General features: G+C 61.5%; 30 protein-coding genes and 1 pseudogene (1 of these 31 running past the window's edge). 10 read left to right on the forward strand and 21 right to left on the reverse strand.

All coding sequences use genetic code 11. The annotated features are described in order from the left end of the window. The 17 genes from ACILSE_RS16840 to ACILSE_RS16920 form a co-directional block, all read right to left on the reverse strand. Window positions 1-2566: the 5' portion of a FlgD immunoglobulin-like domain containing protein gene (locus tag ACILSE_RS16840; RefSeq protein WP_395718586.1), read on the reverse strand. 617 nt of this gene lie to the left of the window's left edge; the window shows 2566 of its 3183 coding nt (coding positions 1-2566); its start codon is at window positions 2564-2566; its stop codon lies off the left edge, out of view. Window positions 2567-2610: 44 nt separating this feature from the next. Further along, entirely contained in the window at window positions 2611-5799 is a 3189-nt protein-coding gene (locus tag ACILSE_RS16845; RefSeq protein ID WP_395718587.1) for a hypothetical protein, read from the reverse strand. A gap of 28 nt (window positions 5800-5827) precedes the next feature. Further along, a complete protein-coding gene (locus tag ACILSE_RS16850; RefSeq protein WP_395718588.1) occupies window positions 5828-7402 on the reverse strand; it encodes a hypothetical protein in 1575 nt (524 codons plus the stop codon). Then, complete coding sequence (locus ACILSE_RS16855; protein ID WP_395718589.1) at window positions 7399-7932, reverse strand: sigma-70 family RNA polymerase sigma factor; 534 nt, start codon at window positions 7930-7932, stop codon at window positions 7399-7401. Before ACILSE_RS16855 ends, ACILSE_RS16850 begins: the two co-directional genes overlap by 4 nt. Window positions 7933-8193: 261 nt before the next feature. Further along, window positions 8194-10350, reverse strand: coding sequence for an SUMF1/EgtB/PvdO family nonheme iron enzyme (locus ACILSE_RS16860; protein WP_395718590.1), 2157 nt, complete (start codon window positions 10348-10350; stop codon window positions 8194-8196). Between the two features lie 22 nt (window positions 10351-10372). Then, window positions 10373-11962, reverse strand: a complete 1590-nt coding sequence (locus ACILSE_RS16865; protein ID WP_395718591.1) for a sialate O-acetylesterase — start codon at window positions 11960-11962, stop codon at window positions 10373-10375. 8 nt (window positions 11963-11970) lie between these two features. Then, the gene (locus ACILSE_RS16870; RefSeq protein WP_395718592.1) at window positions 11971-12774 is read right to left on the reverse strand and encodes a sialate O-acetylesterase; all 804 of its coding nucleotides are present in this window, start codon (window positions 12772-12774) and stop codon (window positions 11971-11973) included. 19 nt (window positions 12775-12793) lie between these two features. Next, the gene (locus tag ACILSE_RS16875; protein ID WP_395718593.1) at window positions 12794-14989 is read right to left on the reverse strand and encodes a sialate O-acetylesterase; all 2196 of its coding nucleotides are present in this window, start codon (window positions 14987-14989) and stop codon (window positions 12794-12796) included. 88 nt (window positions 14990-15077) lie between these two features. Next, window positions 15078-16577, reverse strand: coding sequence for a sialate O-acetylesterase (locus tag ACILSE_RS16880; protein WP_395718594.1), 1500 nt, complete (start codon window positions 16575-16577; stop codon window positions 15078-15080). Window positions 16578-16716: 139 nt separating this feature from the next. After that, complete coding sequence (locus ACILSE_RS16885; protein WP_395718595.1) at window positions 16717-18162, reverse strand: DUF1501 domain-containing protein; 1446 nt, start codon at window positions 18160-18162, stop codon at window positions 16717-16719. After that, a complete protein-coding gene (locus tag ACILSE_RS16890; protein WP_395718596.1) occupies window positions 18159-20990 on the reverse strand; it encodes a PSD1 and planctomycete cytochrome C domain-containing protein in 2832 nt (943 codons plus the stop codon). Before ACILSE_RS16890 ends, ACILSE_RS16885 begins: the two co-directional genes overlap by 4 nt. Window positions 20991-20999: 9 nt before the next feature. Beyond that, window positions 21000-22460 carry a LamG-like jellyroll fold domain-containing protein gene (locus ACILSE_RS16895; RefSeq protein ID WP_395718597.1) on the reverse strand — a complete coding sequence of 487 codons (1461 nt, stop codon included), beginning with the start codon at window positions 22458-22460 and terminating at the stop codon, window positions 21000-21002. Further along, window positions 22457-22984, reverse strand: a complete 528-nt coding sequence (locus ACILSE_RS16900; protein ID WP_395718598.1) for a sigma-70 family RNA polymerase sigma factor — start codon at window positions 22982-22984, stop codon at window positions 22457-22459. Before ACILSE_RS16900 ends, ACILSE_RS16895 begins: the two co-directional genes overlap by 4 nt. Window positions 22985-23045: 61 nt before the next feature. Beyond that, a complete protein-coding gene (locus tag ACILSE_RS16905) occupies window positions 23046-24263 on the reverse strand; it encodes a GDSL-type esterase/lipase family protein (RefSeq protein WP_395718599.1) in 1218 nt (405 codons plus the stop codon). Window positions 24264-24268: 5 nt separating this feature from the next. Continuing rightward, complete coding sequence (locus ACILSE_RS16910; RefSeq protein WP_395718600.1) at window positions 24269-25576, reverse strand: hypothetical protein; 1308 nt, start codon at window positions 25574-25576, stop codon at window positions 24269-24271. A 39-nt stretch (window positions 25577-25615) separates the two neighbouring features. After that, complete coding sequence (locus ACILSE_RS16915; RefSeq protein WP_395718601.1) at window positions 25616-28522, reverse strand: DUF1553 domain-containing protein; 2907 nt, start codon at window positions 28520-28522, stop codon at window positions 25616-25618. After that, window positions 28519-29220, reverse strand: a complete 702-nt coding sequence (locus ACILSE_RS16920) for a FadR/GntR family transcriptional regulator (protein ID WP_395718602.1) — start codon at window positions 29218-29220, stop codon at window positions 28519-28521. The genes ACILSE_RS16915 and ACILSE_RS16920 overlap by 4 nt, the downstream gene beginning before the upstream one ends. 156 nt (window positions 29221-29376) lie before the next feature. On the opposite strand from ACILSE_RS16920, the gene ACILSE_RS16925 reads away from it, so the two are divergent. From ACILSE_RS16925 to ACILSE_RS16965, 9 genes are all read left to right on the forward strand, one after another. Next, window positions 29377-30066, forward strand: a complete 690-nt coding sequence (locus ACILSE_RS16925) for a hypothetical protein (protein WP_395718603.1) — start codon at window positions 29377-29379, stop codon at window positions 30064-30066. A gap of 68 nt (window positions 30067-30134) precedes the next feature. Next, a complete protein-coding gene (locus tag ACILSE_RS16930; RefSeq protein ID WP_395718604.1) occupies window positions 30135-31112 on the forward strand; it encodes an ArsR/SmtB family transcription factor in 978 nt (325 codons plus the stop codon). A gap of 63 nt (window positions 31113-31175) precedes the next feature. Next, on the forward strand, window positions 31176-31736 hold the full coding sequence (locus tag ACILSE_RS16935; RefSeq protein WP_395718605.1) for a hypothetical protein: 561 nt from the start codon (window positions 31176-31178) through the stop codon (window positions 31734-31736). Window positions 31737-31746: 10 nt separating this feature from the next. Further along, a complete protein-coding gene (locus ACILSE_RS16940; protein ID WP_395718606.1) occupies window positions 31747-32676 on the forward strand; it encodes a hypothetical protein in 930 nt (309 codons plus the stop codon). Between the two features lie 78 nt (window positions 32677-32754). Further along, window positions 32755-33978, forward strand: a complete 1224-nt coding sequence (gene lpxK / locus ACILSE_RS16945) for a tetraacyldisaccharide 4'-kinase (protein ID WP_395718607.1) — start codon at window positions 32755-32757, stop codon at window positions 33976-33978. Beyond that, on the forward strand, window positions 33978-34802 hold the full coding sequence (gene fdhD / locus ACILSE_RS16950; RefSeq protein ID WP_395718608.1) for a formate dehydrogenase accessory sulfurtransferase FdhD: 825 nt from the start codon (window positions 33978-33980) through the stop codon (window positions 34800-34802). The genes lpxK and fdhD overlap by 1 nt, the downstream gene beginning before the upstream one ends. After that, the gene (locus ACILSE_RS16955) at window positions 34799-35221 is read left to right on the forward strand and encodes a hypothetical protein (RefSeq protein WP_395718609.1); all 423 of its coding nucleotides are present in this window, start codon (window positions 34799-34801) and stop codon (window positions 35219-35221) included. The genes fdhD and ACILSE_RS16955 overlap by 4 nt, the downstream gene beginning before the upstream one ends. Next, complete coding sequence (locus ACILSE_RS16960) at window positions 35218-36324, forward strand: cysteine desulfurase family protein (protein ID WP_395718610.1); 1107 nt, start codon at window positions 35218-35220, stop codon at window positions 36322-36324. The genes ACILSE_RS16955 and ACILSE_RS16960 overlap by 4 nt, the downstream gene beginning before the upstream one ends. Window positions 36325-36363: 39 nt before the next feature. Then, complete coding sequence (locus ACILSE_RS16965) at window positions 36364-37806, forward strand: trypsin-like peptidase domain-containing protein (protein WP_395718611.1); 1443 nt, start codon at window positions 36364-36366, stop codon at window positions 37804-37806. A 72-nt stretch (window positions 37807-37878) separates the two neighbouring features. Here ACILSE_RS16965 and ACILSE_RS16970 read toward each other — a convergent pair whose 3' ends face one another. The 3 genes from ACILSE_RS16970 to ACILSE_RS16980 form a co-directional block, all read right to left on the reverse strand. Continuing rightward, on the reverse strand, window positions 37879-39168 hold the full coding sequence (locus tag ACILSE_RS16970) for an MFS transporter (RefSeq protein ID WP_395718612.1): 1290 nt from the start codon (window positions 39166-39168) through the stop codon (window positions 37879-37881). An 81-nt stretch (window positions 39169-39249) separates the two neighbouring features. Beyond that, the gene (locus tag ACILSE_RS16975) at window positions 39250-39915 is read right to left on the reverse strand and encodes a response regulator (RefSeq protein ID WP_395718613.1); all 666 of its coding nucleotides are present in this window, start codon (window positions 39913-39915) and stop codon (window positions 39250-39252) included. Further along, window positions 39912-41012 carry an ATP-binding protein gene (locus ACILSE_RS16980; protein WP_395718614.1) on the reverse strand — a complete coding sequence of 367 codons (1101 nt, stop codon included), beginning with the start codon at window positions 41010-41012 and terminating at the stop codon, window positions 39912-39914. The genes ACILSE_RS16975 and ACILSE_RS16980 overlap by 4 nt, the downstream gene beginning before the upstream one ends. 165 nt (window positions 41013-41177) lie before the next feature. Here ACILSE_RS16980 and ACILSE_RS16985 point away from each other — a divergent pair, with 165 nt between their 5' ends. Further along, entirely contained in the window at window positions 41178-41405 is a 228-nt protein-coding gene (locus tag ACILSE_RS16985; RefSeq protein ID WP_395718615.1) for a hypothetical protein, read from the forward strand. Window positions 41406-41556: 151 nt separating this feature from the next. Here the strand turns inward: ACILSE_RS16985 and ACILSE_RS16990 are convergent. After that, window positions 41557-42615: pseudogene (locus ACILSE_RS16990) on the reverse strand (porin). Window positions 42616-42793: the final 178 nt, after the last annotated feature.

The following is a 42793-nucleotide window of genomic DNA, read 5'->3' on the forward strand; positions in this document are numbered from 1 at the left end:
GCTCGCTCCATGGGCCCTTGTAGGCGGGTCCGTAGTCCGGCAGCAACATGCCGGTCCAGCGGATGGCAGCGGGTGCGGGGTTGTTCTTGCTCCAGGTGACATCGATACCCGGTGCCACCGCTACTCCGAGCTGCTTGGTCAATCCTGCATCCTCGAAGGTGGTAGCGGTCAATCCCTGGCCGGTGTGTGCTGCTGCGGGCTTGGTGAGTTGGATCTTCCCAGACTGCCGTTGCCAGTCGTTCCAGCCGGAGATGCGATAGACCCGCATCTCGTTCTCCCAATTGCCAAAGAAGAGCACATCGCCGCCGGGCAGCGTCGCCACGGAGGCATGGCAGAACTCGCCACCGAGCTGATACCAGTGCTTCGCGATGCCGTTGAGCTCACTGGTGTCCATCAGTCCGCCCACGAAGAGGCCGTCCGGATCCCAGACGTAGGAGAGATTGCCGTGGAGCTTCTGCGTGTTCGACCCTCCGTCGTTGTCGATGGCGACGACGCAGTCGTGGGCGATGCCCGCGATGCCGCGCAGATGCGTGCGAACCTCGCCGGGTGCGGCAAAGCCTTTGCCGAGCTGGCTCACCGTCCACTCTGCGGTCCCATTTGCGGACCACTTCTGCATAAAGGAGTCGTCGTAGTCGCACCAGTTGCGCGTCCAGTCGTTCAAGGCTGCGTAGAGGCTGCCGCTCTTTGGATCCTGCCCCATGAAGACCGACCAGCGGGCGTCGGCGTAGTGGCTTGGATCAAAGCGGGAAGGCATCGTGCCGAAACGCTCGCCCTGCGGCATGGTCCCGTAGGTCGGGCTTCCCGCGTCGTTCCAAGCAGTCACCGCGAAGCGATTGACCCAGCGTTCCTTGCTGTCGCCGGTCGCCATGAAACAACTGAAGTCGGCGGCGGTGTGGGGTTCCCAGCTATTGGGAATGCCCTTGTCGTAGAAGGTCACCTCCGCCTGCTGCGGCAGGCCATCGCCATTGGCGTCGTTCCATTGGTAGGCGGCATTTTTGCCGGCCCAGTCCTTCATGAACTTCGGCGCGGAACGGACAGCACCGCAGACCGTGGCGGGCACAAGCTTCCAGTTCTTTTCATCCACCTTGAGGATGGTAGGCAGCGTTTCCAAGGCGAGGTAGGTGGACCCGCCGTGCTGGTGAACACGGAAGTAGCCGCCCTCGTTCCAACTGTCGCCCACCAGGCCGTCGGCCAGGCCCTTGTAGCGGTAGCAGGAATGGACGGTCCAGGTTTTCCGCTCGTAGTCCACGAGCACGCGCATCACCCAGCCATACTGCGAGCCCACCCACATCACGTTGGGATTGTCGCCCTCCGGTGCGGCATGCGGTGCCCAGCGTTGGCCGCCATACCATTCGCGCACGAGCGAACCGTCCTTCGCGAAATGCGACGTGCGACGTGGGGCTGAGTCCGCCTCGGTCACATAGAAGCCGCCTTTGCCATCGGCACAGAGATCGGCAAATCCGGCGAAGCTGCGTTTGGCCGCGTCATCAAAGAGCCCGTCCTTTCGGCCACCTTTCACGCCGTAGGTGTTGAGCAAGGCACCAGCGGAAGAGAATCGTTTGATCTGCTGCGTGCCGGATTCATACACGAGCAAATCACCGGAGCCGTGATCCACATCGAGTCGCCCCGGCTTGTCGAGGCCGGTGATGACATCGGTCGGGGTCTTGCTCGCTTGCGATAGCTTCACGATGCGGTCGCCGGTGCTGACGAAGACCGCGCCATCGGCTCCGACGGTAATGCCCGATGGCGCTGGAACCTCCGCCGTGTCGAGCAGCTTGCCGGTTTGTGGATCATACCAGCGCAGCGCGTTCCGTTTTTCATAGGCCACGAGCAGCACGCCCGCGTGTGCATCCATGTCGCTCGCGTCCATGTCCTTGCTCGCGTCATCCCATTGAACGTCCATGCCGTTCGGTTGCTTCCCCGTGCCGAAGTCCGCGAGATATTGTGGATCCAGCTTTCCGGTGGCCGGGTCATACACATAGACACACTGCTTCGAGAGCTTCTTCCCTTTGAGCCGCGGATCCTCCCACAGCCGATGCCCGAGCATGAAGAGCTTCCCGCTATCCACAGCCAGGCTCAGCGCCCCGTCCCACGCACGCGGATGCAGTGCGGTCCAAAGCCGCGATGCGCCATCAGGCGACATCTTGAGCATGCAGGTCTCGATGTTCTCCGTGGTTTCGGCCGAGACATAGATCCCGGTTTCATCCACAGCGATCCCGAACGGCGTATGGTGCGTGCCGGGCCCGCAGGCCGTGCGCCATGTGTCGCCGGGAGGGAAGTTCGAGCCGAGGCTCATGAGATAGGTCGCCTTCAGCCCCGGTGTCTGAAGCAAATTCCAAGTGTAGTCGCCAGCGGGCAAAGCGTTGCCATCGCGATCCAGCCCGTCCCAAATGAGGGAGTGCCTGCCGGCGTTCCTCGGGGCCGCGTGCAACAGTTCGCGGACCATGTGGCCCTGCGCGTCGTAGATGGCTGCGGAGACGTTGCCGGGTTTGTCGAGGGTGAAGGGGATGTCGGCGGCGTGGGTGAGGCCGATGGTGAGAAGGAGGAGAGCGAGAAGTGGTTTCATGATGTGGAGATGTTGCGGTGATGAGAGAATCCGCGGTGGTTCATTTACTCGGCCTTTTCAAACCGGAGCGTTCCCCAGTGCTGCGGGTGGAGGCTGGCTTCGGTGGGGATGTCGGTGACGATGGTCATTCTTTTGTTGTGCCAGTAGGCGCGGGCGGTGGTTTCGATGGCGTTGCCGATGAGGACTCCGATGTCGCCTCGCAGTGCTTTGGTCGCATCGGGTTGGAGCCGCAGAAGCTTCAAAGGAATGGAGAACTCGTAGAAGCTGCGCCCAGCGGTGTGCGCTTCCTTGAGTTCGAGATCGGGACTGGCGTCGAGGATCTCGTCGATGGCCACGGTTTGCACGGGGGAGGTGAAGGTCTCGCGGCGCTGGGTGTTGTCGGAGACGGGGCGGTAGAGCGTGGCGGTGGGCTTGCCTTGATGCTGGGTCACGAGCAAACGCAGGTCGCCGAGAACGGGCTTGGTTCGGTCGGCTGCGGCGGTTGGGTCGGTGCCGAGTTGCAGGTCGATGGCTCCGCCGCCTTTGAAAAGGAGTGTCTTGGAGTCGGCGACGTTGCGCGTGAGTCGTTCGTGGCCGGGATCGGTGGAACGCACGGCGACGAAGAGCTTGTCATTGCCGGTCTGCATCGCTGCTTCGGTCTTGCCGTCGATGGTGACCCACGCGGCTTTGATCCAATCGCCATCCAGACCATCCACGATGGGCACGTTGCGTCCACGGCGCATGCGGATGGTGAGGCCTTCGTCGCGGCTTTTCGCCTGGCGCAGTTTCTCCTGTTCGATGGCGTAGTTTTGCGACGCTTGCGCGAGTTCGGCGGTGAACTCGATGGTCTGCGCGGGGAAAGGCTGCAGCGTCTCCAATCCATCCAGCCGCGTGATGGTGGAATGGCCGTGACCGGCGACGAGATAAACCTTCTGGTCGGGCGTTTGCGTCCAGGTGGTCCAGAACGTTTCCTCCGTGAGGCTGAGGTGGGCGAGTGACACGCCGCGTGATCCATCGCGAGGCCCGAGGGTGTAATCCGGCCCGCTGCCTAGGCCGAGCACGCGGCGGTCATGGAACAGCTCCGCAACGAACAGGCCGTCGGTGGTCATGACGAAGATGTTGCCGAAGTTGCCATAGATCGCCCACAGCTCGCCGATGCGGGCGTCGGGTGCTTTGACCGGCAGGCCTAGCACACGGCAGGGGCCGATGACATCGCCGCTGTGACGAGGCTTGGGCGAGAAGTTCTGGCTGGCGTGCAGGCTGGGCCATTCGTTCGGATAACTCCAGCGCACCTTGCCCTCACGATAACCAGTGAAGGGACCACCGCTCACCACCCAGGTGCCATCGGCGGCGACGAGCGGTTGACCGCTGAGGCGTCCTTCAAAATGACGCTTCATCTGGGTGAGGTCGTAGCTTGGCACACCGTCTTTGCCGAACTGAGGCGGCGCGATTTCCCAGCCTGCGGAGCTGATGATGCGGAAGTCGGGCAGCATCGTCAGCAAGCCATCGGCACCAGCGCATTCGATCACTTGCACTTCATCGGCATCGACCGCGCCATTGCCATTCCCATCGCTCCACGAGAGCAGGAATGCCGACTCGTCCTTGCCACCGAACTTTGATTTCAAATCCAGCGCTTTGAGCGGCGACCAGTTGTTCATCAGTGCTTTGGCGTGACCCACCACGGCCACAGGAATCAGGCAATCCCCGCGAATGAGACCCATGCTGACGACCGGCCTGCCGCCGATGGGATTGGAGTTGAAACAATCGACGAGATAGGTGCGGCCATCCCGATGCAGCGGCAGTTCGGGAGCCCCGGGAAGCGACAGAGCGCCATGTTCGTCAGGGCGCGAGAGCACGTTCTTCAACTGCCAGCCTCCCGTCTTCCAATCGAGCGTGAACTCCATCACGCAGCGCGCATCGAGATGTCCGCTGAAGGCGTAGAAGAAGCGCGACGGATCGCTCGCATCGATCGTCCCGCCGCCGCCATAGCCGGAGGGACCGTAGAAGGCGCGGAGCAGCTTGCCGTCGGGACTCCAGGCGCTCAGGCGCTTCGGTGCCATGTCCGCTTCCGCGATCCACAGACTGCCATCGGGGGCGATGCAGCAGCCGTTCGGATGATGAAGATGCAGCGGATCGTAGCGGCCCGCTTGAGGCTTGCCGTCCTTGCCGATGGCCGATTGAAACTCGCCCGCTTCGGAAAAGATCTTCACCTGATGGCTGCCGCCCCAGTCGCTGACGAGGAGTCTTCCATCTGGATGCACCGTGATGCGCTGCGGTTCGTCGAGGCGCTCTGCCGGAATGACCGTCTCCGGCTTTTCTCCCGAACGCGCCGCCGCCACGCTCGGATAGCGCAGCAGCGTGCGGCTGGAGATAATCAGCAAACGACCTCGCGCATCCACCGCCATGCCACGTGGCGCATCGAGTGTCGTTTCGCCGAGCGTTTCGCCCTTGGCGCAGGACACAAACAGCAGCCGGTTCGTCTTCGGAAAACTCAGCACCGCCACGCCATCGTGCACTGCGAGTCCGCCGATGCGCTCGTCGTCCTTGTCCCCAAACTCCTGCCGCCACACCCGTCGCGCACCGGCACCGTGTTCCCACAGTTCGCACAATTTCCCAAAGGCCACCGCGCTGTGCGCCCAAACGCCAGCCCTGGCCTTGCTATCACGCGCCAGAAACTGCGCCCCGCACCATCCACCCGCCGCACCAAAGCCGCGCGTGCCCGACACCTTGCGTCCCGTTTCATCCAGCCACACCGCGCCGTGGCCGATCTCGCCGACAAAGCTCACGACGAAGAACTGCTTCTTCTCCGGCACCCACAGGATGTCTGACGGCGGCGAATGGTCATGCAGCCAGCCGCCCGAGCCATCCTCGGTCTTCCATGGCGGACTGCCTGCGGTGTAAGGCGTGAACTCAAACTTCAAATCCAGCGCCCCACGCGACAACCCGCGCACGCGATACGATCCCGGCTGCGCAACGGCATAGCGCTGACGATTGAACCGCGCGATGCCCTGAACGTGGATCTCCTCCACTCCATCCTCGCGCATCCCATCCCACCACACCGTTTGATCACCCGCCTGAAGCGACTGCGCACTGATGAGATTCCGAACACGCTGCCCCGCCGTGTCCTCAATCACCAACGTGACCGTGCGTGGCTCATCCAGATGAAACCGGATAGGCACCGGCGGGTGGGCGGCAGGCTCGGCGGCGTGGGCGAGGCCGGTGGTGAGAAGGAGAAGTGTCAGGATTGTCTTCATATGGTGTAAAATTGAAGTGACCCGCGCATCAGCGGTAGATCGCGCGGCCCCAGGTGGCGGCGCGCTCGTAGTCGTAGATGCGCAGCGGTTCGGATGGATTGCGCAGCTCGACCAGATGGGTGCGCCAGAGACGCCCGGATGGGTCGCTCCAGTGCGTGTGCCAGCAGACGGCGAGCGCATCGCCAGCGCGCGGCGGCTCGTCTGCCACTCGCAGTAGCGACCACGGCACCCGCGCCTCGATGGTGTAGCCCTTGCCATCGACATCGCGCTTGAATGCGACGGTGTAACCCGGCGGATTCACCACGCCGCCCGCGTAATCGAAGCCGTAGGCGAGATGCAGGCAATCCGTGGCCGAGGGGGCATGATGCCACAGCGTCAGGGTCACGAGGCGTGCGTTCGCGGAGCGGGCCATCTGCTCCGGAGTCGCGGTCAGCTTGCGCATCGAATAGTAACTCGGGCTGTTTGCCTCCACCGGCCAGCCCTGCGCGCGATCCAGCGACAGGCGAACCTGCAGGCCGCCGCCGCGCCAGCCCAGTTCGCCATCCATCCACGGATCGATGCTGTTGCGCATTGGCGCGGGGTCCTTGATGTGCGCGGCGATGTAGAATGCGTCGGCATCATGCCTCATGCGCCCCTCCACGGACCGCGCCGCATCGCGCTGCGAGAAAAAGCGCCCCTCGGCACTCCATTCCGACAAATCGCCATCCACCACGATCGCCTTGTCCACCGAAGGAATTACCACCTCCGCATGACGCGCCGGACGGAAGTCGTCGCCCCCCTTTCCCGGCATCGGCACACCGGGCTCGATGGGAATCTTGCGCAGGAACCGCGACTCGGAATACGTCAGCTCCTTCGGCACCGAGGCCGCAGGCGTGAAGCGCGCTGCGCGTCCCGCCTCGATCCGGCTGGCAAATCCGCCCCGCGCCGCACTCGCCTCCACCACGCCCTCAAACACCTGCACATCCGTCTCCAGCCCCGGCCCCGCCTTCATCGCGAACTCGGTGCCCAGATCCACCACGCGAGCCGAAGCCGCATCCATCTGAAACCCAATCGCATTCTGCGGCACACGCACCACCACCTGCCCGCTGTGCAGCAGCGCACGCATCGGCGAGAGCAGTTCCAACTCGCCCGGCCCCTCATAGAGCAACGTCACTCCATTGGAGAGCCTGATGTCCACAGCCCCTCGATTGAGCATCACGCGCCCAGCCTGCAACCGCTGCCCCACCGTCAGGCCAGCGCCTTCGCCTGACGTTTCCACATTCATCATCTGCGTGATCCTTCCCAACTCCGATGATGAACCCGGCATCAGCCACCACGCCAAGCTCATGAGCACCGCCGCCGCAGCGGCAGCAAGCGGACGCCAGGAGAGCCAGACTGAGCGGGGCTGGCGAACCGTGCTTGGTGCAGCGCCAGCCACCGCCGTTTGCTGGAGCTTGCGGCGCTTGAAGGAACGTCGGAGGTCCACATTGAGTTGAGTCCGCGATGCCAGATAGACCAGAGCTTCGGGATCGGTTTCCAATCGCTGAAGTAACAGCGCGTGCTCGGATTCCGGCAAGACACCGTCGAGATAAAGGTCCACGAGTTGGCGTTCGAAGTCAGTCATAAACTCATCCTGGAGAGTTCGTTGTTCACGCAATCGGCGAGCAGGTTGCGAATGCGAAACAGCATCACCCGCACGGCACCAGCGGAGGACTCGATGGCCTCTGCTACGCGCTCCATGGGTGCGTCATCCTCGTAGCGTAGCGCCAGAATTTGCCGCGACTTTTCCGGCAGTTTATCGAGACAATGCTCTAGCGCCTCGTGGCGTGCCGTGCGGCCAGGCTGCTGATGCACGAGTGCCTCGGCAAGCTGATCCATCAGCGCATCAGAGAACACCAGCCGCTCCCGTCCATGCTTCCGATAATGGTCCGCTATCCGCGACTTCGCGAGCCACAGCGCCCACGCGATAAAGGGCCGCGTTCCATCATATTCCTCGAAGCGCCGCGCCACCGTGAGCGCCACTTGTTGCACCACATCCTCTGCATCATGCACACCGTTCACTGCCGCGAACACAAACGCCTGCACCGACGGCTCCGCTTCCAGCCAAAGCCGGGTCAGCCGCTCGCGCGCATCTATTTCGTATTCGTGGTTCACATCCGTATGCCGCGCTGATCCGCAAAATGTTAACAGAAAAAACGAAGATTGTGAGCCGCTGCTGCAACCACGGCTGATTCCGCGCCCACGTGCCAAGGTGGACTAAGCTCAAGCCCATCGCTTTCCAGAGCTCCTGCAAGCCCCTAGGCAGCCGCTCGCGGATGCGCTCGGCATAGTCGTGGGCGTCGTGGTTGTCCGGCGCAGTGGGCATGATAATCAGCCATCGGGTTTTGCGGAATCTATTTCGATAGCTGGCTGCCATCACTTCTTCGGCGCACTCGGCAGTTGTTTGATCCACGCAAGGTTGAAGGCGTAGTGATCCTTGCTGGTGATGAGCTGGATGTTTCCGTCGCGGGTTTGAGTGAGGGCGAGGTAGCCGCCGATGTCGGCGGTGGTTTTGCCTTCGGGGGCGATGAGGCGGCGGTGGGGCCAGGTTCTGCCTTCGTCGTAGCTGACGGCGGCGTAGAGGCCAGTGCCAGTGTAGTCGCCGGCGGTGGATTTGAAGACCAGTCCTTTGCGCTCTTTGAAAGGCGTGCGGGCCTCGTCGGTGAAGGAACACAGCAGGATGGGGCCTTCTTTGAGCCGCAGCATGGCGGGGCGCTGGGTGTTGCTCACCACGGGGAACTCACTCGTTTCCCATTGCCACGTTTCACCGAGATCGCCGGAGTAGCTGACGGGCATCTTGAACTTGAAACGCTCCTGGTCCGCGATCCCTGCGCTGATGCGACCGTAGGCCATGAGCCGTCCGTCGGCCAGCTCGACGACAGGACCGTGGATGCCTGCCATGAAGGGTCCCTTTCCTCCGGGCTGAATGTCTTCCGAGCCGCGCCGATGCCGCCCGGTCTCGCTCCAGGTCTTGCCGTTGTCGCGGCTGATGGACAGGCCTGCGGAGTCGAATGGGATCGCGATGACGCCCTCCTTCGTGCGGATGGGATTGCTGGCCGACTCTCCGTAGGCACGCATCACTTCGGCCTTCGACCAGGTCACGCCATTGTCGGTGGAGTGGCGGATCACGATGTCGCCGTGCTGTCGGCCTTCGACGATGTGGTAGATGGTCTTCTCGCCATCCCACCAGATTTTCGGTGCGTGGTCGTTCACGTCCTGCGCATCCCAAAAGGCGGAAGCAGGCTCCCATTCCTTCGCGCCAAAGCGCAGGCGCGATGCTGCGTTCGCGGTGGTGAGATCGGTCTCGCCAAGGGTGGAGAACCAAACGGCGAGCAAATCGCCATTCGGGCACTCGGTGATCGACGGGCTGTGATTCTGGCTGATGAACACGGGGCCGACTGCGCCCTCGGGGATGCGCACGAAGGGCTTCGGGCCTTCAAAGAAGGGCGCGTCTGCTGTGACACGGACACTCTTGTCCGTGGAGTCGGTGCGGATAGGAGTGTCCGCATCACGCTGGCTGACGTTCTGTGCGTTCAACGGCGGCGTGGCCACGGGCATGAGTTTTCCCTTCGGAAGCTCACCCTGCACGACACGGAAGCCGATGCGCTCGCTCGCGGAGTTCGTCACCCAGGAGCCGCGATTCGCCGAGCGCAGAAAGCGAATCATGGAGGAATGAAATCCGCCGCGAAACACGCGGCAGTCGCCATCGGCGCGACCTAGCGGATCAGTCTGCGAGCCGCTTTCATACGGCCCATACCAGTCGCTGCACCACTCCGCCAGGTTGCCATGCATATCGTGCAGGCCCCAGGCATTTGGCGTCTTCTCAGCGACGCGGAAGGAACCCGTGCCACCTGCCTTGGATTCCTCCACCGGATGAGTGAGGCCGATGATTTGCCCCTGCTTCAAGCTCGCTGCGGGCTTCCCGACATTCCGCCAGTCATACTCACGCGGCATCGGTCCCGGCGGAAAATACACACCTCGGAAGTTGTCCTCACCAAACCACTTCTGATGTGCATCTGGCAACGTGTCGCCGGTGTGGAAAAGCGTCGTCGTGCCAGCGCGGCACGCATACTCCCACTCCGCCTCGGTCGGCAGGCGATACGTCTTGCCTTCCTTCTTCGAGAGCCATTCGCAAAACGCCACCGCCTTGTCCCAAGTCACACCGCTTGCCGCATCATCGTCGGCTGGCTTCGACTTCGGATCGTTCTTTTTGAACTCGGGATCGAACTGTCGATACTGCGCTACGGTGACCTCCTTGACGCCAATGTGAAACGGCTGCGTGATCGTGACCTTGTGCGCGGGCTTCTCATCAAAATCGATCCGGTCGATGTCCTCGTACATCTCGCCGAACCGCTTCTGCCGCAGATAATCCTCCATCGGCGGCCCGTCCTGACCCATCGTGAACGTGCCCGACTCGATGCGCACTAGCTTCATGCCGATAGAGTTCGTGATGGGTTCGGCAGTTTGGCCCACGGAATGCACCGAATACACGGAAAGGATGAGGGGAATGAGGAAGAGTCGGCTGGGTTTCATATTCAGTGTGTTCCGTGGGCCGTCACTTCTTCGACACAGGCCAGTCATCCGTGCGGAAGGGCGACGCGGGCAATCCAGCACCATTGGCGAGGCTGTAGTCGGGCCAGTCTTTCCAGGCGTAGCGAACGGCAACGGGCTGAGCGACCTCAGCGCTGCTGACCACGACCGTCTCGCCGACGATCTTGGCTTCGGCGGGCTTCCACTGCTGATCGGCTCCGGCGATTTGGAAGCCGGTGAGCGGGCCGCCGGTGATGGATTTGAGGCCACCGTTGGCATGTTTGAAGGAAACGATGATCGCATTGCCGCTGATGGTCGAGCCTGAGGCCAGCGGGCCGCTGATAGCGGGAACGTTTTTGCCATACACGGTGCCGAGAGCCCAGAAGGAGAGGCGTTTGCCGACATCCTGCTTGTTCTTCGGATGGATGTCCTTCGCATCGCCGAGGTCGATGGTGATGGCCATGCCGGTCTTCGGCAGCGTGAGCGTCTTCAGCATGGATTCACGCACACGCGGCCAGCCTTCACCGGGCGAGGTGAAGTTGGGGAGCTGCACCCACGCGAAGGGAAGTTCATCATTCCAAAGGGAGCGCCAACTGGTGACGAGCTGCGAGAGCTGCTTGTGGTAGAGGCCGGGATTGCCCGCGTTGCTTTCGCCCTGATACCAAAGGATGCCTCGCAGGGTGAAGGGGGCGAGATTAACGATCTTGCCGTTGTAGAGACCGGCGGGCGGCCCCTTGCGCCGGAGGTGGGCGATGGTCGTCTCGGGTGTCCACGGCTGATCTTTGGCCCCGGCCTTCCCCTGCTCGACGGCGAGCTTCCAGGCGGCGAGTTTTTTCGGGAAGTCGGCTCTCAACTTCGCCTCGTCAAAGTGCTGCCAGCCGCGCAACTGGCTGTCGTATTCGGCCTTCGTCTCCGCATCCGCAGACTGAGCCTCCGCAGAGACCCAAGCCTCGATGTGCGTGGCACCGACCGCCGAACAAATCAGCCCAACGGGCACACCGACCTCGCGATGAATCTCGCGCCCGAAGAAGTAGAGCGTCGCGGAGAAGCGTCGGACATTGGCCGGAGTGCAGGGCTGCCACAGCCCCTTGCCCTCGGGCTGAGGCGTCTCGGCGGGGGCGGAGGATTCGGCGTAGTAGCGGATCAGCGGAAAGTTGGCCGCAGCCTGTTCCGCGGCGGCGTTGTTCGCACCACCGACCGCCATCTCCATGTTCGACTGCCCCGAGCCGAGCCACACCTCGCCGACGAGCACATCCTTCACCTCGACCTTGCGCCCCTCTTTGCCGGTAACAAGCATCACACGCGGCTCGGCGGAAGCAGTGAGCGCATCCAGCTTGAGCGACCACTTGCCATCCGTGCCTGCCGTGGCGGACTTCGATTGCCCAGCGAAGGAAACGGTCACGGATTCTCCCGCATCCGCCCAACCCCACACGGCGACGGGCTTCTCACGCTGAAGCACCATGTGATCGGAGAACGGCGTCGCTAACTTCAACTCAGCGGATTGCAACGCGGCCAACGGCGCGAGGAGTAACGTGGCGAGAACCGAGCGGAGCAAGACCGCCTGCCAAGCTGAGGACAAAAGAGTGCAGGCAAGGTTGAGGGTGGGTTTCATCATGAATTTTGTCATCGGGCATCCTTGGCGAGTAATGTCTGCAAGGCCTCGGCAAACCGGAGGCCAAGGCCCTGCTGGCCAGCGGTGTCGTAGTGGACCTGGTCTGACGCTTTCGTCAGGCCGTCGGTGCTGATGCAAACGGTGAGCGGGTCTTTTGCGGGAATGGCACGCTGGGCGGCGCGGACCTCATCCACGCAGGGAAAGGGTGAGACGGGGGTGACTTTGGCGGGATTGATCTCCGCAATGACAGCTTTCATTTGCGGCGCATCGAGATCGCGACGGAGCGAGGCGATGAGATTGGTGAGGTGTTGCTGGTAGTCTTTCGCCAGCTCGGGCACACGGGCATCGGACTCGCCCTGCATCCAGAGGAGGGCGGCCGGTTTGATTCCGCCATTTGGAAAAGCCTTCTTCCACGCCGCGATGAGCTGCGCGTAAGCATGGCCGGCGCGTTGGTCGTGATTGAGCTTCAGCCGGGCAATGCGCGCTTCGTCATGCTGAGGCTGCCAGACGAGTTGGGAGGTGCCGCCGTGTGCCGCTTTGAAGAGCACGATCTTGCGGCCAGGCAACCCTCTCGCCAAAGCATGAGCCAGGGTGACCTCCGGGCCAATCTGGCCGTGCGCGAGTGGCTGCTGGCGGCCCCAGTGGATCAAGCTGACGTTCGGCGGTGGCGTGCGCCATTCGTTGGAGAGTTCAGCGGCCTTTCCATAGCCTGCCATGTTCGATTGACCGGACAGGATGATCACGAGGGGTGGCTCGTCGGCATGCAGTGCTGCCAGTGAAGCGAGGAGTAGCGCGGCGAGGAGAGCGATCTTCATGCGAAGTGATCAAGCATGTTCATTTTGGATGAACTTCGCCCGTGCTTTGAAATTGCTGCCAATCGGCCGCGAAGGCCGCGTTGAGGAGCCACGAAGCCGTCGCTTTGTCGGCGGGGAAATCGCTGAAGGGGGCGGTGGGGAGCTTTTGATAGCCGCCTTTTGCGGCGGACCAGTTTTGGCCGAGGTGGCCGCTCTCCAGGGCTGGCGTGAGGAGCTTCACGGGGCCTTTGCGGGCATCGGCATCGGCGGGCACGCGGGCGGTGAAGCTGTGACGGAGGAAGGAGAAGACGAGTGGCCAGGTTTTCTCGCCGGGGCCATGGCCGGTCTTCGGCTCGACGGCACTGCACCACAGCGCGGCATGTTTTTTTCGCAGAGCTGGCACCACGGCGAGGTTTTCTTCTTTGGAAGGCCTAGCGAGGAACGAATCGTCCTCGCCGAAGATGACGAGGCCGGGCACTTGCGCGGCACCGGGTTGATAGACTTGAAACGTGGTGCCGGGACGCATCGAAACGAAGCCCCACACGCGCTGCGGCTCATACGACGTGAAAATGGCCGAGAAGCCTGTGCCATTCGAGTGACCGTATAAAAAGACCGGTGCGTGTTGCAGCTCCGGGTGGCCGGTTTTCGTGCCAAAAGCCTTCAAGTGATCGAAAAGCAGGCTTCTCGGCCAAAAGCCGCGTTGCATCGGATTGCCGGTGAACTTGAACAACGCGAGCCCCAGTTCCTGCGCGAGCTTTCGCAGGTCGGCACGCTTGAAAAGAACTTCGCCGCTGCCGTGACCAGACATGACGACGATGCCCTTCACGCTCTCGATGCCCTCCGGCAGCCACAGATCGAAAGCGACCTCCTCGCGCTTGCCCTCGCCTTTTTGCTTCACGGCCTCGCGCCATTGCGCCTCGCTGATTTTCCAATCCCAATTTCGCGCCACGGCCTGCTGCGGCGATGGCGTGCCCCACTTCGCTTCATCGAGCACGCCGTTCCAGCTCGTGGTGGACTTCGTTTGCACGTTCGCGCTCACCCAGCCGAGGCTGTGACATTCGGGGAGTTGCGCGAAATCACTCCACTCCGTGCCGCCGCTCACGTTTCGCGGCGCGGTCCATTGCGCATCGAGCCAAGGGATGACCTTCTCCGCCCACTTCGCGCCGTGCTCACGCAGTCCCGGGCCGCTGAAGTGCACTCCTTTGCCTTCGCGCTCGCGCAGATTGCCTTTCAAGGCATCGCTGTCCGGGCCTTCGAGTGCGAGGCCATCTTTCCAAAGCGAGGCCTGCGCGGCGCGAATGTCATCGCTGCCTTCATCGCCCGGCACGTGATAGCTGGCCTGCGCCACGAACCACGGCACGTCCCAGCCGATGTCGCGTCGCGAGTCGCGGATGATTTTCTCCAGATACTCGCGGTAAAGTTTGCCCGGCAGCGTGCGCGTCGTGTCCTTTTGGTTCGCATCGCTCTCGCCCTGATGCCAGAGCACGGCTCGAAAGCCACGCGGCGGAACCGACTTGATCCGCGCGATGAAAGCCTCATACGCCGCGCCTTTGCTGGCCCACTGACCGCTCGGGAGCTGCTCCACGCGACTCACCAGCGTTGGCGGATTCGGAAACGTCGCGCCTTTCGGCAACCACTCGCGCACACTCGTCGCACCGATCCCACACGCGAGGATGCCAACGGGCACGTTCTCCTTGGTCGCGACGGCATCCGCAAACGGCGGCACGAAACTGCCGCCACCACCACTTGCGCCCGGCTGCGGATCATCCGCGATGCGCCAGACCTTGCCGTCAAAGGTGGCCACACGTCGCGTATTGGTCGTCTGCTTTTCCGTGCCGTGATTCGCCGAGTTTGACTGCCCCGCGATGACAAACACCTCGCCAATGCCGACATGCGCCACGCTTCCTTTCGCGAGCTCCTTGCCAGCGCTCATCACGCGAACCTCCAGCCGCCACCAACCGCCCGCGATCGCCTCCACCGTGCCCGCGAGCTTCTTTCCCGCCACCGATCCACCCACGCGCTGCCACGAGGTTTGATCCTTCTCACCCATCACCCGCGCCTCCATCGCCACATCCGGCAAAGCCACCGCCTCCGACAACTCTCCCGCGATGCGCAGCAACCCTTTCCCGGGACTGCTGCGCTGCACGACTTGGTAATCGAGCGGCAAGGTCAAAGTCAGATCAAGCGCATGAAGTGCGGAAGTCGCGACGAGGAGAAAAGCGAGAAGACGTTTCATTGAAAAAATAGGCAAGAGAATGAGGGCAAAAGAATGGATGCGGAGATGCATTCTCCTGCCCCCATTCTTCTGCCTAAAAAAACGAAGATCACCACGCATCACTGCGGAACGGCGAGGCGGGCAGCCCGGCAGCATTCACGAGATTCGCCTTGGGATCATCTTTCCAGGCGTAGCGCACGGCCACGGGTGTTTTCACTTCCGGCGAGGTCACGATGACTTTCTCGCCTTCAATCGTTGCGGTGGCGGGGTGGAAGGTTTGGTCGGCTCCGGCGAGTTCGAAGCCTTCGATTTGACCTGCGCGGGCTTTCAGGCCTTCCGCGTGCTCGAAGGTGCAGATGGCGCTGCCGTTTTCAAACTGCTGCGCTTTCGGCAACGGTCCGCTCCAGGCGATGTTTTGGCCGTAAACCTTCGCCAATGCCCACAGGCCGAGGCGGCGGCCAACTTCTTGTTTGTTCTGCGGGTGAATGTCCTTCGGGTCGCCGAGATCGAGGCAGATCGCCATGCCGGTATTCGGCACGGCGAGCGTCTTCAGCATCGATTCACGCACTTCGCACCAGCCGAGGAAGCGCTCGTTGTGGAAGTTCGGCAGTTGCACCCACGCGAAGGGGAAATCGCCCTGCGCCCAGTGCTCGCGCCAGTCTTTGACAAGCATGGGAAGCTGCTCGGCGTAAAACTTGCCGCCCTCGACCGTGAAGGCGTTCGACTCGCCCTGATACCAGATCGCGCCTTTGATCGCGCAACCGGCTAGCGGGGCGATTTTGCCGTTGAAGAGGTTTCCCGGTGCCCGCGAGCGCGGATCCAGATTGAGCGCTGGTTTCGGCGGCACGGGCTTGTTGGCCGCCTTGGCTTGATCGGCCTGTTTTTGCCAGCTTTCGAGCTGCCGGGCATGCAGCTCCTTCGCGCGTTCCGGCGTCCAGGTTTTCATCGACGCATCCATCGCCGTGAAAGGCTTCGCCATCTCGGGATGCGTGCGCTGCGACTTCGGGCTGATCCAGTTTTGGATCGGTGTGCCACCCACGGCGGAAACGAGCAGGCCGACGGGCTGTTTCAGCTCGCGATGCAGATGCCGGCCAAAGAAATACGCGGTGGCGCTGAAGTTCGCGAGATTCTCCGGCGTGGTCAGCTTCCACTCGCCACGCGGCTTCACATTGCTCGCGCCCGCGCCGCCGGACGACTCCACGAACATGCGCAGCTGCGGCGCGTTCGCGGTGGTCTGCTCGTCTTTGAAGGAGCGCAGCCTGCCGACCGTCCACGCCATGTTTGACTGCCCCGAGCACAGCCACACCTCACCCGTGAGCACATCATGGATCGTGATCGTGTTGTTGCCCTTCACCGTCATCGAGGTGCTCTCGCCCGACTTCAGCGGATCGAGCTTCACCCGCCACTCTCCCTTCTCATCGGCTTTCACCGACTTCGTCTGCCCGGCGATGGAGACGCTCACCTCCTCCCCCGGCCCCGCCCAGCCCCAAACCGGCACCGCCGCATCGGCCTGGAGAATCATGTGATCCGAAAACGTCGCCGGTAGCGACACATCGGCGTGCGCGGCAGTGATGAAGGAGAGAGTGAGGGCAAGAATCGAGCGTTTCATAAATGAGCGAGCCAGCCAATACGCTCGCAAGGAGAAGAATGATTCGGGCTGCGGAATGCTAAGCTCGTCCCGACACATTTGCGGTGGCGGCTCGCGGATGCGCTCGATGTCATCGTAGTGGCGGGTGACCCCGGACATTTCACGCCAGAACCTCGCGGATCACCTTCCCCTCCACATTGGTGAGGCGGCGCTGGATGCCGTTGTGCTCGAAGCTGAGCTTTTCGAAGTCGAGTCCGAGCAGATGAAGGATGGTGGCATTGAAATGGTAAAGCGGATGCACGTCCTCGATGGCGCGTTGGCCGAGGTCGTCGGTGCGGCCGTGGCTGACGCCGGGCTTCACGCCTGCGCCAGCCAGCCAGCAGGTGAAGCCATCGGGATTGTGATCGCGGCCTTTCGCGCCTTTTTGGAAGAAGGGCATGCGTCCGAATTCGGTGCACCAGACGACGAGCGTGTCTTGCAGGAGGCCGCGTTGTTTCAGATCGCGAATGAGCGCGGCGGCGGGCTGGTCGAGGATGTGGGCGTGGACGTCGTATTGCTCCTTGAGCTTGCTGTGCCCGTCCCAGTTGAGGGCACCACCGCTGGCATACGCACCGTTGAAGAGCTGCACGAAGCGCACGCCCTTCTCGATGAGGCGGCGGGCGAGGATGCAGTTTTTGGCAAAGGCGGCCTTGTTGGCGTCCTGCGTGTCGTCCGCGCCATACATCTTCAGGATGTGCGCGGGTTCGGTGCTCAGGTCGTTGATCTCGGGCACACTGAGCTGCATCCGCGCGGCGAGTTCATAGCTGGCGATGCGGGCGGCGAGCTTGCTGTCACCCGGATGTGCCTCCAGATGGCGGGCGTTCATCTTCTGCAAAAGCGAGCGTGCGGCGCGGTCGGCATCTGCGGGGATGCCGGGAGCGCTGAGATGGCGCACCGGTTCCTTGGAGCTCATCGTGGTGCCTTGAAAGGCGGCCGGGAGAAATCCTGGCCCCCAGTTGTTGGCCCCATTCTGCGGCACGCCGCGTGGATCGGGGATGGCGACATAGGATGGCAGCTCCTCGCTCTCAGTGCCCAAAGCATACGTGACCCACGAGCCGAGCGAGGGGAAGCCATCAAGCACGGAGCCGGTGGAGAGAAAATTCTCCGCAGGGCCATGCGTGTTCGATTTGCTGGTGAGCGAGTGGATGAACGCGATGTCGTCCGTAAGCTCCGCGAGATGCGGGATCATGTCGCTCACCATCTTGCCCGTCTGTCCGCGAGGCCGAAAGGCATACTGTGGACGCGCTAGATTGCCCGCAGGACCTTGAAACGTCACCGCAGGGCCTCCAGGCAAAGGTTTGTCATCCCATCGGATGAGTTCCGGCTTGTAGTCCCATGTTTCGAGCTGGCTCACCGCCCCAGCACAGAAGATGACGACCACATTCTTTGCCTTCGGCGCGAAATGCGGCTGCCTCGACGCAAAAGGTCGCGCGGGGTCGATGAGAAGCTGATCATCCGCGAGCAGCTTCGACAACGCGATGCCACCGAGCGCCGTGGCGCTCTGCGTGAGAAAGCCTCGGCGGTTCAGCAGCCGCAGGCCATGGGGAGTGAGATGCTCAGCGTTCATGGAATGAAAAGGAACTCGTTCGAGTTGAAGAGCGCCCGACAGAGCACGGCGGCTCCGTGTTGCTTCACGAGCGGCAGGGCGTCGTGGAGTTCTGCGGCATTGGGTTTTCGGCAGAGAGCGAGCTCATAGGCGCGGCGAATCTGTGCGGCATCATCCGCGCCAACCTCACGCCGGACTCTCTCGGCGAACGCATTTGCGTGTTCGAGCGTGAAGCGGCTGTTGAAGAGATTCAGCGCCTGAATCGGCGTGGTGGAGGCGCGGCGCAGGGCGGTGCTTTGGCCCGCGTCCGGGCAATCAAAGGCTCCAAAGACCGTTTCTGGCTCACGGCGGACTTTGTGGGCATAAATCATGCGCCGCTGGTTTTCGGGTCTGAAGGTCTCCACTGGCTTGAAGCCGCTCAAACCGCCGCGTTTGTCGAAAAGATCGAATCCCCGGCCATACATCGTGAAGTTGAGTTTTCCGCTGACGGCGAGCATGGAGTCACGGAGTGTTTCCGCTTCGATGCGACGGCTGGGGAAGCGCCAGAGGTATTTGGATTCGGCATCGATGGTGTTGGCGGTGGAAGACAATGAGACAATCAGACCTGGAGACAAGGTGATGGAGCCGCCTTGTCTCCCTGTCTCATTGCCTCCCTGTCTCATTGTCTGGGATGCCTGCCCATACGTTTCGCTCAGCACGATGAGCCGGTGCAGGTGCTTCACACTCCATCCGCTGCGGATGAACTCGCCTGCGAGCCAGTCCAGCAGCTCGGGATGTGTGGGTTTCATGCCCATGCGGCCAAAATCACCCGGCGTGGCGACCAAACCAGTGCCGAAGTGGCCTTGCCAGATGCGGTTCACCATCACGCGGGCCGTCAGCGGATTCTGTGGGCTGGCGATCCAGTCGGCCAGCGCTTGGCGGCGTTTCAGTTCGGGCGTTGCATTGGTGAGCTTCACATCACCGAGAGCGCTGAGCACGGCGGGCACGACGGATTCCTTCGGCTGCTCGGGATCGCCGCGATTGAGCAGATGAATGTCGTCCGGCTCGCGGAAGGTGCCCGCGAAGGCAAGCTGGCCCTGCTCGCCCGCTTTCATCTTGGCCAAAAGGCTGCCACGCTCATTGAGCAGACCGCGTATCTCCTTCGCTTCCGTCTCGGGCAAGCCCTCAAACACAAACTCCGGCCCGGCACCGAGTCCTAGCTGATGCGGGCGGCGATCGCTCGCATCCGCCACCAACAGCCAGCCTTTGTCATGGCCGATCTCGATGGCGTAATCGAGCGCCACGCGGTCCACCAGCTTCTCCAGCCGATCCCGGCTCCACGCGATCTGTGAAATCTCCTCCTCGCGGGCAAACTCGATCTCCACCCACCCCTTGCCCTTCTCGTTCGACATCCAGCTTCGTTCATTGCCGTAGCGGCCATCGTGAATGAACGCCGGCTCATGGCGGTTGCGCGAAATCTTGTCGCCCGAGGTCTTCAGCTTGGCCCCGGCACTGGCGAGCGCCACATTCACGCCTGCGGTGTTGAAGACCTCCAGCTCATCGATGCAAGGCTCCAGGCTGTTCGTCTCGCGAATGGTGAAGCGAACGCGCTTCGTGCGAACCGGTGCGATGCGGTCGATGTTCATCGTCGCCCGCACCGTCGGGCGCTGCACGCCCTCCTTTTGTCCCGGACGGGCCATCGGCGAGAGCTGCGTGAGTCGCTGCGTGATCAGTGCATCGCGCTGGCGGGCCGTGGCGGCTTCTTTCTTTCTCGCCAGCGCCTCAGGCGTGCGCAGTTCGCGATCCGCGTATTCCACGCCCGCCACCAGAGCCTGCATGGCGTAGTAGTCCTTGGCGCTGATGGGATCGAACTTGTGATCGTGGCAGCGTGCGCAGCCCACGCTCAGCCCGAGAAAAGTCTGGCCGATGTTTGTGACCATCTCATCGAGCGAATCCTGCCGTGCCAGCCGGATGGACGGCGCATCCTTGCCGATCTGGCCGGGCAGCAGCACCGAGGCCGTGACGAGGAACCCCGTGGCCTCATCCACCCCCATCGAATCGCCCACGATTTGCTCTTTGATGAAGCGATCATACGGCGTGTCGGCATTGAAGGAGCGGATCACATAGTCGCGATACGGCCAGGCATGAGGTCGCTCGGTGTTCACCTCAAAACCATGCGTATCCGCGTAGCGCACGACATCCAGCCAGTGCTGCGCCCAGCGCTCTCCGTAGCGCGGCGAAGCAAGCAAACGATCCACGGTGGAAGCATGGTCTGGCTTCTTCAAGAATGCCTCCACCTCCTCCGGAGTGGGCGGCAAGCCCGTGAGATCAAACGTCACGCGCCGCAGCCACGCGATCGGCTCAGCAGCAGGAGAGCGGGTGAGACCGTGCTCGGCGAGCTTGGCGTCGATGATGGCATCAATGGAAAGTGGCTGCGGCTTTAGCCGCATCGATTCGGCTAAAGCCGAAGCCACTTTGAGCGGCTTGAACGCCCAATGATCGCGTTTGTCCTCCACCTTCGCCAAATCCACGCCATCCGGCCAGTTCGCGCCCTCATCGATCCATCTTGTGAGCGTCTCGATCTCCGCAGCCGCCAGCTTGCCCTTTGGTGGCATGACTTCGTCCTCATCGTCCGAGGTCAAAAAATGCAGCAGCGGGCTTTCGGAGGCCTTTCCGGGCACGATGTCCGGTCCATGATTGTCACCGCCTTTGAACGCGGCGGCTTTCACATCGAGACGGAAGCCGGATTTCTGCTTCTTCTCGCCGTGGCATTCGTAGCAGTGCTTTTCAAAGATGGACCGCACCTCGCGGACAAAGTCCACCGGCGCGGCGAAGGCGGGAAGAGTGATGAAAAGGGCCAGGAAACGCATGAACAAGCTTCAACGGTAAGGATTGCCGGATTCGAAGAGCGACTGAATCTCCGCATCGCTCATCGCACGGCCTAGGATGAGTATTTCGTCCACGCGGCCGCTGAGTTTGCGGTCCGTGCGGTTCCAGTTGCCGATTTGTGCAGGACCTAGGCGGGCCGGATGAGCCGTCGTTTCGCGGCTTTCGCTGTCGAAACGGCCGTTGAGGTAAAAACGCGTCGTTTTCGCCTCGGAGTCATAAACCACGGCGAGATGCATCCAGCGGCCAATTTCGGGCAAAACAGGCGTGAGCGAGTCCGGGAAGCCATCGGGGCTTGAGGAGCCTGCGTTGCCTTTGAGTGCCAGTCGCATGGTGGAGTAGCGATTCACCATCCAGTGGACCTGGCCGGGATTGCTTACCTCCCAACCATCCGTGTGCAGCAGGGATTGATAAAGCGCATCTAGCCGGTCCAGCCGCACCCACGAGGCCAGCGTGAGCCGCGGCCACGTGCGCTCGCCACCGAGATCGAGCTTCAAATGATCGCCCACACGCACAAACTCCGGCGCACGCGATCCCGGCCAGCGGCCTTGCGTGGTGCGGCAAGTGTCCGGAGCCTCGCCTGACTCAAAATCGAGCAAGGCAATCAAGGCGGGGTCCTCGCGGAGCTTCGACAAAGCAGCCTCCGAGCGTGCCCGCTGGCCTGCGGCGAGGCCGGCGGTGAGTTCGTTCACTTCATCGCCATGAATGAAGGCCGCCGAGCGCAGATCACGCGCCGCATGGCCGCCGGTCGTCATCGTCACCGCATCACCGGTGCGCAGGCTGCGCTGGTCTTTCGCCGCATGGGCGATGACTTCTCCCTGAAACACATGCACCTCCGCTTCACCCCCGAGCGGCACATCCACGCCGAACCGCGTGCCCAGATCCACCGCATCCCCCGAAGGCGTGATCACCGTGAACCCTTTCGCCGAAGGCGGCACATCCGCCGAAAGCCGACCCTGCGTGAGCCGCAGACGCTGCGCGGACTCAAATTGAAACACCGCCGGAGCCTCGATCACGACTTTCGCGCCCTTGGATGTGATCAGAGCCAGCGTCCCGGCTTGCAGCTCATGCTTCTCGCCCTGCAAAATGGACCCAGGCGTCAGACTCGACACCCCGACGATCGTTTCCACACGTGCAAAGTCCTGCGGACTGAGCCACCACATCCCCAACGCCACACAGGCCGCCGCCGCGCCGATGAAGGCCGCTGCGGTGAGCGGACGCCAGCAGAACTGCCGTGGCGAACGGCTCGTATCCGGCAGCGTTGTGAGCACGTCGCGTGCCCCTGCGGCGGAAGTTGCCTGGGCCTCCAGTGCCACATCCAGATTCATGTAGTGCAAATAGAGCCTCCGCAGGTCTGTGTCGGCCTTCAGGCGGGTTTTTAGGGGGGCAGCTTCATCTTCGGTGAGCAGTCCGGCCATGTGGCGCTGGATGAGATCGTGTGAGTCGGGATTCATGCGTGTTCCTCCTTGGCGAGTGTGCGCTCCACGCACTCCAGCAGGGCCTGCCGAATGCGGTGGAGCAGTTTGTAGAGTGCCATCGGCGACTGCCCACGGCGGGTGGCCAGCTCATCCATGCGGGTGCCCTTCGTGTAGGCGCTGAGCACCAGTTCACGTTGCGCGGCGGGGAGCTTCTCCAGGCAGTGCTCCAAGGCTTCGCGATGCCCGTCATGCACCGGCACCAGGGCGGCCGCATCATCGGCGAGCTGGTTCACCAGTTCGTCATCAAACACATGCCGGTCCCGCGACTGCCGGCGCAGGTGACGCAGCGCGATATTCTTTGCCACGCCAAAGGCCCAGCCCTGAAAATCCGCCGCCGCATCAAACTTCTCCCACAGCACAAGAATCACATCCTGCATTACCTCCGAAGCCATCTGCCGCGTGGGCACCAGCGACCTCACAAACGTGTGCAACGCCACCTCGCTCTCCGCGTAGTGGCGGAGAAATTGGGCATGGCGCTCGTGTTCGGATGGCGGTGACATGGGTGGCTTACAACCTAGTCGTCGCCAGCCGTGCGCTCATTTGCCGGAAAAAATTTCGATCTCAATTCAGCAGCAGATGAAACACCCGCAGCGCACTCTTGGACGAGGTCTTCGAGGCGACGAGGCGGACTCTTGCGGTGTGGGGGCCGGGTTTGAGCTGGTCGTCGAGGATCAAGGCCCACGGAAGATGCAGGCCGCTGCTCCAGTGCGTCAGGGTGTCGAGCGTGCGAGGTGGACCGCCATCCACGCTGAACTCGATCTGGCCAGCATCGGGGCCGGAAGCGATGAAGAGGCCGCAGCCGGTGCCTTCGAAGCTGAACTCAAACTCCGCACCCGGCTCGGTGCCGACGAGCGCGGGCACGTTCACAAAGCCCTCGCGCACGCCGATGTTTTTGCCGTTCGGCTGCTTGTTGTCGTCGGCAGGTTTCCACGAAGGCACGAGCGTGAAGCCTTGGATGATTTTTGCCTGCGCGATGTCGCCGAGGCGGCCTTTGGCGTAGCTTTGAGCATCGAGCGGCGCGGGCAGCGGATGCTCTTTCGTGGAAGCGGCGATGGGTTGGGCAAAAGCGGCGTCGAGCATGCGGGCGACGCTGTTGGCGTAGAGCTGATGACCGAAGGGCGAGGGATGCAGGCCTTTGAAATCGTCTGCCCAGGTGAACTCACCCGCGTCGATGCGATCGGTGACTTCACGCGCGAGGTTGAACGACGGATTGCCATACGCCACGGCCACGCGCTCATGCTGGGCGATGGACGCGGGCACTTTGCCAGCGTGGTAGTCATCCATGTGCGGTGGCATGACGAAGTGAAGCTGGATGATGTCCGTCAGCGGACTCACGGTGCGCATGTGGCGCACCACGCCCTCCATACCGCGCAGCATGAGATCGGGATGCTGCGGGATGTTCGAGCTGTCATTCACCGCCGCCTCGACGAAGAGCAAATCCACCGGCCATTTGGCCAAAACATCCCGCTCCAGACGAAACGCATGTGGCACGGAGCCCATGGAGCCGATGCCAGCATTGATGAACTCGAACTTCGTGCCCGGGAACTTCTTCGTGAGGTAATCGCAGGTGTGCTGACGCCACGCACCGCCCGCCGTGATTGAGCCGCCGAAGAAAATGACGCGTCCGGTTTTTTCCTGCGTGAACTTGCGCTGGCAGTTCGCCAGTCCATCACGCAGCTCGAAGTAGTCGTGCCCTTTCGGAAGCTTGGCAGGATCGTATTTCGGCTCGGCGGAGGCGAGGCTGGTCAGCAGGAGTAGGAAGGCAAAGAGAGGTTTCATCAGGGTCATTTGAGGGGTTTCAGCTTCCATTTGGCGGCATACAAATCGCTGGAGCCGGATTTGGTCAATTCGTGAGTGCCGAAGGTGGCAGGTGTGGAGAGGGCTCCGGCAATGATGAGCTCATCCGGAGCGCGGAAGGTGATCGGGTAAGCGCTGTCGTTGAGCTTGCCGCCGGCCTGCTGCACCCACAGGAGGCCGCCTTTTTCATCAAACGCCGCGAGGAAGATGTCGCCGCTGCCGCGGGTGATGAGGGCGTGACCGGCGAGCACGGTGTCTTGATTGAAATCGCCACACACAAAGGCGGTGCCGTGATCATCGGTGACCACGCCGAGGCAGTAATCGGTGCCCGGGCCATGCATGTGCTTTGCCCACTGCACCTGGCCTTCGACATCGAGATGCACGATGAGGCCGTCGTAATCTTTACCGCTGCATTGAAACGTCTGGCCTGCCACATTCACGCTGCCCTTGAACATGCCTGCGCCCCACACGCGACCCTGCGAGTCGCACGCGATCTCGTGATAAATGGCGCTCGTGGTGCCCGGGATGAGGTTCACCCATTCGCCCTCGCCTTCCGGGGTGAGCTTCAGCACGAGCGCGGCGCTCGTTTTGGATTCGATGGCGATTTTACCAAAGGCTCCTGCGCCCGAAGCACTGCCACCGAGATAGATGTGATCCTTCCCATCAATCGCGATGCCGTGACCGCTGCCGGAGACCTTTCCTGAAGGAGAGCGATGCCAGATCTCGCGGCCTTCCGCGTCATACTTCGTGCAAAAGAACTGGCCGCCGATCGCGCCTGTGATGACGACATGCCCCTTCGAGTCGATGGCGATGCCGTGTCCATAATCAGAGCCCTCGCCGCCCTTCACGCGCACCCACAGCAGCTTGCCATCGGGGGCGAACTTCGCCGTGAAGGCATCGAAGTTACCCGCATTCGGCACTTTCTCTCCATTCACCATCGCGTCCGTGCTCTCGAAGTGGCCGGTGACATACGCATTCCCCGCCGCATCTGTGATCACGCCATACGCTCGATCCGTCTTGCTGCCTCCGAAACCGCTCACCCACAGCGGCTTGCCCGCGGCATCGAGCTTCGTCAGGCACATGTCCATCTCACCAGCGCTCTTGTGCTGCTGGTCGCCAAACATCGCATCCCCCACGCACTCGGACGCTAGAAACACGTTCCCGGATCGGTCGGTCGTGACTGCCCGAGTCTTGTCATGCCCGCTGCCACCCCCGCTGAAGACCCATTCGCATGATGGAGGCTCCGCAGCGTGCAGCGTGGAAAGGAGGGCGAGGAAACAAAGGGGCGATTTCATGGTCGCACACATACGCGGCCTCACCGTCTGATTGAACGCTCAATCCACATAAATGAACTCGTTCGCATTCAAAAGCATGCGGCACAGCGAGAAGAGGTCGATTTGCTTCGCGGCGGCGAGTTCTTCGGGCGTCGCATCGCGTTGGAAGCAAAGTTGAAAGGCTCGTTCGGGCGTTTTGGCTCGTTCAGCGAGGTGGCGGGACTGCTGGAGCATGAACTCGTTGTTGGAGAGGGTGAGGGCTTGCAGGGCCGTGGTCGTTTGCGCTCTCGCTGGCGTGAAGTTCGCGGGATCTGGGCAGTCGAGCGTGGTCATGAACTGGTGCGGCGTCGTGCGAACGATGAAACGGTAGATGCTGCGGCGCCAAAGCTCCGGTTTGTCCGGCGTCACATACTCATAAATCGGCGCGTAGGCCTCCGTGTAGTTGAAATCACGGTAACCCGGCCCTCCACGCTCAAGGTTCAGCTTTCCAGAAACGGCGAGCACCGTGTCGCGCAGCGTCTCCGCATCGAGGCGGCGCGGATTTTGATGGGAGAGCAGGCGGTTGGAGGAGTCGGCGTAGAACGAGTTTTCCAACTCGTTGGTTTGGGGTGAACGAGTTGGAAAACTCGTTCTACGATACGCCTTCGACATCACGATTAGCTTGTGCACATGCTTCAAACTCCAGCCATGCGTCATGAACTCCCGCGCCAGGTAGTCCAGCAGCTCCGGATGACTCGGCGCACTGCCGCCGATGCCGAAATCACTCGGCGTGTTCACCAAGCCTTGGCCGAAATGATGATGCCATAACCGGTTCACGATCACCCGCGCTGTGAGCGGGTTGTCGGGATGCGCGATCCAGTTCGCGAGCGCGAGCCGACGCTGGGCTTCGGGCGTGTTTTGATCGCCAAAGGCCGCGCCGGCATGCTTCACCCACGCAAAAGCTCCGGGCATGACTTCCTGCGCCTCGTCCTCTGGATTGCCGCGGCGTTGCACTTTGATCACGGGCGGTTTTTCATCGGAAACGACCGCATAGACCTTTTCGGGCTCGGGAAGGCTTTGGAGGGCTTTTTCGAGCTTTTGAGCTTCAGCGCGAAGTTTGGTCAAATCGGCCTTTTGAGCCTCGCTGAGCCGCGTTTCGGCGATTTCGGGCACGAGCTTCGGATCACCGATGAAAAGCAGATCGTTGCCGATGCCGTCGCCACCATCTGTGGCGATCAAGGTGAGCGTTTTGGCCTTCGCAGGCACGTCGAGATCGAGCACGGCGGTCTCGTCTTTGCGGAGTTTGAGCTTTTGGAACTTCAGCTCGTCATCGACGAACACAGTGAAGTCTGCCTTCGTGCCTGCGGCCTCTTTCGAAGCTCCGAAGCCGACGAGGCCGGTGAGTCGCATGGCTTTGAGGCCGCTCTGCTCGCGCAGTTTGGCGAGATCGAAGGTGATGCCGCTGTTTGCGTGCATGGCGAGCATGCTATGGCCTTTCGCTGCATAATCTGTGCTGCCGATCTTGGTGTTGCGTTGGGCGTTGATGGGATGATTGGCGATGGTGTCCCAAAAGTGGCCGCTGGTGGCTGGGATGCCGGTGACTTCTTGTTTGAAGGCGATAGGGACTTTCGGGCCGTTCGGAACAAAGACCCAAAGGACGGAAGGGACAGAAGGAACCTTCTGAAGGCGATTGGTTTGGATGTCGCGAAAGTAGCCGAGTTTGTCCTTGGTGATGCTGCCGTTGCGCAGGTCGATGCCGGAGGCTTCGGGGATGAGTTTGGCGAGTTCGAGGCCTTCACCGGCCAGTTTGGCGATCTGCGTGCGTGTTTGGGCGAGTTCTTTGTTTAAGCGGGCTTTTTCGGTGGCGATGCGTTTTGACTCGGTGGCATCGGTTTCGCGGTCTCCGCGTTTCACACCGGCAAAAACGGCCCACAGGCGGTAATACTCTTCCTGCGTGATGGGATCGAGCTTGTGATCGTGGCAGCGGGCGCAGTTGATGGTGATGCCCATGGTGGAGGTGAGCGTCTGCGTGACCATGTCGTCGAGATCGAGAGCGCGGGCGGCACGGCGCAGCATGTCGGACCGCGTTTCCTGCTGCCCGACGAAGTCCCACGGGCCTGCGGCGAGGAATCCGAGCGCGGTGATGGTTGGCTTCGGCAGCAAATCCCCGGCGATCTGTTCTTTGATGAACTGGTCGTAGGGTTTGTCGGCATTGAAGGACTCGATGACGTAGTCGCGGTAACGCCAAGCATTCGGGCGGAGCTGGTCACGCTCGAAGCCGTGGGTGTCGGCGTAGTGGACGATGTCGAGCCAGTGGCGGGCCTGGCGTTCGCCGAAGTGGGGGGAGGCGAGGAGGGAGTCCACGAGCGCTTCGTAGGCTTGGTCGGACAGGTCGGACTTTTCTGACACGTCGGACGGTGGAAGGCCGAGGAGGTCGAAGTAAAGCCGACGCTTCAACGTGTGCGCGTCCGCCTGCGGAGACATCTTGAGGCCATTCGCACGGAGTTTGGCTTCGATGAAGGTATCGATGGAAATTTGCTCGGGCTTTAGCCCGACCGATTCGGCTAAAGCCGAAGCCACTTTGATCGGCTGCACCGACCAATGCTGAAGCCGCTTGTCGGTCAGCGCGGCTTTATCGTTGGCATTTTCGGGCCATTTCGCGCCCGAGTCGATCCATTCACGGAGGAGCGTGATTTCCTGCGGCGAAAGGGGATCGCCTTTCGGAGGCATGCGCTCGTCGTCATCGGTGCTGGTGATGCGCTTGAAGAGCGGAGAGGCATCCGCTTTGCCTGAGAGAATCGCGGGGCCGTCGTGACCGCCTTTGAAGGCATGCACTTTGGCATCGAGGCGGAGCTCGCCCTTCTGCTTCTTTTCGCCGTGGCACTCGATGCAGTGTTTTTGCAGCAGCGGACGGATCTCGCGGTCGAAATCGACGGCGAGAAGGGCGGAAGGGACGGAAAAGACTGAAAAGAAAAGAAGCGGCTTCATCGCTTGGTCTTTGTTTTGGCGAAAAGATCGCGCGCCGCCTCGTCCAGGTGATGTTTCATCGCCTTCGCGGACGCGGTGGCATCGTGGGCGGTGACTGCCTTCAAGATCGCGACGTGATGTTCGACGGCCCGCTGATGTCCGACATTTCCAATCGTCACTCGGCGGCTCTCGCGACCAAGGTCGGCGAGGGATTCGAGCATGAGTTTCAGGATTTCGTTGCCCGCGATGCGGGCGAGGGTGCGATGGAAGTCGATGTCGGCTTCCACGGCCTCGTCATGGCTTTCTGCATTTTGCATTCGCTCGTGAATGGCGCGGAGCTGCCTCAAATCGGCCGCCTTGGCTTTGAGCGCGGCTTGTTTGGCGATTTCTGGCTCTATGGCGGCCCGGGCTTCGTTCAACTGACGCAATCGTTCGCCAACGTCAGGCAGCAGCAGGGACAAGGAGCCGCTGAGAGGCTTGTGCAGCCGGTTCACAGCGCGGATGCCGCTGCCATGGCGAATTTCGATCAAACCTTGCAGCTCGAGACGCTTCGTGGCCTCACGCAGCACGGTGCGGCTGACACCGAGGCGCTCGGCCATGACGCGTTCAGGCGGCAGTCTGCCATCGCCGGGTTCAGGTTCGTCACGCAACTGGCGCGCGAGACGGGCGCAGACCTGATCGACCAGCGTCGGGATGGGCTTGAGCGGGGAGAGGGTCATGGAGAATTGGTAGGAGGTCATACCAATCGCACTTCAGATGCCGGGTTCTTTCAGGCTGGGCGAGAATATCCTCCGGAGGACGGCAGGATGCCACTTGCGGCTTGAGGCGGAGCTTGATCGCGGGAAAGTGCGCGCCGAGTTTCGTTTTATTGAATCATGCCTCTGCGCGACACCCTGCTCAATCTTGCCATCACCTGCGTGCTGGTGCTGATCGTCGTGCTGGTGGCGATCCTGCTGAAGGAAAGCAGGCCCGCTCCTGTTGCCGCGGTGCCGGTGGGTGTGGCGCAGGTGCCGCCGGGACAGAACGCGGACGCGGGGCGCGCGCCGCTCCCGGAATTCAAAGTCTTTCCAAAGGCGAAGTTCATCGAGAGCCGCACGAACGAGGCGGACACGCTGCGCTTCAAGGTGAGCGACACTGAGGACGAGCACGTGTTTGTGCTCTACTTTGTCGATGCGCTGGATGCCTCCTCGACGCATCCGCAGCGCGTGCAGGAACAAGCGCGCTACTTTGGCGTGAGCAGCCAACGGGTGATTGAGGAAGGGCAGCGTGCGGCGGCCTATGTGACGAAACTGCTCAAGGAGCATCCGTGCTCCGTGATGACACGCTGGGAGGAGGTGCCAGGGCTGAGCCGATATTACGCGCTGGTGCTGGTGGAGATCAGCACTGGGAAGTGGGTGTATCTGGCCGACCTGTTGGTGCAGCAGGGTTTTGCGCGAGTGGCCGGGGTGACCACAAACCTGCCTTCCGATGCACGTTCCATGAATGACTATGCCCTGGAGCTTCAGGCGCTGCGGAGGCGTGCGGAGCAGCAGAAAGCTGGCATCTGGGCAGCATCGAAGCTGTGAGCCTTGATTTGCAAGGCAGGCAACTCCGGCATTGATGAATCATGATGCGTTGATACGATGGCTTAGCCTTGGCTTCGATCCTCAAATCCCTCAGCCTCATCGCCGATCCCACACGGGTGCGGCTGCTACTGCTGCTGAAACAGGAGGAACTCAGTGTGGCGGAGCTGCAGGAGGTGCTCTCGCTGCCGCAGTCGAACATTTCCGCCCAGCTCGCGAAGTTAAAGGCTGCCGGGTTGGTGAGTGACCGGCGCAGTGGGAAGAACCGTCTTTACCAGATCGAGCAACCGAATGCGAAAGATCAGCCGGTCCGTGAGAATTTCATGGCCTTGGTGGATGCTGCGGGAAGCGAGCTGCGGGAGGCGATGAAGGATGCCGAGGCCCTCAAGGTGGTGTTGCGCAAGAGGGCGCAAACAGCACAGGCGTACTTCGACGCGCTGGCGGGCAAGTTCGGCCGTCACTACATCCCTGGCCGTTCATGGAAAGGGTTGGGAGAGACTTTGCTGAAGCTCATGCCGCCACTGATCATCGCTGATCTTGGGGCTGGCGAAGGCACGCTGTCGCAATTGCTCGCCCAGCGGGCGAAGAAGGTCATCGCGGTCGATAACAGCGAGAAGATGGTGGCTTACGGTGCCGAACTGGCGCACAAGCATGGCTTCACGAACCTTGAGTACCGCCTGGGTGATATCGAAGCACCGCCGATCCCGCCCCTGAATGTGGACCTCGTGTTCCTGAGTCAGGCGCTGCATCATGCGCAGAGTCCGGATAAGGCGCTGAAAGCTGCGTTCACGATCCTCAAGCCCGGCGGACGCATCGTGGTGCTCGATTTGCTGAAGCATCAGTTTGAAAAGGCGCGTGAACTTTACGCGGATGTGTGGCTCGGATTCTCTGAAAGCGACCTGCATGACATGCTGGGCAGGACAGGCTTCAAAAAAATCGAGACCAGTGTGGTGCATCGCGAAAGCAAGAGCCCGCACTTCCAGACGATCCTGGCTCTGGCCGAAAAAGAAAATCGCCTCAGCTCTGCGGGGCACTGGAGCGGCTCGTGACATGCCACATGAGCAAAGAAGTGCTTGATGCCCCGCCGTGAAGGCGTTTTCTGATTCTCAGTGATGCTTTTTCGCCTGTCCAAGCCGTTCCAGCACAGGTGCATTTTGTTCTTCGGAACGGTGCATTTGATCTTCCTGGCAGTCTCCATCCTGCCGCGGGAATGGACGGACGGGAGCGTTCCCGGGAAGCTGTCTCGTGGCTACGAATATGTCACGACCTGCCTGCAGGACTGGTCGATGTTCAAGACGATCCCAAACGTGCATCGTCTCAATGTGCACCTCACAGTCGCCAGTCCGGGCAAGCCGGTTCATCGGGTGGGGATGAGGGTGCCGGGGCTGCTTCCCTTTCCGCAGCCTGAACACGCGCGATACTGCAACTGGGTCACGCTGGTCCTGCACCGCGACGAGCGCAGCGACCAGAGAGAGCCCTACATGAGACAGGTGGCGGCGGCACTGCTGAAAACCGGGAAATACCCGCCCGAGACCCTTTTCCAGCTTGATTGCGAGACTTGGTACACCCGCAGTCTTCTCGGTGTCAGGAACTTGCGGGAGATCGCTGTCAAAAAAACCACCACCATGGGGCCGTTCAAGCTGCGCGACCTAGCCCCTGCGGCACAACCCTGAGAATCCACTCATGCCAGCCAGAATCCGCCAATTCCTGGAAGGGCTGCTTCTGGCACCCGCCGATGGGCGCATCTATGCGTGTGTGCGCATTGCCTTCTCGCTGGCCGCTTTGATCAATCTCGTGATGCTCTGGCCTGACCGCGAGTTTTTCCTGACAGACGCGGGCATGATCGACCAGGAAGTCACGCGCAAGGCTTACCTCTGGCCCTACCTGACCGTCTTTGACTGGTGCCGTGATGCAGGATCGGTGTCCGTCGTCATGGTGGTCGCCGGAGTCGCGCTGGTGTTTCTCCTGCTGGGCAAGATGCAGCGCGTCGCGGCGCTGGTGGTGTATGTGTGGCATATCTCCTACGCGGCCCGTGCTGTGAACGCTCTATGCGGATGGGACCTCGTCCTGCGTTGCATCTCCTTCCTTGTCCTCTTGTCTCCGCTGCCTGCAGTCTGGTCCCTGGACAAGCCTCGTGAGAACGACTCTGTGGCAAGGTCGTATGGCCTCACCTTGATGCGCGTCCAGCTCCTGGTCATCTACTGGCAGACCGTCCTGGACAGGCTGGACAGCCCGTTCTGGCTCAGCGGAGAATTCATGGGCTACTATCTGCTTTCGTATTACGCACGCTGGCCCGCCGTGTGGGTTGTGGACTTCGATCTTGCTCTGCGGGTGGTCACCTATCTCATCCTCATTGTGGAGGTGGCGCTGCCGCTGCTGCTCTTCAGCCGTCGCTGGCACAGGACGGGGATGCTCGCCGGCTTTGTCCTGCATTTCGGCATCTTCCTGACATCCAACAATCTTTTCATGTTCTTCATGGCCATGATGGTTTTGTACCTCGCCTTCCTGCGCAGCGAGGACGTGGACCTGATGACGCGGCTGGCCAAACGCCTGCTCGGCGCACGAGTTCCGGCTCAAGCTATGCCGGGCGGAAAGCGTTCGTCGCGTTCATGAATGGACACGGCTCCAGAGCCGCAAACATCAAGGCGTCTCGTTTGACGCGGCACGGTTCCCCGCCTCCTATGGCAGGCAGTGAGAGACACTCTGGAAGACCTCGAAAACTTCGTCATCGACGTGGTGATCAACAACCGCCGCGGCATTCGTGCGTCGTTGCTGCGGTTGGTCTTCCGTGGACTTTCAGGCATCTACTCGGCAGCGGTGCGCACGCGGCTTTACCTGTACCGTCACCGCTACATCCATGACCACCACCTGGGTGTCCCCGTCATCAGCGTCGGCAATCTGACCGTCGGTGGCACGGGCAAGACGCCGGTCGTGGAGATGCTGTCCAAGGCGCTGCATGAGCACGGCCGCCGCGTGTGCATTCTCAGCCGCGGCTACAAAAGCAAGCGTCAGAAGAAGCTGCCGTTCTCCAAGAAAATGGCCGCGAAACTCGGGCTGATCCCAAAACCCGCCGAACCGCTGCCGCGCATCGTGTCCGATGGCGAAAAAGTGCTGCTCGACTCGCATAACGCAGGCGATGAGCCCTTCATGCTGGCGAAGAACTGCCAAGGCATCCCGGTCGTGGTGGACAAAAACCGTGTGAAGGCCGGTGCGCATGCGATCAAGACTTTCGGCGCGGACGTTCTCATTCTGGACGACGGTTTGCAGTATCTACGCCTCAAACATCGCCATGACATCGTGCTGATCGACAAGACGGCACCCTTTGGCAGCAACGGCTACATGCTGCCTCGCGGCACCCTGCGCGAGCCGCCACGCAGCCTGCGCCGCGCCAGCTACATCTTCATCACCAAGTCCGACGGCGACACCGAGGACATCATCAAGCAGATCCGCCGCTACAACCGTGCCGCCGAGATCATCGAGTGCCGCCATCGCGCCATGCACTTCGAGGACATCCACACCGGTGAGCGCATTCCCATCGACGGACTGAAGGATAAGTTCGTCGGTGCGCTTTCAGGCATCGCCGTGCCGGAGAGTTTTGAGAACGGCTTGCGCAAACTGGGCGCGAAGATCGAGGTGATCGCCCGCTTCGCCGATCATCATCGCTTTCATGGGCCGGAGCTGCGTCAGTTCGTCGATCGCTGTGAACGTCGCGATGTGCACTGCATGGTGACGACGGAAAAGGACTACGTGCGCTTTCCGAAGATGCCGAAGTCGGACATTCCGTTCTATTTCATGCGCGTGGAGATCGAGATCATCCGTGGACGTGAGATCTTTGACAAGATGGTGCGCCTCATCGCAGAGCCACGCCGTGTGCCTGCAGGAGTGTTGCCAGCCGATTTCATGGAGGCGTCGTGATGAGCACCGCCCGTCCAGCCATCGCGGAGGTGCAGGTGCGCAAAGTGAATGTCTCGGGCGCGACGCATGAAGTGGCGGACGTGACCGCTACGGAGGAACCGCTCGAAATCCGTGTCGAAGGCCGCTCTGTGGCCGTGGTGATGCGCACACCCGGCCACGATGAGGAACTGGCGGCCGGGTTTCTTGTCAGCGAAGGCGTCGTGCAGCGGCCGCGTGACATCCTTGAGGTCTCGCAATGCCCGAGCACGGGCAACAAGCATGGCAACATTGTCGATGTGTTGCTCGGTGGTGCCGTGGTGAACTGGGATTCGCTCACACGGCATGTGTTCAGCGCCTCAAGCTGTGGTTTGTGTGGGAAGACGAGCATCGAGAGCGTGTTTCAGCAGTTTCCAGCCGTGAAAGGCGGCTGGCAGGTCACACCGGCCTTGATCGCGTCATTGCCGGACAAGCTGCGTGCCGCGCAGGAGACGTTTTCGAAAACCGGCGGCCTGCACGCCAGCGGTTTGTTTGATCTCGACGGCAATTTGGTCGTTTTGCGTGAAGACGTCGGCCGCCACAACGCGCTCGACAAAATTCTCGGCCATGCGCTCATGAATGGCATGTTGCCGCTCGATCGGCACATCCTGCTCGTCAGCGGCCGGGTGTCGTTTGAGATCATCCAGAAGGCCCTGGCAGGTGGAATCGGATTGGTGGCCGCCATTTCGGCTCCGAGCAGCCTCGCCGTCGATTTTGCCCAAGAAGCCGGGCAGACTCTCATTGGTTTCCTGCGTGGAGAAACGATGAATGTTTACACCCATCCCGAACGCATCAATCTCCAGCCATGAAACCTGCTCATTTGATTGTCTTCGTGATCTGGGGCGCTCTGTGCTCCTCGCTGCTCGTTTATGCCGCGATGCTCAGTAGCAACACCTTCATTCCAGGAAAGGCCGATGCCTCCACACTCAGCAACGTGATCGCCCTGGCCGCCGGCAGTGCCGCGGCGTTGAGTTTTGTGCTGCGGAAGCTGCTGCTGGGTGGTTTCACATCTGGAAAGCTCAGCACCGATGATCCGGCCAATCGCGGACGTTTCGTGGCCGGCAACGTGGTGCTTTTTGCGCTGAGTGAAGGCGTTGGCGCGCTCGGTTTCGTCAATGGCATCAGCAACAACGGCAAAAGCGACGCCTGGCTGCCTTACATCGGTCTCGCGTTCATCCTGATGCTCGCGCACATCCCGCTGCCATCGCGTTTCAAGTCCGCAGCATGAACGGCTATTTCGATCACAACGCGACCACCCCGCTGCATCCCGCCGCTCGTGAGGCCTGGCTGCGTGCGAGCGACAAGCACTGGCACAACCCGTCCAGTCTCTATCGCGATGCCGGGCTGGCCGCTCAGCAGCTCGAATCGGCTCGTGAACGACTTGGAACGCTGCTCGGTATCGAAGCGGAACGCCTTGTCTTCACCAGCGGGGCCACGGAGTCGAACAACGCGTTGATGGCGTTGTTTGATCAGGTTGCGGTTTCATCCATCGAACATCCCAGCGTGCGAATGGCGGCAAGAAATGCTGTGGAGCTGCCTGTGAACGCGAATGGCGTCGTGGAACCGGAGACGGTGCAGTCGCTCATCGCCACAAAACGGCCAGCCTTGGTCTCCGTGATGGCTGCGAACAACGAAAGCGGCGCCTTGCAGCCCTGGCGGAAGATCGCGGCGCTCTGTCGCGGGCAAGGCGTGCTGTTTCACACCGACGCGGCGCAGTGGATTGGCAAACTGGACGCAGCCAACCTCGGCGAATGCGATTTCGTCACCGGCAGTGCTCACAAGTTCGGTGGCCCGAAGGGCTGCGGGTTTATCGTTCTGCCTGCGGACGATTCGAAGTTGAGCTTCCTGCGCGGCGGGCCGCAGGAGAACGGCCGCCGGGCCGGGACGGAGAACTACCCGGCGGTTGAAGCGATGGTCACGGCCTTGGAGACGATCACACCGCGGCTGCGTGAAATCGAAATGCAGCAAAGCCAGCGGCGCGATGCCTTCATCGCCGCCATGCGCTCTCGATTTGAAGATCTGCGTGTGATCAGTGAGTCCGCGCCGCGTCTTTGGAACACGGTGCTGATGGTCATGCCCGCGCATCACAACCTGAAATGGCTCACCGCTCTGTCGCGGCGTGGTTTCAGCATTTCCACCGGTTCGGCATGCAGTTCGGGCAAGGAGGGCTCGTCTGTCGTGGTGACCGCGCTTGGAGCCAGCGCGGATGAATTGCGGCGCGTGGTGCGCATCAGCAGTGGCTGGGACACCAGCGCGGAGGACTGGCAGGCGCTCACGGAGGCATTTGGGGAGGCCTGGGCGGAGCTGAGCCGCGGTGGCAGGCCGCAGTAGCCGGTTGCTCATCAGGTGATCTTGCTTAGTCTCGCCGCCATGAACAGGCGGAACTTTTTTCTCGTCGCGCTCATGCTTTGCGCGCCCGTTTCAGCGCGTGAATGGCGCAGCACGGACGGATCGCGCACGGTGGAGGCCGAGTTTGCCGGGCTGAAGGAAGGCAGGCTCCTGCTGAGGAGCAAGGATGGCAAAACGGCCGTTTTCCCGGCGACAGCCTTCTCCGCGGAGGACCAGCAGTTCGCTCAACAGGCGCAGGTGACGCTGGAGGCGGCGGTGAACGCGAAACCGCTGAACTTTGAGGTGAATCAAATCCTGCAGGAGGGCCTTCTCTGTCGTGTGGTGAACGAACTCCCGGCGCAGAAAGGCATCTGGGCGGCCTCCGGCGCATCGTTTCTCGTGCTGCCTTCCAGCGAGGTGCCGGCGGAGCGAGGCGCGCGCTTGCTGGCCAGGACGCTCTACCACGCGGGCACACGCACTTTTCAGGCGCTCGACGGCACAACATCACTGATCAACGCCTACAGCCTGAATCTTGACGAGGCGGTGACAGCAGCGCTGCAGATTCAAATCTCCAGCGGGGGTGATCCGGCGAAACAAGCGCCGCTGATCGTGGAGCCTCTGATGGAGAAGGTCGTTGTGCGCGGCCTGGGCCTGCCGGTCGGGAAAGGCTACTTCATCACCGACGCGGCCTTTGCGGAGGGAAAGCATCCGGTGGCAATCCATCACGAGGGAAAAGATGTTCCGGCGAATGTCGTGAAACTGGACTCGAAACGCGGCCTCGCGCTACTGCAATGCACGGCGATCCCGACGCAGGCTGGCACGTTCCTCGCCCGCGATGGAGCGACGTTCGGGCAGGGCATCTTTGTGGCCTCGATGACGCTGAATCCTTCCCGCCGCGGCTTTGAACAGGTGACGATGACCACGGGCATCGTGGGCCGATTGATTGATTCCACGCGTTTCCAGCACGACGCTCCGCTGGTGCCGGATGCCGTGGGCGGCTTCGTGCTCAGCGAGCGCATGGAGGTGCTGGGCGTGTTCTTTTCGCCCGAGACACGCAGCCTGGGCAAGCAAAGCTCCTCATCCTCCGCAGTCGCTCCGCCCGAGCCGCGAGGGATCACCGAATGCCATCGCAGCGAGCTCCTGGACGAGATGCTCGGAGACAGCAGCAAGGGGAAACGCCTGCCCGGAGTGCCCGAGCTGCGCCGTGGCAGTCTCGGCAGTGACAAACAAGGCGTCGCCGACCTGCTGCGCAAATCATGCGCGCTGGTGGTCTCCAACCGGGAAATCATGAAAACGCCGCCTGCCAGCACCGCGACTTCTAGCAAGCCAGCGGCCGGTGGCGGATCAGGCGGTGGAAACGCGCCACCTGCGGGAAAAAGCCTGAGCTCTTCCGGCATCCGCCACAACTCAGGCTGCCGTTATTTCAATCCCGCGAAGCTCTGCCAGCCCGGCGAAGGCACGCCATGCAAGATTTGCGGCGGGTGAGAAAACGGGATGAGTTATGAGTTAGGAGGTTACGTGTTGTGGGCAACACGCCTAACTCTTCACTCCTAACCCTTAACCTTCTCGTTTCGGCCGGATCATGAGCACAATCATCAGCGAGACGACGCAAACGAGGGCGAAAACGCCGAAGATCATGTTCAGCGGCACATGGCGGTCGGACATCACGCCAAAGCCCCAGTCCGCCACACCGCCGCACATCATGCTGACGAAGTTCATGATGCCGTAGCCCGTCGCACGCATGTCAGGGCGCACGATCTGGCTCAGGATCGGCATGTTGTTGCAGTCGAAAAAACCCCAGCCGACGCCGAAGAGAACCAACGAGGCGACGGCGAGGGCGAAGGAGTTCAGCGCAGGCGCGTTGCCAACACCGTACATGGCGGGGATGATGAGCATCATGCCTATGGCGCTGACATAAATGCGCCCGCGCTGGCTGCGACGCATCCAGCGGTCCGCCAGCCAGCCGCCGAGAATCGCGGACAGCAGCGCCGCCGCCTGCCAGTAGAGCGAGGCGGACACACCCGCCTTCCCCTGGCTGATGTTGAAGGCTTTTTGCAGGATCGCCGGCATCCAGTCGCGCACGACCCAGGCGGCGAGCGCCGGGAGTGTGAAATAAAGCACCAGCAGGATGAAATTGCGATTGGTGAGCAATTCTCTCGTGGTTTCGATGATGTTATCCAGCGCTTGAATGAATTTGTCGATCACAGTAGTCTTGATTGGTGCTGCCTGTTTCACGACCTGAATCGGCACATCGCGCAGCAGGAACAGAAGCGGAATGGCGTAAAGGATGCCAGCCAGTCCGGTGAAGTCGAACATGGAACGCCAGCCGAGATCCGGAGAGTCGGCCACAAATCCGGCGAAACCGCCGGTCATCACCCCGCAGTAAATGCCCATCTGATGCACACCCACGGCCCGCGAACGCGTGCCGCCCGTGTGATAGTCAGCGATCAAGGCCAGCGCCGCTGGAATGTAAAACGCCTCGCTGATACCCATCGCCGTGCGCGCCCAGTAAAGCTCGTTGAAACTGCCCACATGCCCGGTGAGCCATGTGATGAGCGACCACGCGAACAAACTGCCGCAGATCGTCAGCTTGCGGCTGAAACGGTCGGCGATGTAGCCGCCGATGGGGCTGAAAATGGCATACACCCATTTGAACGACGCCAGCATGTGCCCCCAGTTTGCCTCGCTGCCGATGTCCTTGATCTCGCCCATCACGGACACCTTCATCGACGCGATCATCTGCCGGTCGAGGTAGTTCAGCAGCGCCACAGGAAAAAGCAGGCCCACCACAAGCCAGGCGCGACGTGAGAGCGAAGATGAGTCGTCAGTGGTTGGAGACGCGGACATCCAGCCATCAATCACATTACGCGTGGCAAGGAAAGCCTGATTTCATGCACGGATTTGATGCGCGCATGATGAAAGCCGGTTTCACTCCACCTCCAGCCGGTAGCCGATGCCTGGCTCGTTCACGATGCGGATGCCGCGGTCGCCGAGTTTTTTACGGAGGTGGTTGATGTGGACGCGCAGGCCTTCGCTTGGGTCGCTCGACTGGCCGGGCCAGACTTGCTTCACGATCTGGTTTTGCGTCACGATGCGGCCCGTGTGCTCGGTGAGCACGCGGAGCAGCGCAAACTCGGTCGGAGTGAGTTTGAGGGCTTCATCGTCGATTTGGGCCTCGTGATGCAAAAGATCGACTTTGAGCGGTCCGGCGATGATTTCGGGCGTGTGGCGCGGGCCGCGGCGGCGCTGGATGACGTCGAGTCGCGCCAGAAGCTCCGCGCTGCCAAAAGGCTTCGTCACATAGTCATCGGCACCGATTTCGAGAGCCTGGACCTTGGTGGCCTCTTGATCACGCACACTCAAAATCAGCACCGGCACATCGCTCCACTCGCGGAGGCGTTTCAGCACATCCAGCCCACCGATGCCCGGCAGGCCCAGATCGAGCAAAACGACATCCGGACGATGAAACGCGGCCTCTTGCAGCCCGCGCTGGCCTTCATCGGCCTCGCAGACCTCGTAGCCGCGCGATTCCAGCACCATGCGCAACAGGCGGCGCATCTGCTGTTCGTCGTCGATGATCAGGGCTTTGCTCATGGCTGGCGTGTTTTGACCGGCAGGCTGAAAATGAACTCCGCGCCGCCTTCCGGATGATTGCGCACCGTGATGTCACCTTTCATGGCCCGCATCAAGCCGCGAGAAATAGCCAATCCTAGCCCCGTGCCGCCCGCAGGCGCTCCCGAGGCTCTCGCGAACTTTTCGAACACACGCTCTTCCATGTCCGGCGGCAGACCGGGGCCGTGATCGCGCACGCGCAGTTCCAAAGCCTGATTCTTGAGTTCCACGCCAATCTCGATCTCACTGCCCGCCGGTGCATGCTGCGTGGCGTTGTGCAGCACATTGGCGAGCGCCTGCGAGAGCAGCCTGTTGTCGAGCTTCAGCAGTGGCAGGTTTTCGGCTCCGGTGATGCGCAGCGGATGCGGCGAAAGCTCGCGCTGCAGCGGCGTGATGGCTGCGTGAAGCACATCGCCGATCTCGCACCAATCGGGCGAGGGCTTCACGGCATCGGATTCGACTCGGGTGATCTCCAAAAAGTTCTCCACGATGCGTTGGAGCCTCCTTGTGGCCGTCTCGATCTCCGCCGCGAAGGGATTCGCCGTGCCGAGGCCGTCAATTGCCGTGCGGATGATGGCGATGGGCGTCTTCAGCTCGTGCGACACACTATCGAGCAGCGTGCGATGCAGTCTCTCGGCCTCCGCAGCGAGCTCGGCGCGATGTTTGGCCTCTTGAAGCTGTTCCTGCTCGCGATGGTTCTTCTCCAACGCCGCCTCTCGCTCGCGAAGCTGCGTGATGAGATGGCCCATGCTGAGCGCCACGACAAAGAACATGCCAAACATGACCACATCCTCCGGCTTTTCGATGTGAAAGGTAAATCGCGGCGGGATGAAGATGAAATTCCACACCAGTGCGCTCACCACACCCATCGCCAGCACCGGCCCACGATTCCACCGCGTGCCCGCGAGCACGATGGCCAGCAGAAACACCAGCGCGGAAAACGTGGAGCCCGTGTAAGGCAGAAGCACCCAGCACACCGAGGCCAGCACGAAGAGAGTCGTCAGCCCCCAGCTAAACTGGCCGACGACAGCCACCGGTATTGGCTGGCGAGGTTTTGAAGATGTGGATGGATCACTCATGCTCATAGACTGCGCTTGAACTGCCTTCCTGCTAGTAAACAGGGGTAATCATGGAGTTAAGAAGGTGTGAATGCCTCATTGAGCAGGCGGCGGATTTGGATTTTGTCGTCGATGATGGGGGCTGTCATGGAAAGTGGTCCATACACTCCTCTGTGGGGTGCGAGCGTGCCCAGAACCGCACAGGGGACTGTGCAGACCGCTTTGCCAACTGCATCGTGGCGTTTCGATTTTTCCACTCGGCGAAGAAATGCCGATGAAGGGGACGAGGCTGCCGCCGAGGCCATTGACGAGCAGGTGGCGCTGCATGACGGCGGTGGCACCGATGGCGCAATACGTCACGCCTTTGAGCGCGTTGAAGATGATGGCACTCAAGATTTTTTCTTTTCCTTTTAATCGAACCTTTGTGGAGACGGGTAAGGGTGTCTGAGGCTCGTGGCTTGCGCCTTGCCACGGCCTTCGGCGGCGGCTTCGGCGTGAATGGCAAACAACACGGTGAACCACAGCCAGACTGAAAGCTGAATGATGCAGCCGTGGGTGAAGATGGTTAAGGGAAGCGGATGGAAAGGGATGCCATCAGCGAAGTGTCATTGCGAACAAGCGAACCTCCGTGCTGGAAGGCTGGCATGCCGTTGTAGAGATGCCGCGCCTCAATGCGGAACAGGATGTTTTTGTGAATCTGGCGGTCCACATTGAAGGAGAAGCCCGTAAGCGCCGTGCCGTTTTGAAGGCCGACAATGGCGCCTGCGCCGTCGTTGTAGTGCTCGACGCGGAAGGCCGTGGCCCAACGATCATTCAGCTTCCAACGAACAATCATGTTTGGAGACCACCAAGTGTCATACCCGGCGGTGGCGCGCTCCTGCCAGCCGATGTCGAAGCCAAGGAACAGGCTCACGGAACGCGTGAGCGCCACCTGGGCGAAGAGGTTGTTGAAATAGCGCATACGACGCTGCTCGTCAGGAAACTCGCTTCCGACATAGGTGCTCCAGTTTAGTGTGAGTCGATCATGCGACTTCCACGCGACCTTGGTGCCGAATCCCGGCAGGCTGTTGCCATCCAGCGGCTGGATGCGCTGCCAACCATGGAGGATAAAGGCGGCCAGTTCCCATTGCTCATCCGGTTTCCAGGTCAGGCGGCCACCCGCGAGGTAGTAGGGCGAGTTTTCCGCCATGATGCTGCGACTCAGTGTGGGATTGTCCGCGGAGATCGCGCTTTCAAAACCGATGTGAGAGGTGAAGACGCCGAGGTCGAGCCAGAGTGTGCGGCTTTTATTCAAAGCGAACCCGGCATAGGCCTCTTAGATGTGCTGAAGGGCATCGGGTTCGATGGCCAGGTTTTCCTGCGAGTAGGTGCCCGCCATCAGGCCGAGGCTGGCGCGATACCAGCCGCCATCGAGATCCGCCTGAATGAGGGCGAGATTTACCGCGGCCTCATCTGTCGTGGTGAGATTGTAAAGGAAGCCTGGACGGCGGTCGGACGCGTAGTTGTTGAAGCTGTGTCCGTAATAAGTGTCCAGAAATCCTTTGAAGGTCACCTTGGGCGTATCTGAGATCGCCGAGACAGCCAGAGATGCGAACAGGAGCAGGCTAAGAAAAGTGGTTTTCATGTTTAGTGATACTGAAAATGATGGCGGGACTTGATCTGAAGAGTTTGTCCTAGCCTAGGGCGTGTTTTAAAATTGTACAGATAGAGCAACTGGTGTAGCGAGAAGAATGGAATTACATCCAAGCTATCAGTTGGCGGTGCCCAAGCTGGCCCGTGTTATAAGAGCCATAGATTCCTAA

The sequence above is a fragment of the Prosthecobacter sp. genome, from assembly GCF_044236155.1.
Taxonomy (GTDB): domain Bacteria; phylum Verrucomicrobiota; class Verrucomicrobiia; order Verrucomicrobiales; family Verrucomicrobiaceae; genus Prosthecobacter.

Excerpts from the sequence above, each read along its gene's own strand:
- ACILSE_RS16845 (WP_395718587.1), bottom strand. The coding sequence starts at position 5,799 with ATGAAGACAATCCTGACACTTCTCCTTCTCACCACCGGCCTCGCCCAC.
- ACILSE_RS16850 (WP_395718588.1), bottom strand. The coding sequence starts at position 7,402 with ATGACTGACTTCGAACGCCAACTCGTGGACCTTTATCTCGACGGTGTC.
- ACILSE_RS16860 (WP_395718590.1), bottom strand. The coding sequence starts at position 10,350 with ATGAAACCCAGCCGACTCTTCCTCATTCCCCTCATCCTTTCCGTGTAT.
- ACILSE_RS16865 (WP_395718591.1), bottom strand. The coding sequence starts at position 11,962 with ATGATGAAACCCACCCTCAACCTTGCCTGCACTCTTTTGTCCTCAGCT.
- ACILSE_RS16870 (WP_395718592.1), bottom strand. The coding sequence starts at position 12,774 with ATGAAGATCGCTCTCCTCGCCGCGCTACTCCTCGCTTCACTGGCAGCA.
- ACILSE_RS16875 (WP_395718593.1), bottom strand. The coding sequence starts at position 14,989 with ATGAAACGTCTTCTCGCTTTTCTCCTCGTCGCGACTTCCGCACTTCAT.
- ACILSE_RS16880 (WP_395718594.1), bottom strand. The coding sequence starts at position 16,577 with ATGAAACGCTCGATTCTTGCCCTCACTCTCTCCTTCATCACTGCCGCG.
- ACILSE_RS16885 (WP_395718595.1), bottom strand. The coding sequence starts at position 18,162 with ATGAACGCTGAGCATCTCACTCCCCATGGCCTGCGGCTGCTGAACCGC.
- ACILSE_RS16890 (WP_395718596.1), bottom strand. The coding sequence starts at position 20,990 with ATGCGTTTCCTGGCCCTTTTCATCACTCTTCCCGCCTTCGCCGCGCCG.
- ACILSE_RS16895 (WP_395718597.1), bottom strand. The coding sequence starts at position 22,460 with ATGAATCCCGACTCACACGATCTCATCCAGCGCCACATGGCCGGACTG.
- ACILSE_RS16900 (WP_395718598.1), bottom strand. The coding sequence starts at position 22,984 with ATGTCACCGCCATCCGAACACGAGCGCCATGCCCAATTTCTCCGCCAC.
- ACILSE_RS16905 (WP_395718599.1), bottom strand. The coding sequence starts at position 24,263 with ATGAAACCTCTCTTTGCCTTCCTACTCCTGCTGACCAGCCTCGCCTCC.
- ACILSE_RS16910 (WP_395718600.1), bottom strand. The coding sequence starts at position 25,576 with ATGAAATCGCCCCTTTGTTTCCTCGCCCTCCTTTCCACGCTGCACGCT.
- ACILSE_RS16915 (WP_395718601.1), bottom strand. The coding sequence starts at position 28,522 with ATGAAGCCGCTTCTTTTCTTTTCAGTCTTTTCCGTCCCTTCCGCCCTT.
- ACILSE_RS16920 (WP_395718602.1), bottom strand. The coding sequence starts at position 29,220 with ATGACCCTCTCCCCGCTCAAGCCCATCCCGACGCTGGTCGATCAGGTC.
- ACILSE_RS16925 (WP_395718603.1), top strand. The coding sequence starts at position 29,377 with ATGCCTCTGCGCGACACCCTGCTCAATCTTGCCATCACCTGCGTGCTG.
- ACILSE_RS16935 (WP_395718605.1), top strand. The coding sequence starts at position 31,176 with ATGCTTTTTCGCCTGTCCAAGCCGTTCCAGCACAGGTGCATTTTGTTC.
- ACILSE_RS16940 (WP_395718606.1), top strand. The coding sequence starts at position 31,747 with ATGCCAGCCAGAATCCGCCAATTCCTGGAAGGGCTGCTTCTGGCACCC.
- fdhD (WP_395718608.1), top strand. The coding sequence starts at position 33,978 with ATGAGCACCGCCCGTCCAGCCATCGCGGAGGTGCAGGTGCGCAAAGTG.
- ACILSE_RS16955 (WP_395718609.1), top strand. The coding sequence starts at position 34,799 with ATGAAACCTGCTCATTTGATTGTCTTCGTGATCTGGGGCGCTCTGTGC.
- ACILSE_RS16960 (WP_395718610.1), top strand. The coding sequence starts at position 35,218 with ATGAACGGCTATTTCGATCACAACGCGACCACCCCGCTGCATCCCGCC.
- ACILSE_RS16965 (WP_395718611.1), top strand. The coding sequence starts at position 36,364 with ATGAACAGGCGGAACTTTTTTCTCGTCGCGCTCATGCTTTGCGCGCCC.
- ACILSE_RS16970 (WP_395718612.1), bottom strand. The coding sequence starts at position 39,168 with ATGTCCGCGTCTCCAACCACTGACGACTCATCTTCGCTCTCACGTCGC.
- ACILSE_RS16975 (WP_395718613.1), bottom strand. The coding sequence starts at position 39,915 with ATGAGCAAAGCCCTGATCATCGACGACGAACAGCAGATGCGCCGCCTG.
- ACILSE_RS16980 (WP_395718614.1), bottom strand. The coding sequence starts at position 41,012 with ATGAGTGATCCATCCACATCTTCAAAACCTCGCCAGCCAATACCGGTG.